The sequence below is a fragment of the Paenibacillus jepli genome, from assembly GCF_047238105.1.
Classification (GTDB): Bacteria; Bacillota; Bacilli; order Paenibacillales; family Paenibacillaceae; genus Paenibacillus_D.
Genome location: NZ_JBDFMD010000001.1, coordinates 6689192 through 6745229, shown reverse-complemented (window position 1 = coordinate 6745229; position 56038 = coordinate 6689192). Strand labels below are relative to the sequence as shown.

At 59.8% G+C, this 56038-nt stretch carries 61 protein-coding genes, 1 pseudogene and 1 riboswitch (2 of these 63 cut by a window edge); of the genes and pseudogenes, 6 read left to right on the top strand and 56 right to left on the bottom strand.

Annotation, left to right across the window (positions count from 1 at the left end; genetic code table 11):
- The 23 genes from ABC336_RS28780 to ABC336_RS28670 form a co-directional block, all read right to left on the bottom strand.
- Positions 1–1380 carry the 5' portion of a hypothetical protein gene (locus ABC336_RS28780; RefSeq protein WP_413241929.1) on the bottom strand. 681 nt of this gene lie to the left of the window's left edge, so only the first 1380 of its 2061 coding nucleotides appear in the window; it begins with the start codon at positions 1378–1380; its stop codon lies off the left edge, out of view.
- Between the two features lie 199 nt (positions 1381–1579).
- On the bottom strand, positions 1580–2206 hold the full coding sequence (locus ABC336_RS28775; RefSeq protein WP_413241928.1) for a ribonuclease HII: 627 nt from the start codon (positions 2204–2206) through the stop codon (positions 1580–1582).
- Entirely contained in the window at positions 2199–3071 is an 873-nt protein-coding gene (gene ylqF / locus ABC336_RS28770) for a ribosome biogenesis GTPase YlqF (protein WP_413241927.1), read from the bottom strand. The genes ABC336_RS28775 and ylqF overlap by 8 nt, the downstream gene beginning before the upstream one ends.
- A gap of 7 nt (positions 3072–3078) precedes the next feature.
- On the bottom strand, positions 3079–3759 hold the full coding sequence (gene lepB, locus ABC336_RS28765; protein WP_413241926.1) for a signal peptidase I: 681 nt from the start codon (positions 3757–3759) through the stop codon (positions 3079–3081).
- Positions 3760–3952: 193 nt separating this feature from the next.
- A complete protein-coding gene (gene rplS, locus ABC336_RS28760; RefSeq protein ID WP_020615313.1) occupies positions 3953–4294 on the bottom strand; it encodes a 50S ribosomal protein L19 in 342 nt (113 codons plus the stop codon).
- Positions 4295–4477: 183 nt separating this feature from the next.
- Positions 4478–5221, bottom strand: a complete 744-nt coding sequence (trmD, locus tag ABC336_RS28755) for a tRNA (guanosine(37)-N1)-methyltransferase TrmD (RefSeq protein WP_413241925.1) — start codon at positions 5219–5221, stop codon at positions 4478–4480.
- A 3-nt stretch (positions 5222–5224) separates the two neighbouring features.
- Positions 5225–5743 (bottom strand): ribosome maturation factor RimM, encoded by a 519-nt coding sequence (gene rimM, locus ABC336_RS28750; protein ID WP_413241924.1) that lies wholly within the window; start codon positions 5741–5743, stop codon positions 5225–5227.
- A gap of 119 nt (positions 5744–5862) precedes the next feature.
- Positions 5863–6093, bottom strand: coding sequence for a KH domain-containing protein (locus tag ABC336_RS28745; protein WP_413241923.1), 231 nt, complete (start codon positions 6091–6093; stop codon positions 5863–5865).
- Between the two features lie 64 nt (positions 6094–6157).
- A complete protein-coding gene (rpsP, locus tag ABC336_RS28740; RefSeq protein WP_413241922.1) occupies positions 6158–6430 on the bottom strand; it encodes a 30S ribosomal protein S16 in 273 nt (90 codons plus the stop codon).
- Between the two features lie 183 nt (positions 6431–6613).
- Positions 6614–7987: a signal recognition particle protein gene (gene ffh / locus ABC336_RS28735; RefSeq protein WP_413241921.1), complete on the bottom strand. Its 1374-nt coding sequence runs from the start codon at positions 7985–7987 to the stop codon at positions 6614–6616.
- Positions 7988–8002: 15 nt separating this feature from the next.
- Positions 8003–8398: a YlxM family DNA-binding protein gene (gene ylxM, locus ABC336_RS28730; RefSeq protein WP_413241920.1), complete on the bottom strand. Its 396-nt coding sequence runs from the start codon at positions 8396–8398 to the stop codon at positions 8003–8005.
- Positions 8399–8515: 117 nt separating this feature from the next.
- On the bottom strand, positions 8516–9517 hold the full coding sequence (ftsY, locus tag ABC336_RS28725; protein ID WP_413241919.1) for a signal recognition particle-docking protein FtsY: 1002 nt from the start codon (positions 9515–9517) through the stop codon (positions 8516–8518).
- A gap of 40 nt (positions 9518–9557) precedes the next feature.
- Positions 9558–13133, bottom strand: a complete 3576-nt coding sequence (gene smc, locus ABC336_RS28720) for a chromosome segregation protein SMC (protein WP_413241918.1) — start codon at positions 13131–13133, stop codon at positions 9558–9560.
- Between the two features lie 186 nt (positions 13134–13319).
- Entirely contained in the window at positions 13320–14024 is a 705-nt protein-coding gene (gene rnc, locus ABC336_RS28715; RefSeq protein ID WP_413241917.1) for a ribonuclease III, read from the bottom strand.
- Positions 14014–15255: a beta-ketoacyl-ACP synthase II gene (gene fabF / locus ABC336_RS28710; RefSeq protein ID WP_413241916.1), complete on the bottom strand. Its 1242-nt coding sequence runs from the start codon at positions 15253–15255 to the stop codon at positions 14014–14016. Before fabF ends, rnc begins: the two co-directional genes overlap by 11 nt.
- Positions 15256–15437: 182 nt before the next feature.
- Positions 15438–15671, bottom strand: coding sequence for an acyl carrier protein (gene acpP, locus ABC336_RS28705; RefSeq protein WP_020615324.1), 234 nt, complete (start codon positions 15669–15671; stop codon positions 15438–15440).
- A 93-nt stretch (positions 15672–15764) separates the two neighbouring features.
- A complete protein-coding gene (gene fabG / locus ABC336_RS28700) occupies positions 15765–16517 on the bottom strand; it encodes a 3-oxoacyl-[acyl-carrier-protein] reductase (protein ID WP_413241915.1) in 753 nt (250 codons plus the stop codon).
- Positions 16518–16535: 18 nt separating this feature from the next.
- Positions 16536–17465, bottom strand: a complete 930-nt coding sequence (gene fabD, locus ABC336_RS28695) for an ACP S-malonyltransferase (protein ID WP_413241914.1) — start codon at positions 17463–17465, stop codon at positions 16536–16538.
- A 25-nt stretch (positions 17466–17490) separates the two neighbouring features.
- Entirely contained in the window at positions 17491–18477 is a 987-nt protein-coding gene (locus ABC336_RS28690; RefSeq protein WP_413241913.1) for a beta-ketoacyl-ACP synthase III, read from the bottom strand.
- Between the two features lie 4 nt (positions 18478–18481).
- The gene (plsX, locus tag ABC336_RS28685; RefSeq protein ID WP_413242634.1) at positions 18482–19474 is read right to left on the bottom strand and encodes a phosphate acyltransferase PlsX; all 993 of its coding nucleotides are present in this window, start codon (positions 19472–19474) and stop codon (positions 18482–18484) included.
- Positions 19475–19476: 2 nt separating this feature from the next.
- Positions 19477–20049: a transcription factor FapR gene (gene fapR / locus ABC336_RS28680; protein WP_413242633.1), complete on the bottom strand. Its 573-nt coding sequence runs from the start codon at positions 20047–20049 to the stop codon at positions 19477–19479.
- A 179-nt stretch (positions 20050–20228) separates the two neighbouring features.
- Positions 20229–20402: a 50S ribosomal protein L32 gene (gene rpmF / locus ABC336_RS28675; protein ID WP_020615330.1), complete on the bottom strand. Its 174-nt coding sequence runs from the start codon at positions 20400–20402 to the stop codon at positions 20229–20231.
- A gap of 41 nt (positions 20403–20443) precedes the next feature.
- On the bottom strand, positions 20444–20950 hold the full coding sequence (locus tag ABC336_RS28670; protein WP_413241912.1) for a YceD family protein: 507 nt from the start codon (positions 20948–20950) through the stop codon (positions 20444–20446).
- Positions 20951–21177: 227 nt separating this feature from the next.
- Here ABC336_RS28670 and ABC336_RS28665 point away from each other — a divergent pair, with 227 nt between their 5' ends.
- A complete protein-coding gene (locus ABC336_RS28665; protein ID WP_413241911.1) occupies positions 21178–22419 on the top strand; it encodes a nucleotidyltransferase in 1242 nt (413 codons plus the stop codon).
- Here the strand turns inward: ABC336_RS28665 and ABC336_RS28660 are convergent.
- The gene (locus tag ABC336_RS28660) at positions 22409–23455 is read right to left on the bottom strand and encodes a YlbL family protein (RefSeq protein ID WP_413241910.1); all 1047 of its coding nucleotides are present in this window, start codon (positions 23453–23455) and stop codon (positions 22409–22411) included. The two genes, ABC336_RS28665 and ABC336_RS28660, sit on opposite strands and share 11 nt — an antisense overlap.
- A gap of 227 nt (positions 23456–23682) precedes the next feature.
- Here ABC336_RS28660 and ABC336_RS28655 point away from each other — a divergent pair, with 227 nt between their 5' ends.
- Positions 23683–24861, top strand: a complete 1179-nt coding sequence (locus tag ABC336_RS28655) for a nucleoside recognition domain-containing protein (protein WP_413241909.1) — start codon at positions 23683–23685, stop codon at positions 24859–24861.
- On the opposite strand, the gene coaD is transcribed toward ABC336_RS28655, so the two are convergent.
- The 3 genes from coaD to ABC336_RS28640 form a co-directional block, all read right to left on the bottom strand.
- On the bottom strand, positions 24840–25364 hold the full coding sequence (gene coaD, locus ABC336_RS28650; protein WP_413241908.1) for a pantetheine-phosphate adenylyltransferase: 525 nt from the start codon (positions 25362–25364) through the stop codon (positions 24840–24842). The two genes, ABC336_RS28655 and coaD, sit on opposite strands and share 22 nt — an antisense overlap.
- Entirely contained in the window at positions 25342–25947 is a 606-nt protein-coding gene (gene rsmD, locus ABC336_RS28645; RefSeq protein WP_413241907.1) for a 16S rRNA (guanine(966)-N(2))-methyltransferase RsmD, read from the bottom strand. The genes coaD and rsmD overlap by 23 nt, the downstream gene beginning before the upstream one ends.
- A 356-nt stretch (positions 25948–26303) precedes the next feature.
- Entirely contained in the window at positions 26304–26906 is a 603-nt protein-coding gene (locus ABC336_RS28640) for a YitT family protein (RefSeq protein ID WP_413241906.1), read from the bottom strand.
- 76 nt (positions 26907–26982) lie between these two features.
- Between ABC336_RS28640 and ABC336_RS28635 the strand changes: the two genes are divergently transcribed.
- Together ABC336_RS28635 and ABC336_RS28630 are read left to right on the top strand one after the other, a co-directional pair.
- A complete protein-coding gene (locus ABC336_RS28635) occupies positions 26983–27297 on the top strand; it encodes a hypothetical protein (RefSeq protein WP_413241905.1) in 315 nt (104 codons plus the stop codon).
- Positions 27298–27354: 57 nt separating this feature from the next.
- Positions 27355–27549, top strand: a complete 195-nt coding sequence (locus tag ABC336_RS28630; protein ID WP_413241904.1) for a hypothetical protein — start codon at positions 27355–27357, stop codon at positions 27547–27549.
- A gap of 52 nt (positions 27550–27601) precedes the next feature.
- Here ABC336_RS28630 and ABC336_RS28625 read toward each other — a convergent pair whose 3' ends face one another.
- The 8 genes from ABC336_RS28625 to ABC336_RS28590 form a co-directional block, all read right to left on the bottom strand.
- On the bottom strand, positions 27602–27724 hold the full coding sequence (locus ABC336_RS28625; protein WP_413241903.1) for a YjcZ family sporulation protein: 123 nt from the start codon (positions 27722–27724) through the stop codon (positions 27602–27604).
- An 82-nt stretch (positions 27725–27806) separates the two neighbouring features.
- Positions 27807–28613: a TatD family hydrolase gene (locus tag ABC336_RS28620; protein WP_413241902.1), complete on the bottom strand. Its 807-nt coding sequence runs from the start codon at positions 28611–28613 to the stop codon at positions 27807–27809.
- Positions 28600–29403 carry an ABC transporter ATP-binding protein gene (locus ABC336_RS28615; RefSeq protein ID WP_413241901.1) on the bottom strand — a complete coding sequence of 268 codons (804 nt, stop codon included), beginning with the start codon at positions 29401–29403 and terminating at the stop codon, positions 28600–28602. Before ABC336_RS28615 ends, ABC336_RS28620 begins: the two co-directional genes overlap by 14 nt.
- Before the next feature lie 4 nt (positions 29404–29407).
- Positions 29408–30172, bottom strand: coding sequence for an ABC transporter permease (locus ABC336_RS28610; protein ID WP_413241900.1), 765 nt, complete (start codon positions 30170–30172; stop codon positions 29408–29410).
- A complete protein-coding gene (locus tag ABC336_RS28605) occupies positions 30162–30464 on the bottom strand; it encodes a thiamine-binding protein (RefSeq protein WP_413241899.1) in 303 nt (100 codons plus the stop codon). The genes ABC336_RS28610 and ABC336_RS28605 overlap by 11 nt, the downstream gene beginning before the upstream one ends.
- Positions 30465–30502: 38 nt before the next feature.
- On the bottom strand, positions 30503–31519 hold the full coding sequence (locus ABC336_RS28600) for an ABC transporter substrate-binding protein (protein WP_413241898.1): 1017 nt from the start codon (positions 31517–31519) through the stop codon (positions 30503–30505).
- Between the two features lie 160 nt (positions 31520–31679).
- A riboswitch (TPP riboswitch) is annotated at positions 31680–31791 on the bottom strand.
- Positions 31792–31841: 50 nt separating this feature from the next.
- Entirely contained in the window at positions 31842–32270 is a 429-nt protein-coding gene (locus ABC336_RS28595) for a YhjD family protein (RefSeq protein ID WP_413241897.1), read from the bottom strand.
- Positions 32271–32368: 98 nt separating this feature from the next.
- Complete coding sequence (locus ABC336_RS28590) at positions 32369–33661, bottom strand: DUF2515 family protein (RefSeq protein ID WP_413241896.1); 1293 nt, start codon at positions 33659–33661, stop codon at positions 32369–32371.
- A 164-nt stretch (positions 33662–33825) separates the two neighbouring features.
- Here ABC336_RS28590 and ABC336_RS28585 point away from each other — a divergent pair, with 164 nt between their 5' ends.
- Positions 33826–34494 carry an SOS response-associated peptidase gene (locus ABC336_RS28585; protein WP_413241895.1) on the top strand — a complete coding sequence of 223 codons (669 nt, stop codon included), beginning with the start codon at positions 33826–33828 and terminating at the stop codon, positions 34492–34494.
- Positions 34495–34572: 78 nt separating this feature from the next.
- On the opposite strand, the gene ABC336_RS28580 is transcribed toward ABC336_RS28585, so the two are convergent.
- The 5 genes from ABC336_RS28580 to ABC336_RS28560 all read right to left on the bottom strand — a co-directional run bounded on the left by ABC336_RS28580 (position 34573) and on the right by ABC336_RS28560 (position 40093).
- Entirely contained in the window at positions 34573–34860 is a 288-nt protein-coding gene (locus ABC336_RS28580) for a stage VI sporulation protein F (RefSeq protein ID WP_413241894.1), read from the bottom strand.
- Positions 34861–34957: 97 nt separating this feature from the next.
- Positions 34958–37006, bottom strand: a complete 2049-nt coding sequence (gene recG, locus ABC336_RS28575) for an ATP-dependent DNA helicase RecG (RefSeq protein ID WP_413241893.1) — start codon at positions 37004–37006, stop codon at positions 34958–34960.
- 8 nt (positions 37007–37014) lie between these two features.
- Positions 37015–37866, bottom strand: coding sequence for a DegV family protein (locus ABC336_RS28570; protein WP_413241892.1), 852 nt, complete (start codon positions 37864–37866; stop codon positions 37015–37017).
- Positions 37867–37908: 42 nt separating this feature from the next.
- Positions 37909–39684, bottom strand: coding sequence for a DAK2 domain-containing protein (locus ABC336_RS28565; protein WP_413242632.1), 1776 nt, complete (start codon positions 39682–39684; stop codon positions 37909–37911).
- 52 nt (positions 39685–39736) lie between these two features.
- Positions 39737–40093, bottom strand: a complete 357-nt coding sequence (locus tag ABC336_RS28560; protein ID WP_413241891.1) for an Asp23/Gls24 family envelope stress response protein — start codon at positions 40091–40093, stop codon at positions 39737–39739.
- Positions 40094–40347: 254 nt separating this feature from the next.
- On the opposite strand from ABC336_RS28560, the gene rpmB reads away from it, so the two are divergent.
- On the top strand, positions 40348–40536 hold the full coding sequence (gene rpmB, locus ABC336_RS28555; RefSeq protein ID WP_413241890.1) for a 50S ribosomal protein L28: 189 nt from the start codon (positions 40348–40350) through the stop codon (positions 40534–40536).
- Positions 40537–40707: 171 nt separating this feature from the next.
- Here rpmB and spoVM read toward each other — a convergent pair whose 3' ends face one another.
- From spoVM to ABC336_RS28475, 16 genes and pseudogenes are all read right to left on the bottom strand, one after another.
- Positions 40708–40788, bottom strand: a complete 81-nt coding sequence (spoVM, locus tag ABC336_RS28550; RefSeq protein ID WP_020615356.1) for a stage V sporulation protein SpoVM — start codon at positions 40786–40788, stop codon at positions 40708–40710.
- Between the two features lie 151 nt (positions 40789–40939).
- Entirely contained in the window at positions 40940–41218 is a 279-nt protein-coding gene (locus tag ABC336_RS28545) for a hypothetical protein (protein WP_413241889.1), read from the bottom strand.
- Complete coding sequence (rpe, locus tag ABC336_RS28540; protein ID WP_413241888.1) at positions 41215–41874, bottom strand: ribulose-phosphate 3-epimerase; 660 nt, start codon at positions 41872–41874, stop codon at positions 41215–41217. Before rpe ends, ABC336_RS28545 begins: the two co-directional genes overlap by 4 nt.
- A gap of 3 nt (positions 41875–41877) precedes the next feature.
- Positions 41878–42801 (bottom strand): ribosome small subunit-dependent GTPase A, encoded by a 924-nt coding sequence (rsgA, locus tag ABC336_RS28535; RefSeq protein ID WP_413241887.1) that lies wholly within the window; start codon positions 42799–42801, stop codon positions 41878–41880.
- A pseudogene (gene pknB, locus ABC336_RS28530) lies at positions 42791–44957 on the bottom strand (Stk1 family PASTA domain-containing Ser/Thr kinase). The gene rsgA and the pseudogene pknB overlap by 11 nt, the downstream one beginning before the upstream one ends.
- A gap of 8 nt (positions 44958–44965) precedes the next feature.
- Entirely contained in the window at positions 44966–45724 is a 759-nt protein-coding gene (locus ABC336_RS28525; RefSeq protein WP_413241886.1) for a Stp1/IreP family PP2C-type Ser/Thr phosphatase, read from the bottom strand.
- 6 nt (positions 45725–45730) lie between these two features.
- On the bottom strand, positions 45731–46777 hold the full coding sequence (gene rlmN, locus ABC336_RS28520; protein ID WP_413241885.1) for a dual-specificity RNA methyltransferase RlmN: 1047 nt from the start codon (positions 46775–46777) through the stop codon (positions 45731–45733).
- 150 nt (positions 46778–46927) lie between these two features.
- Positions 46928–48310: a 16S rRNA (cytosine(967)-C(5))-methyltransferase RsmB gene (rsmB, locus tag ABC336_RS28515; RefSeq protein WP_413241884.1), complete on the bottom strand. Its 1383-nt coding sequence runs from the start codon at positions 48308–48310 to the stop codon at positions 46928–46930.
- Positions 48307–49254, bottom strand: coding sequence for a methionyl-tRNA formyltransferase (gene fmt, locus ABC336_RS28510; RefSeq protein WP_413241883.1), 948 nt, complete (start codon positions 49252–49254; stop codon positions 48307–48309). The genes rsmB and fmt overlap by 4 nt, the downstream gene beginning before the upstream one ends.
- Entirely contained in the window at positions 49251–49745 is a 495-nt protein-coding gene (gene def, locus ABC336_RS28505) for a peptide deformylase (protein ID WP_413241882.1), read from the bottom strand. Before def ends, fmt begins: the two co-directional genes overlap by 4 nt.
- A 69-nt stretch (positions 49746–49814) precedes the next feature.
- A complete protein-coding gene (priA, locus tag ABC336_RS28500) occupies positions 49815–52322 on the bottom strand; it encodes a primosomal protein N' (protein ID WP_413241881.1) in 2508 nt (835 codons plus the stop codon).
- Positions 52319–53539 (bottom strand): bifunctional phosphopantothenoylcysteine decarboxylase/phosphopantothenate--cysteine ligase CoaBC, encoded by a 1221-nt coding sequence (coaBC, locus tag ABC336_RS28495; RefSeq protein WP_413241880.1) that lies wholly within the window; start codon positions 53537–53539, stop codon positions 52319–52321. Before coaBC ends, priA begins: the two co-directional genes overlap by 4 nt.
- Positions 53540–53659: 120 nt before the next feature.
- On the bottom strand, positions 53660–53869 hold the full coding sequence (gene rpoZ, locus ABC336_RS28490) for a DNA-directed RNA polymerase subunit omega (RefSeq protein WP_413241879.1): 210 nt from the start codon (positions 53867–53869) through the stop codon (positions 53660–53662).
- 7 nt (positions 53870–53876) lie between these two features.
- The gene (gene gmk / locus ABC336_RS28485) at positions 53877–54500 is read right to left on the bottom strand and encodes a guanylate kinase (protein WP_413241878.1); all 624 of its coding nucleotides are present in this window, start codon (positions 54498–54500) and stop codon (positions 53877–53879) included.
- A gap of 21 nt (positions 54501–54521) precedes the next feature.
- On the bottom strand, positions 54522–54782 hold the full coding sequence (gene remA, locus ABC336_RS28480; RefSeq protein ID WP_020615370.1) for an extracellular matrix/biofilm regulator RemA: 261 nt from the start codon (positions 54780–54782) through the stop codon (positions 54522–54524).
- Positions 54783–54957: 175 nt separating this feature from the next.
- On the bottom strand, positions 54958–56038 hold the 3' portion of the coding sequence (locus ABC336_RS28475) for a bifunctional homocysteine S-methyltransferase/methylenetetrahydrofolate reductase (protein ID WP_413241877.1). The gene runs 806 nt beyond the window's last position; the window shows 1081 of its 1887 coding nt (coding positions 807–1887); its start codon lies off the right edge, out of view — the gene reads right to left on this strand; it ends in the stop codon at positions 54958–54960.

Here is a 56038-nt window from a genome sequence, read left to right as displayed (position 1 = left end):
CGCGGGACGGGCCAGCGTCTGCCCGTCCGCGCCCGTGGGTACCGGGGGCATCGCTCCCCCGGCCGCAGAGCCTGCGGCCCCGGCGGCTCCGCCCGGGGCCGGCCGCAGCAGCAGCTGGCGCTCGTGATCGACGCCCAGCCAGCGCAGCATGTCCCCGACCCAGCCGGCGGCACCGGTCGGGGCCGGGTTCGCCGCTGCGGTCGTCGCAGCAGCGGGGCGGCCCGCACCAGCTGGCGATGCAGCCTCGCCAGCGCTGCCCGATGCAGCGGCAGCAGCCCCAGGAGCGATCCCTGCATTCGCCGTCCCAGCTGCTGCAGGCGCCCCACCGCCAGCCTGCGACGGTCCGTGCGGCTGGATACCGATCGACGCTGGCGGGGCTGCTGACGGCGCGGTATTCCCTTGCTGCCCGGGCATCCCGGCAGCTGCCACTGATGGCGAGCCTCCACCAGTCAGCGATGGCCCGTTCGGTTGGCCAGCCGTTGCTGCAGGTGCTGTCGCTGCCGAGGCAGTGCCGCCTTGCTGGCCGGGCATCCCTGCGGCGGCACCGGTTGATGCGCTCCCTGTCCCGGACACTCCCCCCGCGGAGGCAGTCTGGCCGCTGCCAGGAGCAGCATCTGTTGTCATACGCAGCAGTCCCGTCCCTTCCTGCAACAAAGCAAGGACACGTGCCGCCGCTTGCTGCGCCGTCTGGCTGCCCGTTGCAGCGGTCGTACCCGTCGTCCCCTCCGGATGCCCGAGGAAGTTCCGCAACTGGCTCTGCAGCCCTTCCAGCAGCTCGTGCGACGGCCTTCCGAACATCGCCTGCTGAAGCGCCGAGATCGTCCCCGCCGTCATCGGCAGCCCCCGCCTGTAGGCAAGCGCCGCCGCCTGCATCCACTGCTGCGGATCGGCCTGCGCCGGCATCGCCGCCGAAGCCTTGCCGAAGGCCGCCGACAGCTCCCGGTTAAGGGAGAAGCCCTCCCGCTTCATGTCCAGCATCAGCTGCTGTGCCCAAGGCTTATCCGGCAGGCCCAACCCGCGCACCAGATCGCGCAGTGCCGCCTCCGGCATCGCGGCGCTGCCGGGATCCACCGGACGCAGGACGACCATGCCGCCATTTGTAGAAGGCTGGACCTGCAGCATCGTCGACTGTCCCGGCTGCAGGGGCAGCTCCAGCTTGGCGCGCACCTGGTTGCCGTTGATTTGTACAAGTGCTTCATCGCCGTCCAGCAGACTGACCACGACGCCCCGCACGACTTGCCCGGGCTTTAGCTCCAGCACCCGGCTGTCGCCGCTCTGCACATCTCCCAACAGACTTCGCATCATCTGTCCGATATTCACATTCCGTTCCTCGCTTTCCTCGTCCGCCGGCATCTCCCTGCCGCTCAGGTATCGCTTCACTATATTATTACTATCGTCGGCAGACCCCGATTCCGTTAATGTAAATTACCCCCCCACAAAGTGGGAATTTGGCCTCGAAGAGTACTCAGGTGCTCTGCAGGGGGCCCCGGAAACAGATTAGTTCTTTACGTGCAAAATAGGCCAAACAGAAGTTCTGCTTGGCCTATGCAGTCATGCCAGGATTACGCCCCCCGTCCCGCTAGAACATCTCCTGCTGCTCCGCCAGCAGCTTCGTCAGGAAAGAACGGCGGTGCAGCGGACTTGGACCATACGCGAGGATTCGCTCCCGGTGGAGCTTGGTGGCATAGCCTTTATGTATCGCGATCCCGTACTCTGGATACAGCGGATCCCACCGCTCCTTGCACAGTCGGTCCCGCGTCACCTTGGCGATGATCGAAGCGGCCGCGATCGACTGGCTGACCGCATCACCATGGATGATCGCCTGCTGCGGCAGCGGGCTGTCGACCTTCTCGGCGTCGACGAGCAGATAATCCGGTGCCACTCCGGCCGCCGACTCCGCCAGCCCGAGCACCGCCTCCTTCATCGCCAGGCGCGCCGCCTGCTTGATATTGATCCGGTCGATCGTGACGCTGTCCACATGAGCGACGGACCAGGCCACCGCCTGGTCCACGATGACGTCGTACAGCAGCTCCCGTTTCTTTTCGCTCAGCTTCTTGGAGTCATCGACGCCATCGAGCACCAGTCCCTCAGGGAGCACTACTGCAGCAGCAACGACGTCGCCGAACAGACAGCCCCGGCCGACTTCGTCGACGCCTGCGATATGCGCATAGCCTTCGCTCCAGAGCCGGTCTTCATACTCAAGCATAGGGATCCGGCTCCTCCAGCGTAATCTTGCCCAGCTTGCCGGCACGCAGCTCGCGCAGGATGATACCGGAAGCCTTCTCAAGGTCGACTCGCCCGCCGCTCATCAGACAGCCCCGTTTGCGGCCGATATCCTCCATCACGCGTACGATCTCCTGGTTGTTCTCCAGATCGGCAGGCGGTTCATCGATGCCGAAGCGCTCCTCCAGCGCGTCCCAATACCGTTCCACCAGTTCGCGGACCGCGAAGTAGGCGATGTCCTCAATGTTAAGGATCTGCTCGCGGATCGCGCCGGTCATCGCCAGCCGGTAGCCGACCAGCTCATCCTCGAACTTCGGCCAGAGGATGCCCGGCGTATCCAGCAGCTCCAGTTCCTTGCCTACCTTGATCCACTGCTGACCCTTGGTCACGCCGGGACGATCGCCGGTCTCGGCGATGTTCCGACCTGCCAGACGGTTGATCAGCGTCGATTTGCCGACGTTGGGGATGCCGACGATCAGCGCCCGCAGCGCCCGCGGGTTCATCCCTTTGCTGCGCATGCGGTCGATCTTCTCCTTGAGGATCTCCTGGACCCTGCCCGGAATCTCATCTACCCGCGTGCCTGTAGAAGAATCGACGGCAATGCACGGATGACCGTGTCCGCCAAAAAAAGAAATCCACCGGTCGGTCGCCCGTGGATCCGCCAAATCGGCTTTATTCAGTATGATGAGCCGGGGCTTGTCCAGCAGGATCTCGTCGATCATCGGATTGCGGCTCGACATCGGGACGCGCGCGTCCAGCAGCTCAATGACGATATCGATCAGCTTGAGCTTTTCCTGGATCTGACGGCGCGCCCTTGTCATATGTCCCGGAAACCATTGGATGGTCATGTTTCTCTCACCTCATTGTTCCGTTATCTACAATTTTGATCTGATTCCACGGCCAGAAGATCACATCGGCCCGGCCCACGATCTCGTCCATCGAGACGAAGCCGATCGAACGGCTGTCGCGGCTGTTGCCCCGGTTGTCCCCGAAAGCAAGGATAGAATTGTCTGGCACGGTGTCGGTTGTAACTCTGCTATTCGGAAAGTCGTCTTCGGTATTGTAAAGTCTGCCTTCGCTCTGCGCCTGAGCGATCGCTTCCGTCAAGTACGGCTCCTCGACCAGTTCGTCATTAATGTAGAGGCTGTCGCCCTCAAGTCTGACCTTGTCGCCGGGCACGCCGATGACGCGTTTGATGAAATCCCGGTTTTCTTCCGGTACATGGAAGACGACCACCTCACCGCGGTGCGGCTGACGGATATCATACAGAATCTTGTTGACGATGACGCGCTCACCAGACTCAAAGCTAGGCAGCATCGACGATCCGTCGACGATAAACGGCGAGAACAGAAACGTACGGATCACAAACACCAGCACCCCGGCGATCGCCAGCGCTTTGATCCATTCCACGATCTCTTTCTTCGCTTTGGGGGGTTTGGTCTGCTCTCCGGACACGCCGGCTCCGCCAGTCTCCGGATCCCTGCCTGTAGGCGCTGGTTCTTGTCGCTTAATCTCTTCGTCTTGATTATGATTCATAGCTACGCCTACCTTTACATATGAGGTTGTCCAAAAAAGCCCGCTTCGATCACGGCGTGATTTCAAGGAGGCGGGTTCTGCATCTTGTCGGTGTTGAGAACCGACCTTTCAAACTCACGTTGTATGTAGTTAACTCGCACTTAGCACAAAAAAACGAAAAGGGACTTGTTTGCGCAAGCCCCCTTGTCGTTCATTAGCGAATTTCTTTAATTCTGGCTGCTTTACCGCGCAGTTCGCGAAGGTAGTACAGTTTAGCACGGCGTACTTTACCACGACGAGCCACTTCGATCTTATCGATTTTCGGCGAGTTGACCGGGAACGTTCTCTCCACGCCAACACCGTACGAAATTTTGCGCACTGTAAAAGTCTCGCTGATGCCACCGCCACGGCGTTTGATTACCACGCCTTCGAAAAGCTGAATCCGTTCGCGGGATCCCTCAATAACTTTTACGTGTACTTTCAGCGTGTCACCAGGACGAAAGCTAGGAATGTCTTTCCGAAGCTGTTCTTGAGTAATTGCTTGTAGGATATTCATAAGTCGTATTTCCTCCTTCCATCATAGACGTTCTTGTAAGCTCGTCGGCTCCTGAGGAACCGGGTCATGGCCGACAGAGGACCGCCCGACTATTACAGACAACATTTGAAATTTTACCATATTCCGAGTCAGAATACAACTGGCAATCTGCACGCCGCCAAACGCCGGATTCCTGCCGGAAGACTAAGATCCCTCGTCCCTGCCGCCAAGTGCATCCAACAGCTTCCGCTCCTCAGGCGTCAGTTCCACCTGCTCCAGCAGCTCCGGACGGCGGGCAAGCGTGCGGAGCAGCGATTGCTCGCGCCGCCAGCTCTCGATCCGCGCATGATGTCCCGACATCAGCACTTCCGGCACCTCCCAGCCACGAAACGAGACGGGGCGGGTGTACTGCGGATACTCCAGCAGTCCGGTGCTGAACGAATCCGTCACAGCGGACGATTCATTGCCCAGGACGCCCGGCAGCAGACGGACGACGCTGTCGATGACAACCATCGCCGGCAGTTCACCGCCGGTGAGCACATAATCACCGATCGACAGCTCATCCGTCACCAGATGCTCACGGATCCGCTCATCGTAACCCTCGTAGTGGCCGCAGATGAAGATCAGATGCTTCTCCTGCGACAGCTCCTCCGCTTTGCTCTGGCGGTAAGGCTCGCCTTGCGGACACATCAGGATGATCCTTGGCTTCACATCCTCCTGCAGCCGGATATCCTCCACAGCCGAGAAGATCGGCTCCGCTTTGAGCACCATGCCGCCGCCCCCGCCATACGGGTAGTCGTCTACTGTATTATGCTTGTTGTTGGCATAGTCGCGGAAGTTCACCGCCTGCAGATCCACGATCCCTTTGTCCCTTGCCTTGCCCAGAATGCTCGTACCGAACACGCCCTCCAGCATCTCGGGGAACAGCGTCAACACATCGATCCGCATCGTCTACTCCAGCCCTTCCAACAGCCTGACGGTGACCAGCTTTTGCGGAACGTCTACTGCGATCAGCACATCATCGATCACCGGCAGCAAGAGCGGCTTGCCCTTGGCGCGCTCGACCACCCAGACGTCATTGGCGCCGGGACTCAAGATCTCGGTAATCTCGCCCAGCGTCTCACCGTCTTCCGTCACGACTCGGCAGCCGACAATCTCGTGGTAGTAATACTCGTCGTCCTCGAGCTCCACCAGATCCTCCTTGGCGACCTTGACCGCCCAGCCCTTGTATTGCTCGGCATCATTAATATGGTCGACGCCTTTCCATTTGACGATGAACATGCCTTTGTGCTCCCGGGCGCTCTGCACGGTCAGCGCCACGACCCGCCCGTCCGCAGGAGCGTGGAGAGCAAGCTTGCTGCCGGGTGCGAAGCGTACGTCCGGGAAGTCCGTCTGGGAGAGAATCTTGACTTCTCCCCTAAGCCCGTGCGTATTGACCAGCTTCCCGACATTCAACCACTCGATCATCATCCCGACCCTCCGTTTCTATCTGTCTTTGCCCAGGCGCCGAAGCCTGCGACATCCTTGCCAGTCTTGAAATTTGAAAAAGGCTAGGAACAGTTCCTAACCCCTTATATCTTGATATGATGTTAGGAGACAATGTCAACGACGACACGCTTCGATGACTTCACAGCAGCCGAGGCGACTACCGTTCGCAGCGCTTTGGCAATCCGGCCTTGCTTGCCGATTACTTTCCCCACATCCTCGGGATGAACGGAAAGAGCGTACACGAAGCCGCGATCGTCTTCCTTGACCTCGACACGCACATCATCCGGATGATCCACCAAAGCCCTAGCTATGACAAGAATCAATTCTTCCATCTCTAGGCCTCCGCAGGAAAGAGAGTGTTCAAAAGCGTCGCTTTTGAACACGCACTTCAAAGGATTATTTCTGCTGTCTGAGCTCATGAAGCTTGGTCATAACGCCGGCTTTGCTCAGAAGATTGCGTACGGTATCGGAAGCTTGCGCTCCGGTTTGCAACCATTTCAACGCTTTCTCTTCATCGATGTTCACTTGAGCCGGCTCTGCTACCGGGTTATACGTACCGATCTCCTCGATAAAACGACCGTCGCGCGGCGAGCGGGAATCGGAAACAACAACACGGTAAAAAGGCGATTTATGTGCACCAATGCGTTTCAGACGAATACGAACTGCCATGGAATTTCACCTCCTTCAAAAGCGCTCCCCACAAAGACGTTCCCCACAAAGTGATGCGTGGCTTTGAAGCTTACTCAAGTACTTTGCGGGGGCCCCGGTTTAAAAAGACCGCATCACGAGCTTCAAATAAAAGTTCAAAAAGTCGGTTTTCAGCCGTAATCAAAAGCGGACTTTTAAACCACCTTAAAAAGGGAACTTCATGCCTTTGCCCATCAGGCCTTTAAGGCCCTTCTTGCCGCCCTTCGGCCCCTTTGGACCCATCATCGACGAAAATTGCTTCATCATCTTGCGCATATCGTCGAATTGCTTGATCAGCCGGTTCACATCGGCCACCGACGTGCCGCTGCCGGCGGCAATCCGTTTGCGGCGGCTGTGATTCATAATCTCCGGCTTGACCTTCTCTTCCTTGGTCATGGATTGGACGATCGCCTCGACGCGGCCGATCTGACGCTCGTCGACCTTGATGTCCTTGAGGCCCTTCATCTTGTTCATGCCGGGCATCATCTCCAGCAGCTGATCCAGCGGCCCCATCTGGCGCACTTGAGCCATCTGCTCCAAGAAATCGTCGAACGTAAACTCAGCATTGCGCATCTTGCGTTCCATCTCGGCTGCTTTCTCGGCATCGATATTGGTTTGCGCCTTCTCGATCAGCGACAGCATGTCGCCCATACCGAGGATCCGCGAAGCCATCCGCTCCGGATGGAACGGCTCGAGGGAATCGATCTTCTCGCCCATCGCCGCGAACTTAATCGGGCAACCGGTCACCGCCTTGACCGAGAGGGCGGCGCCGCCGCGGGTATCGCCATCCAGCTTGGTGAGGACAACCCCGGTCAGCTCGAGCTGCTTGTGGAAGCTGTCGGCGACGTTGACCGCATCCTGACCAGTCATCGCGTCGATGACGAGCAGCACTTCATCCGGCTTGACGGCTTCGTGAACCTGCTTCAGCTCATCCATCAGCGCTTCATCGATGTGCAGCCGACCGGCCGTATCGATGATGACGTAGTCGTTGCCGTTATCCTTGGCATGCTGCAAGCCGGAGCGAGCGATGTGAACGGGATTCTCCTGATCCCCCATCGAGAAGACAGGGGCCTGGATCTGCTCGCCAAGCACCTGCAGCTGCTTGATGGCTGCCGGCCGGTAGATGTCACAGGCGACCAGGAGCGGCTTGTGATTGCTCTTCTGCAGCAGCTTGGCCAGCTTGCCGGTGGTCGTCGTCTTGCCGGCGCCCTGCAAGCCTGCCATCATGATGACGGTGGGCGGGCGGTTCGCCTTGGCCAGCTTGCTCTGCGTGCCGCCCATGAGCTCGGTCAGCTCTTTGTTGACGATGTCGATGATGACCATGCCAGGCGTGAAGCTCTTCATGACTTCCTGTCCGACCGCTTTCTCCTTCACCTTGCCGATGAAGTCCTTGACGACTTTGAAGTTAACGTCAGCCTCCAGCAACGCCAGACGCACCTCGCGCATCGCTTCCGCTACATCGTCCTCGGACACCTTGCCCTTGCCCTTCAGCTTGCTGAACACATTTTGAAGCCGCGCGGACAATCCTTCAAACGCCATTCCCGTCACCTCCCGTTAAGCTTGTACCTCTTCCTGCTTATCTATTGGCGCCGATCCATCGCGTGGCGAGATCCGTTCCCGGAGCAGCTTGTGCAGCGGTTCGGCACTGCCGGTCGGCAGCGCGCTTACCGCTTTCTCCAGTCTGACGAGCCACTCTTGCTCGCGCTGATGGCTTGCCAGCAGACCAAGCCTGGTCTCATATGATTCGAGCGCGCCTTCGGCCCGTTTCACATGCTCGTAGACGGCTTGCCTGCTGATCGCAAATTCGGCTGCGATCTCGCCAAGCGAGAAATCATCATGGTAATAATATTTGAGAAACGTCTGCTGCTTCTCGGTCAGCAGCGGTTCATAAAAATCAAACAACAGATTGACCCGATTGGTCTTTGCAAGGGCGCCCGGTTCAGTAGTCACTGCCAGCCCCTCCCTGTTCCGTTAGTTGAATCCGTTGTAAAGTCACAACACTTGACACCGTGACAACGCTCCTTATTCTACCTTATCGCAGCACTGCGTGTCAAGCGCCGAACCTTGTCAGTGGTTTGACTGTTCCGTCTCGGCCTCTTTTTGGATCAGGCCGGCGAACAGCGCATGGACGAACTGCTCGGAATCAAACTGCTGCAGATCCCCCATCTTCTCGCCGAGACCGACGAATTTGACCGGCAGATTGAGCTCATTGCGAATCGCGATGACGATACCGCCTTTGGCGGTGCCGTCCAGCTTGGTCAGCAACAGCCCGGTGACGCCGCTCTTCTCGCCGAACAGCTTGGCCTGGCTCAGCGCATTTTGCCCTGTCGTCGCATCGAGCACGAGCAGCACCTCGTGGGGCGCATCCGGCACCTCGCGCTGGATCACCCGAAAAATCTTGTTCAGCTCTTCCATCAGATTGCTCTTGTTCTGCAGACGACCCGCTGTGTCGCACAGCAATACATCGACGCCACGCTGCTTGGCCGCCTTGACCGCATCGAACATAACCGCCGCCGGATCGGCACCCGGGTGCTGCTTGATGACATCGACGCCGACCCGTTGCCCCCACACCTCCAATTGATCGATTGCGCCAGCACGGAATGTGTCGCCCGCCGCCAGCAGCACGCTCTTGCCTTCGCTCTTGAACCGGTGTGCCATTTTGCCGATCGAGGTCGTCTTGCCGACGCCGTTGACTCCTACGAACAGGATTACGGTCATGCCGCTAGCGGCCATCTTCAGTCGCGGATCCGCTTCGCCGCGGAGCATCTCCACAAGCTTCTCGGAGAGCACCGGCTGCAGGTCTGCCGCATCCTCGATCCGCCGTTTCTTCACTTCCTTGCGCAGGTCGTCGATCAGCTCCATGACCGTATTGACGCCAACGTCGGCTCCGATCAGGATTTCTTCGAGCTCCTCGAAGAACTCTTCGTCGATTTTTTTGCGGCGGGTGATCAGCTCCTCCACCTTTTCAACGAACGCCGTACGCGTCTTGCTCAGCCCATCCTTGAACACCGTAGTGACCGCTTCGGTCTTGCTGGCGATGCTATCCTTCAGCCGTTTAAAAAAACTCATCTCTCTTCTTCCTTCCTTCGTCTATCGCTACTAGTAAAAACTAAGCCGATACGGCTTCCTCGTCTTCGAGACGAACCGATACGAGCTTCGACACGCCGCCTTCTTCCATCGTTACGCCATAGAGCACGTCCGCTTCCTCCATCGTTCCCTTGCGGTGAGTGACGACGATGAACTGCGTCAATCCCGAGAACTCGCGCAGATATTGCGCAAACCGGGCGACATTGGCTTCATCGAGCGCCGCTTCCACTTCGTCCAGGACGCAGAACGGCACCGGCTTCACCTGCAGGATCGCGAACAGCAGGGCAATTGCCGTCAGAGCCCGCTCGCCGCCGGAGAGCAGCTGCAGATTCTGCAGCTTCTTGCCAGGCGGCTGGGCGACGATGTCGATGCCTGTGTCGAGCACCCGATCCGGCTCCACCAGGACAAGATCGGCCCGTCCGCCGCCGAACAGCTTGGAGAAGACGATACTGAAATGACCGCGGATGGCTTCGAAAGCAGTCCGAAACCGCCGTCCCATCTCCTCCTCCATCTCGCGGATGACCTCGTACAGTGTCGTCTTGGCTTCGATCAGATCTGTTTTCTGCTCATTGAGGAACTCGTAACGCTCGCGTACCCGCTCGTACTCGTCGATGGCGCCCAGGTTGACCTCGCCGAGCGAGGTGATGCTGCGCTTGAGCTCCCGCACCTCCTGCTGGGCCGCCGGGACGTCCTCGGGCACCGGGTAGCGCTCCTTGGCCAGCTCGAAGCTGAGCTCATGCTCCTCGCTGAGCTTGCGGAGCAGGTTGTCCAGCTCGACGTCCAATCGATTGGCCGCGATCTCGGTCTGCCGCAGCCGTTCTTCGACTTGCCGGAGCTGCACGCGCTGCTCCTTCGTCTCGCTCTCGCCCTGCTCCAGCTGGCGCAGCAGCTCGGCGCGGGCAGCCCGTTTGAAGTCGGTCTGCTCGCCGCACTCCTGCTTCTTCAGCCGGTAATGGTTAAGATTCTCCGTCTGCCGGACCGTCTCCTCCTGATGGCGGGTCTGCTCTTCATCCTGCTGTTTCAGCAGGCCTCGTACAGCAGAGAGCTCCTGCTTGGCGCGGGCGATATCGCCACGGACCCGGGTTGCGTGATCTTCATACGAGTGCTTCTCCTGCTCCGTCTTGGCAACGCTGATCTTCATGTCGGTCAGTTGACCCTGGAGCTCTTCTTTGGCGGATTCGCTCGCCTTGCGGATTGCCTCGGCCTGGCGGATCGCTTCCTGCAGCCTCGCCTCTTCGCCCGTCTGCTCTACAAGCCTGGCCTGGGCTGCTTCGGCCGCTGCCGCCAGATCCTGACGCTCGCTGGCATGGCCCTGCAGATCCTGCGCGAACAGCTGCTTCTGCTCGCCAAGATGACGCGACTCATGCTCCAGCTGCTGCAATTCCGCCCGCAGCTGCTGCTCGTCGATCCGGCACTGCTCGCTCCGCCCTCGGAGCTCCTCGAGATTCTGATTGCGGATGGACAGATCCTTGCGGATATCATCCATCTTGTCCTTCAGCCTGGACAGCTGTTCCGAGGTCTCGCGGATATCCGCATCCAGCTGCTCGATATGCCGGCTCCGGCCGAGCAGATTGGCGCCTTTCTTCTGCAGGCTGCCGCCCGTCATCGATCCGCCGGCATTGACGACATCACCCTCCAGCGTGACGACGCGAAAACGGTACTGGCACCGGGAAGCGATCCGGTTGGCCTGCTCGAGATTGGCGGCGATCAGAACGTTGCCCAGCAAGTTCTGGATGATCGCCCGGTAGCGGTCTTCACATCTGACCAACTCGGCTGCGACGCCGACAAACCCTTCCAGCGACTCGACCATTCGCTTGTCCTGCTCAGGGATGTGCCGCGCCCGGATGACATCAAGCGGCAGGAAGGTCGCCCTGCCGAGCTGACGCTGCTTCAGGAAGCTGATCGCCGTGCGTGCAGCACGCTCATCTTCCATCACGACATGCTGCAGCGCACCGCCGAGCGCTGTCTCGACAGCCACCTCTACACGCTCCGGCACGGACATCAGCTCAGCTACCGCCCCATGCACGCCCTGCAGACCCTGCTGGCTGCGTCTGGCCGCTTTGAGCACTTCGCGGACACCGTGCATGAAGCCGTCGAGACCCTGCTGCATCTCCTTCATCGTATCGCGTCTTGACGTCAAGGCATCCTGCTTTTGCTCCCACTTGCGGTACGTGGCCTGCGCCTCTTCGAGCAGCTTCTGCAGCTCCTGCAGGCGCTCGCTCTCGCCGATATATTTGCCGCGCACGCTGTCCAGTTCGTTCATCGTGGCTTGCAGCCGGCGTTCCAGATCTTGCTTCCGGCTGAGCAGCTTGGCTTGCTGCTCCTGCCACTTCGTCTCCTCGTCACCGAGACGTTCGACCCGGCGCTGGACCGCCTCCTGCTGCTGCTCCGCATAGCGGATTTCGTTGCGCAGCTGAGCCATCGTGCTCAGTACCTCGAGCAGCTCGCTCTTCAACGTTTCTTCGGCGGTGCTGCCGGCTTCGCCGGCGACGCCTGCGAGCCGCGCCTCCTCGGCTTGCAGCTGCTCTCGGAGCCCTCCCAGGGAACGCTCGAGCTCTGCCGCCTTGGCACGGTATGATGCCTCCTCAGACGTCAGCGCAGCGATCCGCTGGTCATGCGAGGCGGCGCTTTCTTCGAGCTGCCGTCTGTTCTGCTCCAGGTTGCGCTTGCGTTCCTTGAGCACCTCGCCGTAGCCTTCGCACTTTTCATACTCTTCGCTGTACTGAAGCATCGCTTGATGCAGTACCTCAAGCGCTTCCTCCAGCTCCCTGAGCTGCTGGCGCTCCTTCTCCAGGTGGGCGTCGTGTTTGTTAACAAAGGCGGACAGCGCAACCTGCTCCTCTTGCAGCTTTCTCAGCTTCTCCGCCGATTCGTTCCAGGACTGGTGCACCTGTTCGATCTGGTGCACGTAGAGCGAGATCTCCTTTACTTTGAGTTCTTCGCGCAGCGCCTTGTAGCGTATCGCTTTCTCCGATTGCTCCCGCAGAGGACCGACCTGATCCTCCAGCTCCGAGACGAGATCGTGGATCCGAAGCAGATTTTGCTCGGTGTCGTCGAGCTTCTTTTGAGCTTCGCGTTTGCGCGATTTGTATTTGACAATACCTGACGCTTCTTCGAAGATGCCCCGTCTGTCTTCGGACCGGGTGCTCAGGATCTCCTCGATCCGGCCTTGGCCGATGATCGAATACGCTTCCTTGCCGATGCCGGTATCCATGAACAGCTCGGTGATATCCTTCAAGCGGCATGCTTGTTTGTTAATCAGATATTCGCTGTCTCCGCTGCGGTGTACGCGCCGCGTAACCGTAACCTCGTTGAATTCCAGGGGCAGTGCCTGGTCGGTATTGTCGAGAGTCAGCGAGACCTCGCCGTAACCGACCGGTTTGCGGGAATCGCTGCCGGCGAAGATGATATCCTCCATCTTGCCGCCGCGCAGACTTTTGGCCGATTGCTCGCCAAGCACCCAGCGGATGCTGTCCGAAATATTGCTCTTGCCGCTGCCATTCGGTCCGACCACCGCTGTGATGCCGGGGACGAACTCCAATTCGGTGCGGTCGGCAAAAGATTTGAAGCCTGCCAATTCTATACGTTTCAGGAACATAGTCGTACCTTCACCTCAACAGCTATTGTATCATAACCGGGCTGCGCCCGACATAGCCAACCTTTCAACCCGAGTGGCGCTCCGCGTGGAAGCGAATGAACTCGTTTTTCGAATTCAGATCCCCTCATAATCAAAGAAGATCCCGGCGCCGCCGGGACCTTCTCAGTTGCTTCTATAGTGGCCTGCTTACGAATGATGTGCCGCATCCAGCCGTTCCCACGCTTCCGAAGCCGCCTGCTGCTCCGCCTCTTTCTTGGTGCGGCCGCTGCCGCTCCCATAGCGTTCCTGGCCGATATGCACCTCGACCACAAATTCGCGGTCATGGGCCGGCCCGCGCTCTTCCAGTACCCGGTACTCTACGCTGCCCAGCGCTTGATGCTGGGCGTGCTCCTGCAGCTTGGACTTGAAGTCCTTGACCAGCATCGGGCCGTCATTCTCGATATGCGGGAACACACGGGAGCCAAGAAAATCCCGGACTCGATCCAATCCCTGATCCAGATACAAAGCGCCGACGAATGACTCGAACAGGTCCGCCAGCAGCGCCGGGCGCTGGCGCCCGCCAAGCTGCTCCTCGCCCCGCCCGAGCAATACATGCTCGCCGAAGTTCAAAAGTTCAGCGAATCGGGCAAGCGACGGCTCGCACACGATCGAAGCCCGCATCCGCGTCAGCTCGCCTTCGGGCCGCTTCGGATAGGTGCCATACAAGTACTCGGATACGAGCAGCTGCAGCACCGCGTCTCCCAGAAACTCCAGCCTTTCATTATCCTTGGCCGTCCCGTGCTTGTGTTCGTTGACGTACGAGGTATGAGTGAAAGCCTGCTTCAGCAGTCCCGGACGCTCAAACGTCAGCTGGAGCTCTCGCTGAAGCAGCTGAAAATGATCATGCTTCATACTTCTTCATCACGATAGTCGCATTATGTCCGCCGAACCCAAAGGAGTTGGACATGGCAATGCGAACGTCCGCCTGACGCGGGTGATTCGGCACATAGTCCAGATCGCATTCGGGGTCCTGATCCTCCAGGTTGATCGTCGGCGGTATGATACCGTGACTCAGGGTAAGGCCAAGGATGACCGCTTCGACGCCGCCCGCCGCTCCCAGCAGATGACCGGTCATCGACTTCGTCGAGCTGACGGCAAGCTTGTACGCATGATCGCCGAAGGCCCGTTTGACGGCTATCGTCTCCGAGCGGTCGCCGACTGGCGTCGAGGTGCCGTGAGCGTTGATATAATCGACCGCTTCCGGATCGATGCCGGCATCCTTGAGCGCTCGGGTCATGCAACGGGCGGCGCCGTCGGGATCCGGCTCGGTCATATGATGGGCATCGCCGCTCATGCCGTAGCCGATCACCTCGCCGTAGATCCGGGCGCCGCGCTGCAGCGCATGCTCCAGCGACTCGATGATGAGTACGCCGGCCCCCTCGCCCATGACGAAACCGTCACGGCCCGTATCAAACGGTCGGCTGGCTTTGTCTGGCTCGTCGTTGCGGGTGGACATCGCCCGCATCGAGCAGAAGCCGGCCATCCCTGTCGGACGAATCGTCGCTTCCGCCCCGCCGCAGATCATGACGTCCGCTTCGCCGCGCTGGATCAGCTTGTACGAGTCGCCGATCGAATGCGTCCCGGTCGCGCAGGCAGTGACCGCGGTGCTGTTGGGGCCTTTGGCGCCAGTGCTCATCGACACCTGTCCGGAGCCCATGTTGGCGATCATCATCGGGATGAAGAACGGGCTGACGCGCTTAGGTCCTTTCTCCAGCAGCACATTGTGCTGGTCCTCCCAGGTGCCTAATCCGCCGATGCCTGAGCCGATCATAACGCCGATCCGCTCGGCATCGACATTGCCGCCGATCTCGATGCCGGCGTCGCGGATCGCAGCCTGGCTGGCCACGACGGCAAATTGCACGAAGCGGTCCATCCGCCGTGCCTCCTTGCGGTCGATCCCATAATCCTCGGGATTGAAGTTCTTGATCTCGGCTGCGATGCGCGTCGGGTAGTCGGAGAAGTCGAATGCTTCGATCTCCGAAACGCCGGATTTGCCCTCCAGCAGACTGCCCCAGAACGTGTCCAGCTCATGGCCCAGCGAGGTCATGACGCCCATGCCGGTAACTACTACTCTCTGCTTCACAACTATCACCCCTACAGATTGCAAAATAAAGTGCATAACTTACGAACATTCACGGTCTTGCCAATATATAAAAGGCTTTCAGCCTCGCATTCCTTAATCGCTAATTCATACGTTCCACTATCGCAATAATGTTGTATAGATGGAGAGAAGTCCCGCTATTGTCAGGCGGGACTCTTGTAACCTTACGTATGAGATTGTATGTAATTCACTACTTCTCCCACAGTGGTGATTTTCTCTGCATCTTCATCAGAGATCTCCAAGTCGAACTCGTCTTCAAGTTCCATGACCAATTCTACAACATCGAGAGAATCAGCGCCTAGGTCATCCTTAAAAGATGCTTCCAGTGCTACTTCAGCTTCGTCAACGCCAAGGCGGTCAACGACGATGCGTTTTACGCGATCAAATACGTCGGACATCCAAGTCACCTCCTCTTTGGTATTATACGAGAATTGAAGATAAAATGCCATACGGGCGAGAAAGGAATCTCGAACAGGCTCTATAGCTGCCAGTCAGCCCATGTACATGCCGCCGTCGACATGGACGGTCTGCCCTGTCATGTAGCCTGCCGCATCCGATGCAAGGAATCGAACCGCGCTGGCGATGTCCTCCACCCGGCCCAGCCGGGCCAGCGGGATCTGCCCGCCCAGCTGCTCCCGCATCTCCGCTGGCAGCTTGTCTGTCATCTCGGTCTCGATGAAGCCCGGGGCGATGCAGTTGACCGTGATGCCGCGTGAAGCAAGCTCTCGCGCAGCGGATTTGGTCAGACCGATCACGCCCGCCTTGGCGGCCACATAGTTGGCCTGCCCCGGATTGCCGAGCGCGCCCACGACCGAAGAGATGTTAATGATCCGTCCGGCCCGCTGCTTCATCATCGGGCGCGTGACCGCCTTGATGCCGTTGAAGACGCCTTTCAGATTGGTCTCGATCACCTGATCGAACTCCTCTTCCTTCATCCGCATGATCAGATTGTCTCGGGTGATACCGGCGTTATTTACCAGTATGTCCAAAGAACCGAAGGCTTCAATCACCTGCTTCACCATCGCTTCGAACTCATCCGTCTTGCCGACGTTGGCCTTGATCGCGACCGCCCGTCTCCCCAGCGCCTCCACCGCTTGCGCCGTCTCGCTGGCTGCGGCTTCGCTGCCGGAGTAGTTGATGGCGACATCGGCGCCAGCCTCGGCGAGCGCCACCGCAATGGCACGTCCGATGCCGCGGGATGCGCCGGTTACAAGCGCTGTCTTGCCTTCCAAGCCTGCGAACATTGCAGCACCTCCTCCACGTTAATTAGTCGTATATGCCTCTATGGCACCGGCATTGTTGATACTGACCACGCGCACGGACTTGTCGATCTTGCGGATCAGACCAGCCAACACAGTACCGGAGCCGATCTCGATGAACGTATCCACGCCGTGATCCAGCATATAGCGGACACTGTCCTCCCACAGTACAGGCGAGACCACCTGCTCCGCCAGCAGCCTGCGGATCGATTCGCTATCCGTAACCGGACTCGCCGTTACGTTGGCGATGACCGGAACTGCCGCGTCCTGCAGCTGCAGTCCGGCCAGCACGCCGCGCAGCTGATCAGCAGCAGGCTGCATCAGCGAGGAATGGAACGGCCCGCTGACCTCGAGGGGGATCGCCCGCTTGGCGCCCGCTTCTTTGCAGCGCTGGACGACAGCCGCCACTCCCGCTGCCGAGCCCGACACGACGATCTGGCCCGGACAGTTGACGTTGGCCAGCTCGACGATACCGCTCTCCCCGCTGACTGCTTCGCACAGTCGGCCGAGCGCGGCCCGCTCGGCCCCCAGAACAGCTGCCATAGCCCCCTCGCCGCCAGGCACCGCCTGCTCCATAAACTCGCCGCGCGCCCGCACGGTTCGCAGCGCATCCTCGTATGAGATCGCGCCGGCGGCTACCAGGGCGCTGTACTCGCCCAGGCTGTGACCGGCGACGTAGTCCGGCTGGACGCCGTGTATTTTGAACGCCGCCAGCAAGGCTGTACTGACAGCCAGCAAAGCCGGCTGCGTATTGGCCGTCTGCTTGAGCTGCTCCTCGGGACCTTCAAAGATCAGCCGGCTAAGCGCAAAGCCAAGCGCTTCGTCGGCACGATCGATGATCTGCCGCGACGCTGCCGCTGTCTCGTATGCATCCTTCCCCATCCCGACCGCCTGCGCGCCCTGGCCGGGGAAGACAAAAGCTAACTTGCCCATCCGTTCACACTCCTTCCGGCTTCTTTTACCATGTCAATACCGATGCTCCCCAGGTCAAGCCGCCGCCGAACCCGACCATGACGACCGTATTGCCTTCTTTGATCCGCCCCTCTTCGACAGCCTCGGCCAAGGCGATCGGGATGGATCCGGCGGATACATTGCCGTACTTGTCCAGGTTGACCATGCACTTGTCCTCCGGCAGCTGCAGCCGGTTCAGCGCCGACTGGATAATCCGGATATTGGCCTGATGCGGCACCAGCAGATCGATATCTTCTTTGCCCATGCCGGCTTTGCGGAGCGCCTCTTCCGCCGCATTGCCCATGATGCGCACGGCGAACTTGAACACCTCGCTGCCCGCCATCTGGATGAAATGCTGACGTTCGCCAATGCTCCGCTCCGAAGCCGGTACACGGGATCCGCCGCCGCACACCTTGAGCAGATCACCGCCCGCGCCATCCGCACCGAGCTCAAAGGCACGGAAGCCCCGGCCCTCCGGTACCGGGCCGATCACGACGGCGCCGGCGCCGTCGCCGAACAGGATGCACGTATTGCGGTCGGTGAAGTCTGTTATCCGCGACAAGCATTCCGCACCGACGACGAGCGCGTGCCGGTACATGCCGGAGGCAATCATGCTCGACGCTGTCGCCAGTCCATAGATAAAACCCGAGCAGGCGGCCGACAGGTCGAAGGCCGCCGCTTTTGACGCGCCCAGCTTGTCCTGAAGGATACACGCTGTCGAAGGGAAGAACATATCGGGTGTAATCGTCGCAACGATGATCAGATCCAGATCCTCCGCTGCGATGCCGGCCGCCTGGAGCGCCGCTGCCGACGCCTCAAGAGCAAGGTCGGATGTCGCTTGCTCGGGCGCGGCCAGCCGCCGTTCCCTGATCCCGGTCCGGGAGACGATCCATTCGTCATTGGTCTCCACCATCTGCTCCAGCTCCTGATTGGTCAGGACCCGCTCCGGGACATACTTGCCTGTGCCTAATATGCCTACTGGCTGTAAGTTCATTGCTTCACTCTCGCTTCCCGCTTATTTCCGAGGTTATCGCCTGTATCAAGCGGCCTTCCACCGCCGTTCTGGCCTGGCGCACGGCATTGAGGATCGCCACGGCATCCGAAGATCCATGACTCTTCAGGACGAGCCCTCTCACACCGAGCAGCGGTGCTGCACCATGCTCCTTATAGTCCATCTTGCGCCTGAATTCGCGCAGCTTCGGCAGCATGATCACAGCTGCCAGCTTGGTCAGCCACGATCTGCTGAACTCTTCCTTCAGGACGCCGAAGACGGTGCCTGCCGTACCCTCCATCGCCTTCAACAGGATATTGCCGACAAAGCCGTCGCAGACGAGTACGTCGCAGCCGCGCGTCAGCACATCGCGGGCCTCCACATTGCCTACAAAATGGATCGGCGCCGCTGCGAGCAGATCGTAGGCGGCCTTCGTCATCTCATTGCCCTTCTTGGCTTCTGTGCCGACATTGAGCAAGCCGACACGCGGCTTTGCCAGCCCGTGCATTTTTTGGCGGTAGATACTGCCCATCAGACCATATTGCAGCATATGCTCCGGCTTGGCGTCCATATTGGCACCCAGATCCAGAGCCAGCAGCCCGACATTGTCGAGCGTCGGCATCATCGGCGCCAGTGCCGGCCGCTCGATGCCTTCGATTCGGCCGAGTATGAGCAGCCCTGTCGCCATCAGCGCCCCGGTATTGCCAGCCGAGATCATGGCGTCGGCTTCGCCTTCGCGGACCAGCGTGCCGGCCACAACCATCGAGGATGCTTTTTTGCGGCGCACGGCGCGCACCGGCTCTTCATCCGGGCCGATCACATCGTCGGCATGCCGAACCTCGATATTGGCCGGCGCGGAAGCGAGCAGCGGCTGGATCCTGGCTTCGTCGCCGACCAAGACGATCGTCGTATCGGACCAGGCCGCCGCCGCTTCGATCGCGCCTTTGACTACGGCTTCCGGGGCGTGGTCTCCCCCCATTGCATCGATTGCAATCCGGATGTTCATCCCCCCCCCTCTATTCGACTGCCCGAACGGAATATGACAAATTGCCCCTGGAAGACCATTTCTTCCCCGACATATGTAATTACCTCAACCTTGGCCTTGCTCCCCTCGCTGGGAGCGGAACGGACATAGGCCTTGGCGATGCACTTCTCGTGCAGCTTGATCGGCCGGATGAACCGCAGATCCGCCGAAGCGGTGAGCGCGATCTCGTCATCGATGACGGCGACGGCCAGCGAGTTGGCCTGGGCGAAGATATGATGTCCTCTGGCAATGCCGGTGCGCGAAAACACATGCTCCTCACGAATCTCGAATAACGAGATGCCGCTCTTGTCCAGATGAAGATCGACGATATCACCGATGATCTCATGCATCGGCAGCGAGCGTACCGGATCATAAGAACGTTCGGCCATCAGCTTGATGCGCTCGCGCAGCTCTGGAATCCCGAGCTCCAGCCGATCCAGACGGATCGTCTGAATGCTCACTTTGAGTCGTCTGTTCAGTTCTCTGTCAGTCATAAACGGATTGTCTTCTATGAGCTTGGCCAGCTGCTGCTGCCGCTCACGCTTGGGCAGACGTTCGATAGCCCGCACCACCTTACTCATCTAGTATCAGATCATATTATTACCAGGTACCAATCCAGTATAAAGAAAAAACAGTTCGGAAGCAACGGCTGCGCGGAAGCTGTGAAGGGCAAAAAAAATAGCACCCCACCAGAGATGAAGTACTACTTCAATACTAATAAAAGGTGGTGCTATTGCTTGATAATCTCTCTCGATTTGTAGGTTCCGCACACTTTGCACACGCGATGAGCCAGTTTCAGCTCTCCGCATTGGTCGCATTTAACCATGCCCGGCACAACAAGCTTGAAGTGTGTGCGGCGCTTGTCGCGGCGTGTTTTGGATGTTCTTCTTTGTGGTACTGCCATCTATCCCACCTCCTTCACAAAAATCAGGCTCTCACAGCCTGTCAGTCCTTAAACAAGTCCTTCAAAGCCGCCATCCGGGGATCGATCCGCTCTCCGGAGCAGCTGCAGTCAGTCTCATTGCGGTTGACTCCGCACTGCGGGCACAGCCCCTTGCAGGTGTCGCTGCAAAGCGGCACGAAAGGCAAATGCAGCAGCAAGGCTTCTTCCAGATAAGGCTCCAGGTCGAACTTGTCTTCTTCGACGACGATGACGTCCTCTTCGGGCGGAGCGGCCGACTCGGGAACCGCTAGCTTGAACCGTTCGGAGAATGCTATATCCAGATGCTCGTTGGCAGGCTCCAGACAACGGGAGCAGGCAAACGCCACATCGATGGACATTTCGCCTTCCAGCCGGACGACACGAGCCTCGGGAAGCGCGTCCAGACGGACGGCTAATGGTCCGGCTTCCAGCACATCCTTGCGCCCCTTCAGCAAGTCCGACACATCCAGTGATGCATGGAACGGCTGCGGCATGCCCTTGGACAGCACGTCTTGAATTCGCAATATCATGTTATCAGCTCCAAATGTGTTCGAAAAAGCTCCACCTTTTCAAACAAACAAAATTTATTATATCGACCGGGCCTATGCTTTGTCAACAATTTCATTGAATTTGTAGGCGTCCACAGGCATTCATGCTATATTTAAAAAATCCCCACAAAGCGGAGCCTTGCCTTCGAAGCCTAATCAGGCACTTTGCGGTTGGCCCCGAAACATACAAATTCCAAGGAGGCGCGCCATTGCGAACAGTCGGGCTCATCGTGGAATATAATCCGTTTCACAACGGACATCTTTATCATATGCAACAATCCGTCAAACAAACAGGCGCCGAAGCCGTCGTGGCCGTCATGAGCGGCCATTTCCTGCAGCGCGGCGAGCCGGCGCTGCTGGACAAATGGGCGCGGACAGAGATGGCGCTCGCGGGCGGCTGCGACCTGGTCATCGAGCTGCCGATCGCCTATGCCGCCCAACCGGCAGAATGGTTTGCCTATGGCGCCGTATCGCTGCTCGAAGCTACCGGCGTAGTCGATGCGCTCTGCTTCGGCAGCGAGAGCGGCGACCTGGAACGCCTGGCGCGGAGCGCCAGACTCCTGGCAGATGAGCCGCCGCGCTTCAAGGAGCTGTTGCACGCCGTGCTCGGGCAGGGCAGCAGTTACCCCGCAGCTTACGCAGCAGCGGCGGACGCCTATCTCCGAGAGCAGGGGACCCCGGAGACCGCTCTCCCGGACCTCGCCAGTCCCAACAATTCCCTGGGTCTGCATTACCTGATGGCGCTTGAGCGAATCAGCAGCCCGATCCGGCCTTATACGGTGCTCCGGCAAAAGGCCGGCTATCACCAGGAGGACATCACCGACAGCCGGATCGCCAGCGCCACAGCAATCCGGCAGCTGCTGGCCTCCGGCGGGGCGCTCCGGGATATTGCCCCCTACGTCCCTGCTTCCACTCTGACGATCCTGGAGCGCGAATGGCATGCGGGCAGAGCCCCTGTCAGCTGGGAGAGCTTCGTCCCCCAGCTGCTCCACCTTCTTGCCTCCTCGTCGGCTGAGCGCCTGTCCTCCCTGCACGGGATGAGCGAAGGGCTGCAGTATCGGCTGCTTCGGGCGCTGCCGCAGCTGCAGGCTGCCGATTTTGAGCAGCTGCTGGCGCTGGTCAAGACGCGCCGATATACGCGGACCAAGCTGCAGCGGGTGCTGCTGGCCGTCCTGCTGGGCCACAGCCGCGACGAGCTAAAGCCTGCCCGGCTGGGGACAGGCATTCAGTATATTCGAGTACTTGGCTTTACTGGTACAGGACAGAAGCTGCTGGCGCGGATGCGCAAGCAGGCCAGACTGCCGGTGCTGCTCAGCGCTGCCCGTCCGCCGGCCGATCTGCCGTATCTCGAGCTGGACGTCCGGGCGTCCGCCGTCTACGCGGTGGCTCAGCGCCCGCCAAGCGGCAGCGCCATGTACCGCGATTACCTGCTGCCGCCGATCAGGATCTAGCGGTCGGCACTTCCCGGCGCAGCGCCTCGATCGCCTCGCCGATAGAAGAGACTGCGATCACCTTCATCCCGCTGCCGATCTGCCGCGCCCGGGCAGCGGCTTCTTCGGCGTTCTCGCGAGGCGCGAGGAACAGCTCGGCGCCCATCTGCTCGGCAGCCGTGATCTTCAGCGAGATCCCGCCGATCGGCCCCACCTCTCCAGACGGATCGATGGTGCCGGTACCGGCGATCCTGAGTCCGCCTGTCAGATCGCCTGGCATCAGGTCGTCGTACACTTGCAGGGCGAAGATCAAGCCCGCCGACGGGCCCCCGATCTCCCCTGCATCGATCCGTACGACATGTGCGGGATCGTCCGGCTCCAGCTTGCGCAGCTCGGCAAGCTGCAATCCGCCCAGTGCTTGCGGGAGCCCGCCGGCTCCCGCGTCTGCCGGGGGTTGCTGCAGCACGGTTGTCACGAACTGCTCCCTCCCCTGACGGATGATTGTCCACTGCAAGCTATCGCCGCCCCCGCGCCCTTCCAGCAGCTCTGTGAGCGTCTGCGCATCTTTGAACGGCAAACCTTCCAGAGCCTGCAGACGATCTCCGGGCCGCAGTCCTGGCTCGGCCGTCTGCGGGGCATCCGTAACGACGAGCTGCTCCGGAACAATGCGGTACGGCACCTCTGCCGCGCGGTAAGCGGCCTCGATAGCATTGCTCTGCGATTGCTGCATGACATAGACGAGTCGGGCCGCGTACTCGGACTGACTCCGATCGCCGATAATCTCGCGTTTGCTGTACAACAGCATGTCCGGATTCCACATCGATTGCAAGCTCATCCAATAATTCGCATAGGTCATCCGGATGGTCGTCAGCATAAAGCTTCCTCCGGTATCCCGTTCCCCTCCGGCCGTCTGAACCATCGGGCCCACCGGCGCCACCAGGCCGGGGGTGTATACTGCGTACGGTGTGGGTACATACAGCAGGCAGAGCATGAGGATCGCCGCTGCCACAGCCCAACGGACGACCGTACCCGGCCGGCCGCGATGCTCAGCATTCATGGCTGACCTCCTAAAAGTTTTCCGAAGGAACCCTCCCTTCGGAAGCATAGACGTAAGTTTTTCGCCGAAAAACGATCTTCGAGAGCATCAGCTCAGACCGGTGCATGGTCTAAGCGATAGCTTGTTCGCGTAAACATAATGACAACTGTACATTTGAGGCTGGTACGGATAGCCAGCCTATGTCAACTTGCTTTGCCCTTATTATGCCCTTCTGGAGGTCGAAGGTTATGCTGCGCACCATCCTACTCGCCGTCTCATCGCTGGCTCTCGTCGCGGTCGTCGTCAGCATGCCCGAGACTACCCTGCAAGCGGCTCTGCAAGGCATCGCGCTCTGGTGGGGCATCGTCTTCCCGGGACTGCTGCCTTTCTTCGTACTGGCGGAGATGCTGCGCGCCTTCGGCGTCCTCCACGCGCTCAGCGTCCTGCTCGATCCGCCGATGCGGCGTCTGCTCGGCATGCCGGGCGGCGCCGCCTGGGCCATCGCCATCGGCTGGACGGCAGGTTATACAGCTGGCGCAGAAGCAACCGCCGCCCTCAGAGCAGAGGAACAGGTCACCCGCAGGCAGGGTCAATGGCTGCTGGCGGTGTCCCATATGCCGAGTCCGATGCTGATCCTTATCGTCATCGGTGCCGGCTTTCTCCATCAGCCCGGCTTTGCGCTGCTCGTGGCTGCCGCCGTCTGGTCATCGGCCATCTGCGGCGTGCTCCTGCTCCGTCTGGCCGCAGGTCCGTCCGTCCTGCAGCCGCCGGCAGGCAGTCATCCGCGAACAGGACTGCTTGGCACAGCCGTAGAAGCGATGATGGAGGGCCATCGCCGCGATGGCCGGAGTCTGGGCCAGGTGCTTGGAGACGCCGTCACCGGAAGCATCCAGAAGCTCATGACGATCGGCGGCCTGATCATTCTAGGCTCGCTCGCCTCGCAGCTGCTGCAGATCGCCCTGCCCGATGCTTTGGCGCCGCTGGCATTCTCGGGCTGGTTCGACAGTCATCTCGGCACCTACGCCCTTAGCGCAGTCATGGACCGTTATTCGCCCTCCCTCATCCTCGCCGCAATCGCCGCAACCTTATGCTGGGGCGGTTGGAGCAGTCTGCTGCAAGCCCGGAGCGCTATTGTCGGCACCGATCTGCGGTTCGCGCCTTTCCTGCTGGCAAGGATCGGACATGCAGCGCTGGCATTCGCTGCCGCACTTGTCCTATGGCAGCCCTACAGCCGCTGGACGAGCACCTCTGCCTGGGCATACAGCTCCGGTGCAGGCCATCGTCCGGTCGGCGAGCTCCGATTGGCGGACTTGCCGGGGTTATGGTCCTATATACCGGGGTTCATGCTCGCTTGGGCCGCGCTCTGGCTGGTCATTCTGATGTTGACCGGGCTGTACTGGAGCATTCAGCGCCGGTCCGCTGCCTGAGCCCGCTCCCGGAACCGGTCGCGCAGCGCCTGTTCGACATGCGGCGGCACCAGCTCCCGGACCTCTCCTTCGAACTGGGCGATCTCCTTGACGATACTGGAGCTGAGGTACGAGTATTTGGGATTGGTCGTCATGAAGATCGTCTCGATTCCTTCGTCAAGGTGACGGTTGGTCGAAGCCAGCTGCAGCTCGTATTCGAAATCGGTGACGGAGCGAATCCCCCTTACGATGACCCCGGCGTCGCGTGATCGCATGTACCGGACCAGCAGATCGCGGAAACTGTCCACTTCGACGTTGTCCAGATCGTCAGTCGCCTGCCGCAGCAGCTCTTTGCGCTCCTCCACAGTGAACAGCGGGTTTTTGCTCGTATTGTTAAGCACTGCGACGATCAGCTTGTCGAATTGTTTGGCGGCGCGATGAATAATGTCGAGGTGGCCGAGCGTGACCGGATCAAAGCTTCCGGGGTATACGGCAACCCGTTCAATCTTGGCTTGGGGCTTCATCTGTTGTTCCTCCTGTAGGCTTCTTCTCGCCCTGCACATAATCATAGATCGTTACAGCTATGTCGCCGTAGAGCGCCTGCCGGCGCTGCCGGAACTGCGCAAAAGTCTCACGGTATATGTGACGCGCATCATGCTCGACAACAATGACCGCCTCTGGCGCCAATAACCCCCGGACAGCCATCTCCATCATCAGCTGATCCGCTTCTCTCATCTTATATGGAGGGTCCAGAAAGACCAACTCGAACGTCTGCCCTCGTTTCTCCAGCAGCTTGAGCGCCCGGCCGGCTTCGTTTTTGTAGATTTCGGCGCGGCCGGCCATTCCTGCAGCCTCCACATTGCGGCGGACGACCTCGATACTCTGGCGCTCCAGGTCAATGAAGACAGCGCGCGTCATGCCGCGGCTCAGCGCCTCGATGCCCAGACCGCCCGTGCCCGCAAACAGGTCCAGTGCCTGTCCTCCCTTAAAGAAAGGACCGATCATGCTGAAGATCGCTTCCTTCACTTTGTCCGTCGTTGGTCGGGTGCCCGAGCCCGGGACCGCTTTCAGCGGCCGCCCTTTGGCTTCGCCTGCGATTACTCTCACGTTGCAGCCGCTCCTTTCCTTAGTTCCAAGCTTCGCTTGTCTGAATTGCTCTAGCTATCGTACCATAATTTGCACCCTTTGCAAGCCTGTCAGCAACTCCTCGACGACGCTGGAGAAGCTCTATTATTTTATTTTTGGCAGCTATGTATAGTTTGTGCCGCTCCTGGCTATCCTTACAATATCGGTGTCGTGAGATGCCGTAAGTAAACCGCGGAGCAAGCTTACGTTTCCCCATAAGCTCTTCGTCCGGTTTCTCCTCTCCCATTGAAAGAGGCCCTCGAAAGGGGGCCTCGATTTTTTTTGCGCGGATTGCCATTTGTTTCAATTCCTGCCCAAACGGGTATTAAACCAGTAAACTATGCAACTCCTGTTCGTTTGGACAGCTTCCAGGTGCAGAGACTCGTCGCGATCCCGCCGCATGTAATCGTGATCAATGAAAGCAAGAACGTATCGCCCCGCAGCAGCAAACCGCCGACGCTGACGACAAATCCGTCGATCATGGCGATCAGGACACCGACATTAAGGCCGGTGCGCCTGGCCACCATATGGGCGAGCAGATCTGTCCCCCCGGTGCTGGCCTTGAAGCGGAGCATAATGCCCAGGCCTGTACCGATCAGCAGACCGCCGACCGCCGACCGGACAAGCGGCGTCCATTCGACGTAGTAGAGGAACACATATTGGTACGGCTCCAACAGATCGATAATATAGCTGGAGAAGACGATGCCGACCATGCTGTTGTAGATCATGGAGCGGCTGTAGAACCAAGCGGCTATAAAAATAGGAATACTGCATACGATAATAATAAGCCCGATTTTAATCCGAAACAGATAGTTGACGATTAATGCTATCCCGATTACGCCTCCGTCCAGTACCTGCAGCGGCACCAGAAACAAATTGATTCCCGCCGCAATCAACAGGCTGCCAATGACGATGGCCATCATTTTTTTGAGGAGTAACAACGCCAATCAGCCCCTTGAACCAGCATGTCTGATTATATGCTTGTACCCCAAAATTTACGACAGGAGAGTGAGCAAGATGAATGTTTCCTTCGTTAAAGTGTTTGACAAGTATGAATTGGCCGTCATCGAGCACAATAACAGCAGTTTTGAAGTACGGGTGCTGCTCCGCAACCTGCCGGTGAGCTTTCCCATCTGCAATGCGGACCAGTCTGACGATGCCTATGAAAAAGCCAATCGCTTCCTGGATATGTATGAAGCCGCCAAACAGTACAATTTCCAGGCGGGCAGCAGCGGCATGATCAATGACGAAGGACATACGGTCAGCTATGATGATCTGTTCGTCACGCCTCCGGAGCAGCTTTCTTCCGTATTTGAAGGAAAATTGCAATAACTGTGCAACCCGGCGGCTCTTCCGTCCGTATTAAGGAGTTGGAATGGAGGTGTCCGCATGAAACTGAATTTGAATCCGATTGCCATTTCGCTGTTCTCGACGATCCTTATGATCGTCGGCTTCATCCTGCATCTGACCGAAACCGGCAGCTTGGGCATCCCGTTATTGATCATCGGCTTGTTCCTGAGCGTGGTCAGCGTCGTCGTCCGCTGGAATCAGTCCAGAGGCAACGGACAGAACAGTCCCGAATAGCTGTTGGAGAAAAACCCGCGCTTCGGCAGAAGCGCGGGTTTTCTTATCGGCACTACAGCAAGAACGTGCGCGAGATGATGACGAGCAGGATGAACAGAACCAGGATCGCACCTGTGTTCGTAAATGCTCCGCCCACGCCGCCTGGACCGCAACCGGCACCGGCAACATAACCCATCTGTACGACCACCTTTCAGTAGGAATAACCTATCTTATGATGGTAAGTACCCATCGGATTGGACGAATGCCCTACTAAGCGGTTAAATGCCGTAAAAGCTCCGGGTATTGGCCCGGATTCGATAGGCGGCGGTTGCCGCATCGATACGTTTGATCCTCGCGATATGCCCGGTGACATCGGCTGTCATCGCCGGAGTCGTGGTCACCCCCTCATAGGGTCCTTCGAACGGCCATGGACCGTCCGTCTCGGCCATCATCAGCTCCAGCGGATACTTCGCCACCAGCGCTTGGATCTCAGGCTCATAAGCCACATCCGGCGTCACGGAGATGTAATAGCCCGACGCGATCATCCGGCTGACTACCGCGGCCGGCCCCTTGAACCAATGGAAATGAGCTGTCTGGACGCCGTGCGTCTCCAACAGATCGCATACCGTTGCCGCATCGTCATAGACGGCATGGAGGGCAATCGGACGCTGCAGCTCCGCAGCCAGGACGACAAAGGATTCCAGCAGTCGGATATATGGCCCCATCGCCAATCTCACGCCCGCCGCCAACGCACTGCTGCGCCTGTAGTAGGGGAGACCGACCTCTCCGATAGCGAACTGCTCCCCCGCAGCTGCGCGTTCCCGGATCCAGGCCAGCAGCGCCGCCAGAGCGTCATCGTCCGGGGCGGCTTGCTCCGGATGGTAGCCATAAGCCGGCAGGATGCGGCCCGGATGCCGGAGTGCCAGCTCCCGGTTGATCTTGCAGGAGGCAAGGTCCATCGAGACCGCGATGACCGCCTCTACGCCCGCTGCCCAGGCTTGCTCCAGCATCGCCGTCCGCGCCGCAGCCGGATACAGGTCAAGATGCAGATGAGCATCGGCCATCTTGAAGCTATGTTCTACCATCAGCCAGCCTCTCCCCCGTTCCGTGATCGTTCTCTTTGCTGCTGAGAAGCTCGTACAGCTCCTGCTTCCAAGCGTTGAACCGCGGGTCCGTCCACAGCTCGCTCGATCTCGGCCGCGCAAATGGCACTGGCAGCTCCCGGATGACTGTAGCCGGCGAAGCAGACATGACTAGGATCCGGTCCGAGAGCAGCAGCGCCTCTTCGATACTATGGGTCACCATCAGCACCGATCGCCGATTGGTCTCCCAGATGGAGAGCAGCCACTGCTGCATCTGCAGTCGCGTCAGCGCATCCAGCGCCCCGAACGGCTCGTCGAGACACATCAGATCCCGGGGCGCCAACAGCGCCCTCAAGAAGGAAACCCGCTGCTGCATACCGCCAGAGAGTGTATGCGGATAGCTGTCGCCGTAGCCCTCCAGCCCGATCTTGGGCAGCCAGTCGGCACTCTGGCGGCGCGCCTCATCCGCCGCTACGCCGGCTATAGACAATGCGAGGACGATATTGTCCGTCACCGTCCGCCACGGCAGGAGCGCAGCTTGCTGCGGCATGTAGGCGATATGTCCCCGCTGACCCGCCACATCTTGTCCGCTGATTCGAATCGTGCCACGATCCGGTAGCTCGAGTCCTCCGATCAGCTGGAACAATGTCGTCTTGCCGCTGCCCGAAGGACCGATGAGCGAGACGAACTCTCCTTCACCGACCGTGACGTCGATGCCGCCAAGCACATCCAGCTGCTGCTTGCCTTTGCGAAACGATTTGGTCACGCGATCTACTTCCAGTACAGGTTCCATCCGACTATCTCCCCTCCTGCCGCGGCTGCCAGCGCGTCCACCAGCGCTCGGCGGCGACGATGATCCCGAACACCGCCAGACTGAGCAGGACGATGACGGCTACACCGGCGAACACCCGGGTCACCAGGAAACCGCTGTAAGACAGCTTGATGAAATAACCGATGCCGCTGCTTGCACCGAGCCACTCCGCCACGATGACTCCCGTGATGCTGTAGGCGGCTGCAATCTTGAGTCCCGAGAACAGATACGGGACGGCGCCCGGCACCTCCAGGTCGCGGAAGATCCGCCATTTGCCGGCACCGATCATCGCCAGATAATCCGCCAGCCTCGGGTCGCGCTGGCCCAGTCCGCTCAGCATGGCGACGGCGATCGGGAAGAAGCAGACGAGGATGATCAGCACCAGCTTGGGAAGCAGCCCCAGACCGAGCCAGATCATCAGCAGCGGATACAGGACGATCGTCGGGATATTCTGCGAGAGCACCAGCAGCGGATATAGACCGGCCCGCGCGCCCGGCACCAGATGCAGCAAAGCAGCGACTAGGATGCCCGTCGCTGCGCCAGCGGCAAAGCCCAGGAGAGCCAGCCTTGTGGTGGCCCATGTGTGGTCCAGCAGCCGCGGCCAGATCGCTGCGGCTTCGCGGATGATCTCGACCGGCCCCGGCAGCTTCCAGGCCTCCAGTTCGAATATCCATACCGCTCCCTGCCACACGACAAGCAGCAGGAACAGGACTGCAACCGGCGGACCCGCGAGACGCAGCCTATCGCCCACCGGGATAGTTCTCCAGGAGGCGATCCATCGACGCACCTTCCTGCGGATTATGATACAGCTTGATCTGCGAGATGACGGATGGACAGCCCAGCTCGGTCATCGCCTCATTCATGAGCCGGACGAGATCCAGCAGCTCGCCGAGCTCCCCTTCGATGGTCGTCTCCAGCGGAGCTACCCGGTAAGGCAGCCCCGAAGCCTTGATGACATCGATCGCCCGGTCGACATAGCTGTAGACCGCCTCCCCTTCCGGGGTGCGGGGCAGGATCTGGATACTTAGCAGTGTATTGGCCATTTTTTCTCTACACTTCCTTCCTACTATTGATCACGCACTTATTCCGGCAAAAACGCGTTGGTGTAGGCCTGTTCGGTATCGATGCGCCCTTCCAGCACGCCATGATCAGCCATCCACTCCATATAGTTCAGCCAGACCTCGGACTTCTGTTCGCCCCAACGCGCCGCATCGTCTTGATAGCGCGGGCTGAGCCAGGTCTGACTGGCGCGGACGAGCTCCTCGTTCAGATCGGGCTCGGCCGCGATCAGCAGCTCCGCCGCTGCTTCCGGCTGCTCGATCGCGTAGCGGTAGCCCTCGGCAGTAGCCGCCATGAACGAGCGGACGAGCTCGGGACGCTCTTCGATCATGCGCTCGCTTGTCGCCAGTACAGGCGTATAATAATCCAGGGCATCGCTGTAATCCTTCACATAGAGCATATCGATGGCTTCACCGCGCAGCTCGGCTTCCACGCCGGTCCAGGCATAATAGATCCACGCAAAATCGATATCCTGAGCTGTGGCGGTGAAGAAATCGGCGCTGCTGTTCACGAATTCTACCTGGCTGACATCGGCGCCGGCTTCCTGCATCAGTGAGGTGATCACCGCCTCTTCGACCGGATTGCCCCAGCCGCCGTAGCGCCTGCCTTCAAAATCGGCGGGGGACTGGATCTGTTTATCCACTGGCGCCGCAAAACCCGACGTATTGTGCTGAATGACTGCCGCAATGGAGACGATCGGCACCTCCTGGACCCTGGCCTGCGTGATCGCTTCCTGATAGCTGACGCCGAACTCGGCGCCGCCGCTGGCGATCAACTGGTCTGCGCCTGTCTCCGGCGGCGAGATGATCTCTACTTCCAAGCCATGCTGCTCATAAAATCCCATATCGCGGGCCACGTAAAGGCCGGTGTGGTTCGTATTCGGCGTCCAGTCCAACACCACTCTTATCTTGGTCGTCTCCTCGCCCGCACCCGCGCCGGCATTGTTGCCCTCCTGTGCCTCGTTGCCGCCGCAGCCGGCGACGCACAGTGCCGCTGCCAGCACCGTCACTCCCCATCGTTTACTGCTCCTCTTCCACATCTCTCTCTTCCCCTCTCTTCTTGCTCCAACCGCTCTCCTGCCGGCAGCCGCCGGATCAGACGGGACAACCGGACAACAACAAAAAAACGCCCCCTGCCCGAGGACGCCAGTGGCGTGCATGCCGTCACAGCACCTCTGTTCCGCACACATGCGGAAACGGCGATGGCGGCACCATCCTTCCTACGCTGGCATTATCCAGATCAGGTCAAGGGTCGGTATCTGCTTGCAGGATACCCTCTCAGCCGGCTTCACCAGCTCCCCGGAATACTATGCGGTTGTGAACTGACTCCATTATACCAGAGCCTGGACCAGAACACACCCACTAATCCGATGTCCCCTGCCCCGGCCGCCCGGGCGGATCGAAGATCTCCCGGATATAACGGCCGATCCGGCTGCTGATCTCCCGACGGGCGAGGTCGCGCATCAGCCCGAAGCGGTCCTCGTATCCGCGGCAGACAAACCGGTAATACAGCACGCCGTCGATCTGCTCATCCTCGAACACTTTGATCCGACGCTGCCGCAGCTCCTTCCGGGTGCTGGCTAGATCAGTATGAATCCGGTTCATGAGCACTTGCGAGGCTGCAACATAGACGCGCCGGATCGCATAGCCGGAATGCTCGACCTCTCTGGCGTTGCGATCAACGATGGTGAGCAGCATCGGCAGCAGGACCGAATCACGGATCAGCTGGAGCTCTTCCATGGAAGGCGAGACAGAGCGGACCGGACTTTCTTCTTGCAGCTTAGGCTTCATAAGTAAGCATCTCCTGTACAGGAATGTATGTTCTTATTATATACCGAATACACGTTCCCTATGCAAGAACAATTTGTACCAGCCTCTGGCCCTAACTACTAGTCCGCTTTGGACGCAGGGACCACCGTCTGCTTGGCCAGGACCGCCAGCTCCAGCTTGTCCAGGGCAAAGCCGTATTCATTGGCAATGGCAAATGATCGCGGCAGCGGCAAGCCCGCCATGTAGCCGGATATCGCATCTATGTCTGCGTCATCCAGCCAATCCCCCGGCTCCGCTTCGGCAGCTGTCCGGTCGGGCCACGCGTCTGCGAGACGGGGGCTGTACAAGGGCGGGGCAGCCCTCAGCAAGTGCCGCCCTCGCAGCCGCTCGACATATTGGCCCGGGTGCTGCCCCATGCTCGTGGTGGCGGTGAACAGCTGCGGAGCGTAATCGGCTCGCGAGCCCGTATGCGGCTGACCGGAGACAAAGGCGCAGACACCCTGATGGATCTCGGGTATGCGGAAGAGCAGCGCGTACAGCCTCTTGCCGAAGGCGATCCGCTCCCGGATATCCTCGAAGTCCTCCAGGATAAGCCCCGCCATGGCAGCCGGTCCGCCATATGGAAACATGACCTGATTGAATTGCAAGACGGCCTGCAGGGCGAAATAAAAGCGCTCCAGCACATGCTCCCGATAGAAAGGATGGCGGACGACCCGCGACTCGATGAACTGCTGTTCATTGATGATGAGCGCTGTCGTCAGCAATGCCGGCTCCGGGCGGCGGTAGAAGCCTGCCCAGACCGGCTCCATGAAGCGCGACACGCCAAGCTCGGGCAACAGCCGCGACAGGTCCCTGCCTGCAGCCAGCCCCGCTTCGTAGAGCAGCAGCTGCGGATACGCGTCGCCGAAGATCAGATAGTTGGCACGCTCCAGCATCAGGAAGGTCTGCAGGCACTGCTCGGGAGTCAGCAGACGCGGCAGCAGCTCGCCCTGCAGGTCGGTCATGTTCCAGCCTCCGTTGCGGGAGACCATGTGAGCCAGCAGCGACCAGTGCACTTCGGGATGGCGCCGATAAAACGCCAGATAAGCTGCGGTACGTGTAACATTATTACGGTTGGCCCGGGCCGTACGCTGGCGGATATCAGCCAGCAGGGACGAATGGGCGGACGGGTCCGCCCCCACGCCCCCGTCCGCCAGGCGCACGCGCTGCCAATCCGCCGCCAGCCTGCGCACCGTCTGGCGATCTGGCGATGGCAGCGGCAGTGCAGATCGCCGCAGTCTCGCCGAGCGGCGCCAACCGTCCCATTTGCCGCTGCAATAGCGGTACAGGTCGACGGGCCAGCCGGCGATCCTGCTCCCCCAGGAGCGGGGATGATACTGCCCGCGGCTTCGGTGTCGATATGCTCCCGACATGGATCGGCCCCTCCTTTCGCGCTCATGGTTATAACACCATTATTCGCCTTCAGCCGATCTGTCATCCCCCGATTGATCCCAGCAGATGAACGGTCTATACTGGATACAACACAGGCGGCCAAGCGATACGGCCGCCCACAAGTGCAGAAGGGAGCGTGCTGCTCATGTGCGGCCGTTATTCGATCACGATCTCGCTGGACGAACTCTTGCTGTTCTATCACATCGCCGACTCGCGGATTCCTCAATACCGTCCGCGTTACAATATCTCTCCCGGCCAGCCGATCCCGGCGATCATCCATGACGGCGAGCGCAACAGGCTCGGCGAGCTCTCCTGGGGACTCACGCCTGCCCGGATGAATCAGCATCCGGGCAAACCGCTCATCAACGCCCGTTCAGAGACTGTGCATGAGAAGCCGGCCTTCAGGGAGCTGCTGCGCGGCAGGCGATGCCTCATCCCGGCAGACGGCTTCTACGAGTGGCAGGTGCTGGCAGACGGCTCCAAGCAGCCGATGCGCATCGTCCGCAAGGACCGGCTCCCGTTTGCCATGGCCGCCCTGTACGACATCCGGCTTAACCCGGATGGCAAGCGTGAGAGCAGCTGTGTCATCCTCACAACCGCCGCCAACGACTTGATGTCGCCGATTCACCACCGCATGCCAGTCATCCTGGAGGCGCAGGCTGCCGAGCGCTGGCTGAACAGAGGGACAAGCGATCCCCGCGAGCTGCAGCCGCTGCTGCGGCCGTGTCCGGACGACTGGCTGGAGGCCTACCCTGTTGATCGGCGCGTGGGCCGGACACAGCTGGATGACCCTTCCTGCATCATGCCCCTCTAGCCGGCGCTGACATGCCGAAGAGCCAGCCGGGGCTGCCGGCTGGCTCGGATGCCGGCTGTATCACCGGCGGCGAGATGGTTAACGGAACATGGCCCAGAGCTTAAGCAGATGCAGGGTGTTGTTCGGGTCAATCTTCTGGGCCAACACAAACGCCACAATCTGTTCTTCCTGCGTCTCCGTTAACGACTCGTTCAAAGTCTTGGCTACGGACTTGACCAGCTTCCGTACCTTCAGACGGTCCCGCAGATCCGCCTTGGTCACCTGGGTCAGCTGCAGCTTGACCTTTTCCTTCAGGACAGGATTTTTCATCTTGAGCTTGACGCGCTCGACCAGCTCCGGGCGAATGCCGTACTTTTGATAACTCAAACCGCCACACCTCCATGAGTGCCTCGGGGGCATATCACTTCAAGTATATGCGCCCCGCCTGCCGATGTTGCGGCATTATCGCACGGCCTGTCCGGCACTAGTCCAGCTGCTCGCTCTCAAAGACCTGCTCGCGCTGCAGCCGCTCCCGCAGCCTGGCGTATTGCGGTGCTTCCCAGAACTGCGGGTCCCCCACCAGCTCCGAAGCGTCGTCACGCGCCGTCTCCAGCACACCGTAGTCGCTCACCATATCCGCGAGACGGAATTCCGGCAGCCCGCTCTGCTTCGTTCCGAAGAAATCGCCCGGTCCCCGCAGATCGAGATCGCGGCGGGCAACCTCGAAGCCGTCGTCCGTCTCCGTCATGACCTTCATCCGCTCCTGTCCGCTCTCCGATTTGGGATCAGCGACCAGCACACAATACGACTGATGATCACTGCGGCCAACCCGGCCCCGGAGCTGATGAAGCTGGGAGAGTCCGAACCGCTCGGCGTCCATGATAATCATCAGCGTGGCATTGGGAACATCGACACCGACCTCGATGACTGTCGTCGAGACAAGCACATGCGTGCGTCCTTCGCTGTATTCCTTCATCGTCTGTTCCTTCTCAGCCGCCGTCATCCGGCCGTGGAGGAGACCGACGGTGAGATCGGGAAATGCCTGCTGCATCTGGATGTGCAGATCGATGGCATTCTGCACATCCAGCTTGTCCGACTCTTCGATGAGCGGGCAGATGATATAGGCCTGCCGCCCTGCAGCGACCTCCCGCCGGATGAAGCCGAGGATCCGGTCCATCATCCCGTGCTTGACCCAATAGGTCTTGATCGGTTTGCGTCCCTGCGGCCGCTCCCGGATCGTCGAGATATCCATGTCGCCGAATGCTGTAATCGCCAGCGTGCGGGGGATTGGCGTCGCGGTCATCGTCAGCACGTCAGGACGCATCCCTTTGCGGCGCAGTACGGTGCGCTGATTGACCCCGAAACGGTGCTGCTCATCGATGACGACCAGCCCCAGCGCCCGGAAGTCCACACCGTCCTGGATCAGCGCATGCGTGCCGACGACGATATCGATGACCCCCATCTGCAGCCCCGCCAGCACGTCGCGCCGCCTGCGCTCCTTCATGCCGCCGGTCAGTTGGTCCACTTGCAGGCCGAAGGGCTCGAACAGCCGCTGCAGCGAGCGCGTATGCTGCTCGGCCAGAATCTCCGTGGGCACCATCAGCGCGCCTTGATGCCCCGCCTTCACTGCACCGTAGAGCGCGATGGCAGCGACGACTGTCTTGCCCGAGCCGACGTCGCCCTGGAGCAGCCGGTTCATGCTGAAGGGCTGTCGCATATCGTGGATAATCTCGTTGATCACCTTCTTCTGCGCAGCCGTCAGCTCGAACGGCAGGCTCTGCGCCAGCTCCAGCACCGTCCCATTGTCGATCACATGGGCTACCCCGTCCTGACGCTCCCGGTTCACCGAGCGAAAAGCATGCAGCTTCAGCTGGAATAAAAAGAGCTCCTCATAGACCAGCCGTGCGCGGGCTGCCCGGCCTTCTGTGCTGTCTTCCGGATGATGGATGCGCATAATCGCCTCGCGGCGCGGCATCAGACGGTGACGATCCAGGAGCAGCGCAGGCAGCACCTCTTCGATCATGCTGCCGAATTGGACCAGCGCCTGGGCAATCGTCTTGCGCATCCATTTCTGCGTAATCGAGCCGCCAACCGAGTAGACCGGCTGCAGCGTACCCGAACGTCCCGATTCCTTATCGGCAAACTCCGAATCCGTTACCGTCAGGTGCATGCGGCCCTGATCCCATTTGCCGGTGACGATGAGCTCGCGGCCGCTCGTCAGCTGATCCTTCAGGAACTGACGGTTGAACCATACGCAAGTGACCAACCAGCTCTCCACAGTGATCTTGCAGGTCAGCCTGGATTTGTTGCGGCCATAACGGTTCAGCACTGGCATCCCGGACACCGTACCCTGGATGGTGATCCGCTCGCCATGCTTCACCTCCGAGAGGTTGCGTATCCGATAATCCTCATAACGGAAAGGATAATACTCCAACAAATCCATGGCAGAGTGAATGCCAAAGGCGTGAAGCTCTTGTTCCTTCTGAGCGCTCACGCCTTTGATCTGTCTAAGCGGGATAAGTTCGGTTGCCATGCTGACACTCACACCCTAAACATAAATATCGCTGCGGTTCCCGGACCGACATGGGTGCCGATGACCGAACCAATGGTCGTGAAATCCACGTGCCGAACATTAAAATTGGCTTTCACCAGTTCGCTGAGCTCTGTGGCCGGCGCCTGATGCTTGGAATACGCCATCATAGCCCCCACCGGCTCGTCCTGGAAATCCTGCTTCAGCAGATCGATGATGCGCTGCATCGCTTTGCGCTGACCGCGCACCTTGTCCACCGGCGCAACGATGCCATCCTTGTCCACGGTCAGGATCGGCTTGATATTCAAGATCGAACCGATCAGCGCCGACGCCTTGCCGATCCGTCCGCCCTTCTGCAGATACTCCAGCGAGTCTACCAGAAAGTAGAGACGCATATTGTCGCGCAGCCACTCCATCCTCTCGAGGATCTCTTCCTTGCTCTTGCCCTCTCGGGCCATCCGTGCCGCCTCCACCACCCGCATGCCAAAGCCGAAGCTCGCCGATTTGGAATCGATCACCGTAATATCCGTTTCTTCCTCGATCAGTGATTCGGCCAAAACCGCAGACTGATAGGTACCGCTCATCTCCGAAGAGATATGAAAGGAAAGAATCTGCGCCCCTGGCGTTTCTTCGAGAATGCTCTTGTATACTTCCATAAAGTCATTGGGTGAAGGCTGCGAGGTCGTCGGCAGCTGTGAAGCCGACTCCAGCTTCGTATAGAACTCCTCGGGCTGAATCGTCTGGCTGTCGAGATAGACCTCCTGGCCAAAGTGAACCTTCAGCGGAACCAGGACGATGCCCAGCTCTTCGCGCAGCTGCTGTGGAATATCCGATGTGCTGTCTGTGACAATCCGGATGGTCATATGGATGTGATCCGCCTCCTCTTCATGGTATCCCTGCACCCTCTACTCCACTGCAAATAAATACGGATACAGGGGCTGCCCGCCGCTGTGGATCTCCAGCTCTACATCGGGATGAGCCGCATGAATCCACGCCGAAAGTTCTTCTGTAACATGTTCCTGCGCCTGCTCCCCTGTCAAGACGGTAACCAGCTCGCCGCCCTCGCCAATCATAAGATCCAGCAGCGCCTGACAAGTATGGAGCAGACTAGCATCGGTGGATACGATCTGTTTCTCGCGAATCCCGATATAGTGGCCTTCCCGGATCTGCAGGCCGTCGATCACCGAGTCTCTCACCGCATGAGTAACCTGACCGGACTGCACCTGCTCCACCGCCGCCTGCATGGAGGCAGCGTTGCGCTCCGGCGACTCCTGATCCTTGAAGGCCAGCAATGCCGCCAACCCCTGGGGAATCGTCTTGGTCGGGATAACAGTCACCTGGCGGTCGCTCAGCTCGGCTGCTTGCTGGGCAGTCAGAATGATATTGCCATTGTTCGGGAGCAAGAAGATATGCCCGGCCGTCAATCCCGCCATCGCCTGCACGAAGTCCTCCGTGCTCGGGTTCATCGTCTGGCCGCCGCTCAACACGACGTCGACATTGTTGTTCAAGAAAATGTCGGAGATGCCTTGGCCGATCGCGACAGCAATGATGCCGTAAGGCGCCATCTCGTGCACCTCGGCCGGCGGCTCGCTCACAGCCGGGACGCCGCTCAGCAGCTCCGGCAGCGCGTCTGCCAGGTGCTGCTCGTCCGCCGATATGGGTGTCAGCGGCGCCGTATGCGGCGCTTCTCGTTCGTCGAACACTGTCCCGTCATGGATAAGCTCCCGATGCTGATCCCGCATGTTCAAGATGTGGATATCCGACAGCTCGCCATAGGGCAGCGACAGATTGAGCACATCCCCAGGCTTGCGCGAATGGACATGCACCTTGATGATCTCCTCGTCGGCGATGACGACGATCGAGTCGCCATCCTTGGCAAGCGCCTGCTTAAAGGCTGTCTCATCGAAGCGCCGGGCGCCGCCGCCGCCGAGCTGTCGATTGATGAAAAACTCCATATCGTACAAGAATTCGATATCTTTGGTCTCCAGCCTGGACTGTGCCGAAGACGGCGGCGCCACTGCAGCTGAACCGCCAAATGCCGGCCGTGCCGCCGCTGCGGGCGCAAAGCCAGCCTTCGGCACCAAATCAGGCTCTGCCAGCGCTGAGTCCTCCAGCGCCGCCAGGAAGCCCTCATAGATATAGACGAGCCCTTGCCCGCCGGAATCGACGACGCCGACCTGCTTGAGGACAGGCAGCAGATCGGGGGTCCGCTCAAGCGCTTCTTGCGCCTTTGCATGCACTTCACGCATCAGCTCCGCAATATCGCGGACGCGTCTGGCTTGCTTGGTCGCATGCTTGGCAGCTTCTTTGGCTACGGTCAAGATCGTTCCCTCTACAGGCTTGACCACCGCTTTATAGGCCAGGTTGACGCCATGCTGCAAGGCCTCGGCGAACTGCATGCTGTTCATTTGATCCAGTGACGCCGAGCCGCGCGCGAAGCCGCGGAACAACTGGGAGAGGATCACTCCCGAATTGCCGCGCGCGCCCAAGAGCAGACCCTTGGACAGCACCTCGGAAGCCTTCGCAAGCGATTCCGAAGGCTTGGACAGCAGCTCCTGGCGGCCGGCCGTCATCGTCAGATTCATATTGGTTCCGGTATCGCCGTCAGGCACCGGAAAAACATTGAGGGCATTCACATGCTCTGCGTGCAGCTGCAGGCAGTCGGCACCCCGGTTGATCATCTTTGCAAAATCGTTTCCGTCTATTAAGCGCTTACTCAACGGAGTCCCCTCCCTAACGAGATACGCGTACGCCCTGGACAAAAATATGGACAAAATCGACATGGACGCCTACCACATCATTGAGCACATATTTGACTTTCGACTGGATATTATGCGCGACCTCCGATATTTTTGTACCGTAGCTTACGATGATGTACAAGTCAATGTGCAACAAATCATTTTCCTGGCGAACCTCCACGCCGCGCGACAGGTTCTCCCGCCCGAGCAATTCGGCAATGCCGTCCTTGAGCTGCTTGCGAGAGGCCATGCCCACCAGGCCATAACATTCCATAGCCGCTGATCCGGCTATTAGCGAGACGACCTCACCTGTAATATAGACGCTGCCAAGTTCGGTCTTGAGCTGAGGCATGGAACCCACTCCCTTTGCTTATGTATCGCGGACTATCTCATTGTACTATAAAAAAAACTCATATTGAAGCCTTTACACGCCTTCTTCTCCACTTTCCTAATTATTGCTCAATTTTTCTCCGCCTATCCTATAGGTAACCAGCCCGGCTCCATTTGAAGCGGCGATTCGAAGGAATAAAAGCCGGGGTAGATTTACACGCCTGAATATGGTATCCTATTTTAGTGTTTGTTTTTTCGTTGAAGGAGGTGTATCCGATGTCCCGCAAATGCGTAATTACCGGCAGAAGCCCTGGCTCCGGCAACCACAAGTCGCATGCCAACAACAAAAACCGCCGCACTTGGGGCGTTAACGTTCAGAAGGTCCGCATTCTCGTTGACGGCAAACCAAAACGTGTGTACGTCAGCGCCCGCGCACTGAAGTCCGGCAAACTGACTCGCGTCTAGTATGGAATTTCAAAAAGCACCTGAGCCTTGTTCAGGTGCTTTTAGCTGTGCTTGCGGCGACTTCGCCGCCTGCCTTGCTCCACGGGTCTCATCTGATATCGCTCGAAGTGCACCCCGCTTTCACTTTTGGGGAATCCTTGCTCTGATCCTTCGACAGCGGGCGGGCCGGGATCAGCTTTTTTGGAAGGTGTTCAGGATTGCTTTTACGAATCCACCCAAAAACTTTGGTAATCTGATCGTATAAAATTTCATGCTCCATCCCTCCTCAGCCTCGCTTGTCGAATCCCAACATCAAAAAAAATGGCTACACAAGAAAAGCGATTCTCATGTAACCATCCTATGCGTAGCTAAGTCGTCCTATGCCAAAGACGGGCGCAGACGGTAAAAACGCCCAACCGGCTGGTTATCCGGCTTCGGGCAGTACCAGCTTCCCTTGTGCATATAGGACCATCGTGATAATGATCGTAATCAAAAAGTAGAAAAAGATCGACAGCGCGATAAACCAAATACGCGAACCGATTGTCTCAAAATCACGGAAGAACCGGATGCCCAGAAATAATGCGCCAAGCGAAAACGCAAAACGGAACAACCCTTCGATCAGAGCGAACAGGGCGAGCAGAAGTCCGCAGACAAAAGCATAGGCGGTGATCATGAAGGCATGCTTGAATCCCCCTCCATTCATCGCATGCCCTCCGGGCGAAGCGCAGCGATGGCAGCTGCTCTGTCCTGCTCGCTGAATACCGCGTTGCCTGCGACCAGGACATCGGCTCCGGCAGCCCTCACCAGCCCCGCCGTCTCGCTGTTGATGCCGCCGTCTACCTGGACCAGCGTGTCCGCTTTGCCGATCTCTTGCAGCTGCTGTCTGAGCTGGCGCAGCTTGACCAGCGAGCTCGGGATAAAGGCCTGGCCGCCGAAGCCCGGATTGACCGTCATGATCAGCACCAGATCAACATCCGGAAGGATGTACTCGATCGCCTGGAGCGGTGTCGCAGGATTGAGGGCGACACCGGCCGGCAGCCCGAGATCCTTGATCATATGGATCACCCGATGCAGATGCACACAAGCTTCTGCGTGTACCGTGATGCGGTCGGCGCCGGCTTTGGCGAACGCCTCGATCAATCGTTCGGGCTGCTCGATCATCAGATGCACGTCGAAGGGCAGGCGGGTGTGCGGACGTACCGCCTGGACCACCGGCGGGCCGAACGTCAGATTCGGCACGAAGTGCCCGTCCATAATATCGATATGTATCCAGTCAGCGCCGCCGCGATCCACATCCGCGATATCTTCCGCTAATCTGGCAAAATCCGCCGACAGGATCGAAGGTGCAATAAGGGACATGTTTTAATACCTCCGCTTTTTATCTTTCATCTCGGCCAGGAAGAGCAGATAGTGCTCATGCCGGCTGGGACTGATCTCACCGTTCTCCAACGCCTCCAGGACGGCGCAGAAAGGCTCGTGGGTGTGCGTACAGCCCCGGAACTTGCAGGCACCCGCCCGCTCCCGGAATTCGGGGAAGCATCCCGAGAGCTCATCTACGCCCAGCTCCTGAAAATCAAGCTGGCTGAAGCCCGGCGTATCCGCCACGTAACCACCGCCTGCGATCCCGATCAGCTCGACATGCCGCGTCGTGTGCTTGCCGCGGCCAAGCTTGTTGCTGATCGCTGCAGTATGGAGTTCCAGTCCAGGCACAATGCTGTTGAGCAACGAGGATTTGCCGACGCCCGATTGGCCGGCGAATACGCTGAGCCGGCCCGCGAGACGCGCCTCGAGCTCCCCCGTCCCCTCATGGCGGAGCGAACTGGTCGAGTAGATCTCATAGCCGATCGGCCGGTAGATCCGCTCGATGTCTGCCAGAGTATCCGCTCCTGTACCGTCCTTGGCCGCAAGGTCGAGCTTGCTGAGACAGATAATGGGCTGCAGGCCGGCATGCTCGACATGAGCAAGGAACTTGTCCAGCAGCTGCAGATTGAGCGTCGGTTCGGTTACCGAGAACACCAGTACGGCCAGCTCCACATTGGCGACGGGCGGACGCACCAGCTCCGTTGTTCGCGGCAGGATGCGATTGACAGCGCCTTCCCCGTTCTCGGTTGGCTCGTAGGCGACAAGATCGCCTACGAGCGGGGACTCGCCCCGTTTCTTGAAGATGCCGCGGGCCCGGCACTGGAGGGTCGGCTCTGCCGCCCCTCCCTGCTCGGGCCGGACATAATAATAACCGCTTAATGCTTTGACGATGCGTCCAATCTGCTCCATTCCGTTATTGCTCATCAGCATCCCCGTCCTCTGTGCCGTTCTCTGTCTCGGCAGGCGTCTCATCATCCGGCGTGCCATCTGCCGGCGACGCCTCTTCATTCGGCGGCGGATCAAGCTCTGGCGGATCGACGACAGGAGGCGGGTTGCTCTCGATCGGTTCAGCGACGATGGTGCCCGCGCGGGCAGCGTCGTAAGTCACATGATAGGTGCGGATGAAGATCTCATCCCGGTAGACAGACACTAACGCTTCGGTTCTCGGATCAAGAACCAGCCTCACGGGGAAGTTCTGCATGCTGTTGATGCGCCGCTTGCCGAAGTCCTGATTGTCGCCGCGAGCATCAGAGTATTCGATCCGGATCTCGCGGCGTGCCGTTCACCTCAGCCGGCGAGATCGGGATGTTAAAGGTGTACTCCAGCGCATCCTCCGGCAGGCCCGAGCTGACAGTAATCGTCACTTCATCGCCTGCGGTGACCTTGTCTCCGGGATTGAACGGGAACTGTTCCAGTACTTCGCCTGCTGGCCGATAGCTGGACTTCTCCATGATTCCTTCGCCCGGACCAAGCACGAGCCCATTTTGCCGCAGTATGTTGATGGCTTCGTTCTGAGACTTGCCGATCAGCTCCGGCATGTCGAACGGCTCCAGTCCCTGACTGACCTCGAAGGAGAACGAGGCTTCCTCCGGATTGAACTGCTCGCCCGCTGCCAACGACTGGCTGACGATCGAGCCCGTCTCCTCCTCGGAGTAGACATCGACCTTCTCGATCCGCTCCTGAGCTACACCGAGCGCGATCAACTGCGCCCGTGCATCCTCATAAGGATCGCCGATATAGCTTTGCATCACTTGCATCTCCGGTCCGATACTGACGACCAGCTGGATGTAGGAGCCTACCTTGACCCGCATATTCTGCTTGTTTTGTTTGAGCACGATGCCGGGCTCTACCTCGGAGGTGACCTCTTCAAGGATCGGATCCTCAACTTTCAATCCATTTTCTTCTAATATCTGTACAGCCCGTTCTATCGGCTCATTGATGACATTCGGCACATCCACTTCCTCGGTGTCCAGTCTGTTCACGAAGTAGAAGAAACCGACCAGCAGCAGGGCCAGCACCAGCAGCGTCACACCGATCGTCACGACCGGCTTGACCCACTTTTTCTTGGCCGGCTTCTCCGGCTGCTGCGGCTCCACAGGTTGGCGCGAGTCCAGCGGCTGACCGCTGTGACGCGTGTGCATGGTCTGCGTATGCATCGACGCCGGCGAGGCGGCAACCGTCTCCATCCCCGGCCGGATCGCCGGCATGGCCCGCGTCGCTTCCGCATCGTCGGCAAACTCGAGCTTGGCCTCGTGCATCCGCTCCGGCAGCAGGCAGCTGTCCAGATCCTCGATCATCTCCTCGGCCGAGCTGTAGCGCTCGGCGGGATCCTTGCGCATCGACCGCAGGATGATATTCTCCAGACTTTGCGGGATATGCGGGTTGACCCTCCGGGGCTCCTCGAAGTTCTCTTGGAGATGCTTCAGCGCGACGCTGATCGGGCTCTCGCCCAGGAACGGCAATCTGCCGGTCAGCATCTGATACAGGACGATCCCCAGTGAATACAGGTCGGACTTCTCGCCGGTATTGACGCCCTTGGCGTGCTCCGGCGAGAAGTAATGCACCGAGCCGACGACCGAGCCCGTCTGGGTGATCGTGGATGAAGTGACGGCTCTGGCGATGCCGAAGTCCGTTACTTTGACACGGTTGTTCTTGCCGATAAGTATATTATGCGGCTTAATATCGCGATGGATAATCTGATTATGATGGGCGTGCTCGAGCGCATCGCAGATCTGCAGGGCGATATGGACCGCCTCCTGGGCCTGCAACGGCGCTCTCTCCAGGATAATCTCGTTCAGGTTGCTGCCCTCGACATATTCCATGACAATATAGTGTGTCTCGTCCTCCTGCCCGACATCATAGATGCTGACGACGTTGGGATGGGAGAGGGAAGCGGCAGACTGCGCTTCGCGCCGGAAGCGGCGGATAAACTCTTCATCATGGACAAACTGCTGGCGCAGCACCTTGATGGCGACATGCCGGTTCAACAGGACGTCATGCGCTTTGTATACAAGCGCCATGCCGCCGCCGCCGACCTGCTCCACAATCTCGTAACGTCCGCTCAGCTCGTGTCCGATCATGTCATCGCTCACCCCTCTTGCCCTGCAGCTGCATGGCTCTGCAGCAGAACAACGGTAATATTGTCTTCCCCGCCTGATTCCAATGCCAGCTCCACCAGACGGTCCGCCTTGGCATCCAGATCATGCCCCGGCGCAAGGACCGTCTCGAGCATCTGAGCATCATCGACCATATTGCTGAGCCCGTCGCTGCAGAGCAGCAGCACATCGCCGGGCTGCCAGTCGATGGTCAGCATATCGACCTCAATCTGGGCATCTGTCCCCAACGCCCTTGTCAGCACATTGCGGCGCGGATGATGCGCCGCTTCCTCGGCGCTGATCTGACCGCTCTTGGCCAGTTCATTGACCAGGGTGTGATCCTCGGTAATCTGTTTCATCGCATCGCCCCGGATATGGTAGGCCCGGCTATCGCCGATATGGCCGATGACACCGGTCTCGCCCTGGATAAGTGCGGCTACGACGGTCGTGCCCATATTGTGATACTGCTCGTTCTGGGAAGCGATACCGTAGACGACCTCATTGGCCTGCAGGATCGCTTGTCGGATAAGGAGCTCCGCTTCTGCCCCGCTCAGCACCCCCGTCACGCTGGCCTGCGTCGCCTCGCGGAACGCCTCGACGGCGAGCTCGCTCGCCACATCGCCGGCCTGATGCCCGCCCATGCCGTCGGCGACGATCGCCAGGGCATGACCCGGACCGCCGCTGACGGCCCAGGCACGGTCCTCGTTTACTGTCCGGATACGTCCGATATCACTGCGGTTAGCCGTTATCAATCGCGTTCACCTCGTCTGGGACTCCATATGTTTGGCACGCAGCTGGCCGCAGGCCGCCGCGATATCGTGCCCTTGCTCTCTACGGATCGTCACATTGATATTCTTGCGCTCCAGGATGCGCTGGAACTCGAAGATGTCCTCGCGCGGCGTCCTGACATACTTGCGCTCGGGGACGTGGTTGACCGGGATCAGGTTGACGTGGCAGAGCAAGCCCTGCAGCACCTCGCCCAACTCCTCAGCATGCTCCGGCTGATCGTTGACCCCGCCGATCAAGGCATACTCAAAAGTAATACGGCGTCCGGTCTTGGCTACATAGTAGCGGCAGGCTTCCATGACATCCGCAAACGGAAAGCGCCGGTTGACCGGCATCAGCTTGGAGCGGAGCGCGTCATTGGGCGCATGGATCGAAATCGCCAGGTTGATCTGGGTGTTCTCTTCGGCGAACTTGTACATGCTCGGCACGATGCCGCTGGTCGACACGGTAATGTGACGCTGCCCGATATTCAGCCCTTTCTCGTGGATCATCAGCCGCAGGAAGGTCATCGTTGCTTCATAATTCTCAAACGGCTCGCCAGACCCCATGATGACGATACTGGAGACACGCTCGTCGGTCTCGTCGAGCATCTGCTGTGCCGTCACCACCTGGGCGACGATCTCGCCGGCCGTCAGATTGCGTTTGAGACCGCCCAGCGTCGATGCGCAGAACGTACAGCCGATCCGGCAGCCAACCTGCGTAGTGACGCAGATGCTGTTGCCGTAATTGTGGCGCATGATGACCGTCTCGATCGCATGGTTATCATGCAGACCGAACAAAAACTTGACGGTGCCGTCCTTGGATTCAAAACGGGTAATCTCGTCCAGCGTCACAAATGCAAACTGTTCCTCCAGCTTGCCTCGCAGCGGCAAGGGCAGATTGCTCATCTCTTCGAAGGAGCGTACCCGCTTCACGTACAGCCAATCAAACAGCTGACTGGCGCGGAACGCGGGCTCGCCCTGCTCCTTCATCCAATCCTGCAGCTGCTCAAGTGTATAGTCGTATATAAATGGTTTCATGGATATCACAACCCGTTTCGGTAAAGTTGGTCTTTAGAAGCGCTCAAGAAGTTCACTGAACGTTTTGAGCATAATCTGAATGGACCATCATTTTATTGTACCATAAAGCGTCTGGACCGGCCACACGGTCAGCGGTGGCCAAGCCGCGCCTCACGCCTGTTTGCGCAGAGCGGCGATGAAGAATCCGTCGGTGCCGAAATGCTGCGGCAGCAGCTGCACCCTGCCATCGAAGGTCTCGCCCAGCACACCGCCCGACCGCAGTCTCTCGAGCAGCGGCTGCGGCCATCCCGGATCAAGGGCAAACTCCGGATGCGCCTGCAAAAAACGGTCGACTTGCCCGGCGTTCTCCGTGTGATCCACTGTGCATGTGCTGTAGATCAGTCTGCCGCCCGGGCGCAGCAGCGGGACTGCCGCCTCCAGCAGTCTGGCCTGCACCTCCGCCACCGAATCGATGTCCGCTTCGGATTTGTGCCACTTGATCTCAGGCTTGCGGCGGATGACTCCCAGTCCCGTGCAGGGCGCATCCAGCAGGATCAAATCCAGGGAAGCTGCCTCCAGCTGCTCACCGAGCTGGGCCGCATCGCCAGTCATCGCAAGAATGCTGTGCAAGCCGAGACGTTCGGCCTGGGCCTCGATCAGCTGGCGCTTGTGCGGATGCAGGTCATTGGCCCGGACGACGCCAGCATCTCCCATGCGCTCAGCGAGGTGCGTCGTCTTGCCGCCGGGCGCCGCGCAGCAGTCCAGCACCTGCATGCCGCTGCGCGGAGCGGCCGCTTCCGCTACCAGCATGGAGCTCTCATCCTGGACGGTCCACCAGCCGTTGCGGTAACCGATCGTATCCGCCAGATTGCCGCCCTGGCTGACGACGATCCCATCCTCCGCAAGCGGCGAAGGAGCGGCTTCATAGCCCTCTTCAGCCAGCAGCGCCAGTACTTCTTCACGTGTCTTGCGCTGTCTGTTGACCCGGATGCTGGCATGCGGCGGCTCATTATTGGCACGGCACATCGCTTCCGTCGTCTCTTCCCCGAAAGCGGCAATCCATCGCCGGGTAAGCCAGAGCGGATGCGAGTGGACAAGCGAGATCCGCTCATCCGGTGGAAGTCCTGCCGGGAGCGACAGCTTGTCCGGGCTGCGCTGCAAGCTGCGGAGCACGCCGTTGACCATGCCAGAGATGCCCCGATGACCTCGCTGCTTCGCCAGCTCCACCGCTTCGTGGACAGCAGCATGCGGCGGCACGCGCGTCAAGTATATGAGTTGATAAGCACTCATTCGCAGCAGCTGCAGCACCCAGGGGTCGAGCTTGTGTAGACCTTTGGTAACGAAGCGCTGCAGGACATGGTCCAGCGTATTAAGCCGCTGGATCGTGCCGTAGACCAGCTCCGTCGCCAGGCCGGCATCGGCTCGCGACAGCTCAGCCGCCTGCAGAGCTCGATTCAGCTGAAGATTGCTGTAAGCTTGTCCCCCTGTCACCTTGACGAGAGTATCCAATGCGACGGAGCGAGCCGTGACCGCGTAGCGGCGCTTGTCCGTCATTGCGGTTCACCGCCCAGAACGGTCCCCGCCGGCAGACGAGCGCCCTGGAGCCATGAGGCAGCATCCATCGCCCGCTTGCCTGCCGGCTGGATGGTAAGCAGCCGCAGCGCGCCGTCGCCCGTCTGCACGAGCAGGTCCGGGCCATCGGCGGTCAGTACTGTTCCCGGCTCAGCGCCAGCGGTGCCGGACGTTGCCTCGGCACGACAAGCCCAGATCTTGAATACGTCGCCCTCGAGGTAGGTAAACGCCCCCGCCATCGGTGCGAGTCCCCGCACTTGGTTGTAGAGCTCGCGTGCCGGACGGCTCCAGTCGATCCGCTCGTCATCGCGGCTCAGATTGGGAGCGTAGGTCGCCAGCGCATCATCCTGAGGCACGGCAACGGCCGTTCCATCCGCAATCGACGGCAAGGTCTGCACCAGCAACTCCGCTCCGGCTTCGCTCAGCTTGCGGAACAGATCGCCCGAGGTGTCGTTCTCTTCGATCGGCACCTGGGTGCGGCTGATCATGTCGCCGGTGTCCAGACCTTCCGCCATATACATAATCGTCACGCCGGTCACCGTCTCGCCGTTCATAATCGCCCTCTGGATCGGAGCGCCGCCGCGGTAGCGGGGCAGCAGCGAGCCATGGACATTAATACAGCCCAAGCGAGGCAGCTCGAGCACCTCCTTGGGCAGTATCTGGCCGTATGCTGCCGTCACGATCAGCTCCGGCTGCAGCGCAGCCACCGCCTCGATCGCTTCCCGGCTCCGCATCCGGAGGGGCTGCAGCACTTTCAGTCCCCGCGCCAGGGCCGCTTCTTTGACCGGCGGCGGGGTCAGCGTCCGCTTCCTGCCCTTGGGCTTGTCAGGCTGCGTCACAACGGCTGCTATCTCATAGCCGTTGTCAAGCAGCGTATTCAAGGAAGTGACGGCAAATTCAGGGGTACCCATAAACACAATCCTCATGCCTCGCGCTCCCTTGTGGGCGGCGTCTGCGATACGTCGTACACCTTTTCAGCCAGATCGGTGAACAGCACGCCGTTTAGATGATCGACCTCGTGCTGGAACGCACGGGCCTGGAATTCGGTCGCCTCGATGACCATCGGCTCGCCGAAGCGGTCTTGCCCCCGCAGCTTCACGCGCATCGCCCGCCGCACATCGCCATTGAGCCCGGGGATGCTGAGACAGCCCTCGGGACCGAACTGCTCGCCTTCCCGCTCGATGATCTCCGGGTTGACCATCTCGATCAGACCGCCGCTCTCTTCACCAGTATCGACGACGATGACACGCTTCTGGATGCCGATCTGCGGCGCCGCCAGACCGACGCCTTCCGCGTCATACATCGTATCGGCCATATCGTCCAGCAGCTTGTGCAGATTGGCGTTGAACTTGGTAACCGGTTTGGCTTTCTCGCGCAGCACCGGGTCGGGATCTTTGACTATTAATCGAATCGCCATAACAGACTTCCTGCCTTTGCATTGAATTTGTTATTTACTCTATGAGTCACTCTGCAATTTATGAATGGTTTACATGATGACTTGCGGATCGACGTCGATGCTGAACAACACCTTGGCTCTGGAGCCTTCCGCAAATGGAGCCAGAGCTGACTGCAGCAGCTTTGTTGCATCCACGCCCCCACGATATTTTATCATACATTGAAAACGGTAGCGATCCTTGAGCCGCGGGATCGGCGACGCGACAGGCCCCAGAATCTCCAACGCCTGCTCCCTGTCGCTGTCCAGCGATGCCAGCACCCCTGCAGCCTCCGCCTGCCCCCGCAGCGCCTCGGCAAACTGCTCGCCGGTCGACGCCAGGAGCGGCAGCTGCTCATGCGAGAGCGTCACCAGGATCAGACGGCAGAAGGGCGGGTACGCCATGAAGCGGCGATGCCGCAGCTCCTCTGCGGCAAACGCCTCATAATCGTGCTGCTGTGCCGTTCTCACGGAGTAGTGGTCCGGCGTGTAGCTCTGGACGACTACCTCGCCGGGCAGATGATGCCTCCCGGCCCGACCGGCTACTTGGGTCAGCAGCTGGAACGTCTTCTCCGCCGCCCGAAAGTCAGGCAGATGCAGCGAGGAATCGGCTGCGATGACCCCGACGAGCGTAACATACGGAAAATCAAGGCCTTTGGCGACCATCTGCGTCCCGAGCAGCACATCGGCCTGCCGGTCGCCAAACCGTCTGAGCCACTTCTCGTGGGACCCTTTCTCTGTCGTCGTATCGACGTCCATACGGATGACGCGGATGCCGGGGAACAGCTTGGCCAGCTCTTCTTCGACCCGCTGCGTGCCGGTCCCGAAGAAGCGGATATGCTCGCTATCGCAAGACGGACAGGCGGTCGGCGACAGCTCGGCGTGTCCGCAGTAATGGCATCGCAGCATCCTTGTCTTCTGATGATAGGTGAGCGAGATGTCGCAATGCGGGCAGCCGGCCGTATAGCCGCAGGAACGGCACATGACGAATGTCGAGTAGCCACGCCGGTTCAGCAGCAGCACTGACTGCTCGCCCCGCTCCAGACGCTCGGCCAGCGCCTGGTGCAGCCGTCTGCTGAACATCGAACGGTTGCCCTCCTCCAGCTCCTGCCGCATATCGACGACCTCTACCGGCGGCATCGGCCTGCCTCCTACACGCTCCGGCAAGGGCAGATGCGCTGCTGCTGCTGCGGATACATCCCTCGTTCCCTCCTGTGAGCGGCGGGCTGCCATATAACTCTCCAGCGACGGCGTCGCCGAGCCGAGCACAACGGCAGCGCCATGCTGCCTGGCCCGCCGGATAGCGACATCCCGAGCGTGGTATTTGGGACTTTCCTCCTGCTTGTAGGAGGACTCATGCTCCTCATCGATGATGATCAGACCAATCGACTCCAGAGGCGCAAAGATCGCCGAGCGGGCGCCGATGGCCACCTTCACCTGCCTGTGCCTGATCTTGCGCCACTCGTCATAGCGCTCCCCCTGCGACAACCGGCTGTGCAGGACGGCTACCTCGTCGCCGAATCGTCCTTTGAACCGCTCGACCATCTGCGGAGTAAGCGAGATCTCCGGCACGAGGACGATCGCTTGGCGGCCGCCGGCGATGCAGCCGGCGATTGCCTGCAGATAGACCTCGGTCTTGCCGCTGCCGGTGACGCCCTGCAGCAGGAAGACGCGCGGCGACCGGGCAGCGACTGCCTCCGCGATCGGAGCCAGTACGGCGCGTTGGCCTTCTGTCAAGGCGAGCGGCTGCGAGCGCACGAAGTCCCTGCCCGCATACGGATCGCGCAGCTGTTCGACCTCGCGCAGCTCGACCAGCCCTTTGTCCGCAAGCGACTTTATGCTGCTGGCCGAGGCCCCGGCTTCCGTCAGCAATGCCTGCAGCGGGATCGGCTCCGTCCGTTCCAGGATGCGGCCGAGCAGCTCCCGCTGCTTGGCCGCTCTGGCGGGCAGCGCCGCCAGCGCCTGCTCCGCGGATGTTTTGTCCGCAGGCGGGAAGACAGTCAACACGGTGCGTACCGCCAGCCGGTCCTTGACCCGTACATCCTCGATCAGCCACCCGGACTGCAGGGCGCTTCGGATCTGTGGGCCATGCTCGGGGTAGCGCTGCAACAGCGCCGCCAGTTTGACGCTTCCCTGCTTGTGCACAGCTTCGAGCAGTCCGGCCGGCAGATCGTCTGCCCACAGCCCCTCCGCATCCTCGGGGGCGGTACCCAGACTGACATAGCGCTCGGCTTTGCCCTTCAGGGCAGCTGGGATCATCGCCTGCAGCGCTGCCGTCCATGTGCAGCAGTACTTGATGCTGATCCAGCGGGCCAGCTCGATCAAGTCCGGAGAGAGCGGCGGCAGCGGATCGAGCAGTTCCGCGATATCCTTGAGCCGGCTGCCGGCGACAGCCGCATCCTCGGCCAGCTCGACCACGAAGCCCTGCAGCGTCCGGCCGCCGAACGGCACGCCAACCCGGCTGCCTACGGCAATCCAGCCGCCCAGCTGCTCGGGCACCCGATAATCGAATGGCCGATCAGTCTGGCGGCTCGGAACGTCGACGATCACCCGGGCGATCAAGACGGATCGGCCCCCGCCAGACCCATGCGCTCCGCGATCAGCTCAAGCAGCCGCCTCGCCACCTCGCCCTTCCCGAGCAGCGGCCAGGATATCGCGAGCCCTTCGCGATCATAGACACTGACGATATTGGTGTCGCCATGGAAGCCGGCTCCATCAAGGCTGACATCGTTGGCGACGATCAGATCGCACCGCTTCCGCTGCAGCTTGTCCATGGCATGGCGTTCCAGCTCCCTCGTCTCAGCGGCGAAGCCGACGAGAAATTGTCCCTGCTTGCGTTCGCCAAGCGTCTGGAGGATATCTTCGGTCTTCTCCAGCTCCAACGTCAGGTGATCCGCACTGCCGGTTTTCTTCATCTTCTCCGGATGTCTGACGGCTGGCCGGTAATCGGCGACGGCCGCCGACTTGATGACGAGGTCCGCGTCGTCATACCGGGACAGTACCGCATCCAGCATCTCGGCCGCAGATTCCGCCCTTACGACCACGACCCCGGGCGGCGGATCCACCATCGTCCGGGCAGCGATCACCGTTACCTCCGCTCCCATATCGCGGGCAGCCGCTGCGATCTCGAATCCCATCTTGCCTGACGAATCATTGGTCAGGTAACGCACCGGGTCGATCCGCTCGACTGTGCCGCCTGCAGTGATCAACACCCGCTTGCCGCTGAGCAGACGCGGCCGGTCAAAATACGTGCGGATAGCCGCCACGATCTCCTCCGGCTCGGCCAATCGCCCCTTGCCGACATAACCGCAGGCAAGCTGTCCGCTGCCGGGTTCGACGAAATGTACGCCTCGCGCCGCCAGCAGCTCCATATTGTGCCGAACCGCCGGATGCTCGTACATATGCACATTCATCGCTGGAGCGATCAAGAGTGGCGCTGTCGAAGCCAGCACCGTCGTGCTGAGCATATCGTCGGCCATTCCCCACGCCAGCTTAGCCAGGATATTGGCTGTCGCCGGCGCGATGACGATCAGGTCGGCATGGTCGGCCAGGTCGATATGCGAGACCACAGCCGGATCCTGCTCGGCGAAGGTATCGGTATAGACCGCATGGCGGGACAGCACCTGCAGCGTAAGAGGCGCGACGAATTTGGCGGCGGACTCCGTCATGATGACACGGACATCGGCTCCGGCCTGCGTCAGCTTGCTGCATAGCGCGGCTGCCTTATATGCGGCGATCCCGCCGGTGATGCCCAGCAGGATGCGTTTGCCTGTTAGCATGGATTGGCTCATCCTTTCAAACAGAAACGACTTCGTCGTCCATAAGGGGGCGAAGCCGTTCCGGTTGGCTTAAAAATTTGAAAAAAATAACAACCACGCGGGTTGTTACTGGAAGGTAAACTAGGATTTGATGCTGGGATCGGAGATTACTTGGACATGATCGTTGTAGATCTCCTCCAGCGCAACGCCGACATGCTTGTGCGAACGGGGGGTTTTCAGTTCCGATTTCTCACCGTCGCGCAGTGCGCGGGCGCGCCGGGACGCAGCGACGACCAGCGAATATTTGCTGTCTACTTTTTTGACCATCTCGTCAATCGAAGGATATAACATCTGCTTCTCACCTCATGCTTTCTCTGATCGCTTCTGCCTGCTGGGCAGTCTCCGCCAGCTGACGGCCAATCCGGCAGTGCTCGGCAGTAACGATGCTCTGGATGCGGCTGCAAGCCGCTTCGATCTGATCATTAGTTACTGCGTAATCGTAATGACGGAGCAGATTCATCTCTTCTACCGCGACAGACATCCGATGGTCGATCAATTCATCGGTCTCCGTCCCCCGCCCGGTGATCCGCTGCTTCAGCTCGTCAAGCGAAGGCGGCATCAGGAAGACGAATACGCCGTCGGGGAATTTCTCTTTCACCTTAAGCGCGCCTTGAACCTCGATTTCCAAAATAATGTCTTTGCCCGAAGCAATCGTCTTCTCTACGAAATCGCGGGGCGTGCCATAGTAGTTGCCGACGTATTCCGCATACTCGAGCAGCGCATCGCGGGCGATCATGTCCTGGAACTGCTCCCGGCTGCGGAAGAAATAGTTGATCCCGTCGACTTCTCCCTCGCGGGGCGCGCGGGTGGTCGCAGAAACGGAGTAGATCAACTCAGGCATCTTATGACGGAGCACCGAGCAAACGGTGCCCTTGCCAACGCCTGATGGTCCTGACAAAACGATCAATAGTCCTTTTTTCATGATACTCCCCATCTGTTCGTCCTATTCGTCGTGATCGTCATCCTTTGTGGACAACCGGTGCGCCACGGTCTCCGGCTGCACTGCCGACAGAATGACATGGTCGCTGTCCGTAATGATGACGGCACGCGTACGCCGGCCGTAAGTCGCATCGATAAGCATATGACGGTCGCGGGCTTCCTGGATAATCCGTTTGATCGGCGCCGATTCCGGGCTGACGATCGAGATGATGCGGTTCGCTGATACGATATTTCCGAATCCGATATTAATGAGTTTAATAGCCATGACAGGGTTCCCTCCGGTCTTAGAGCAACGGGTATGATGATGACTGGAATGCTACTCAGTGTTGACGAAAAAAAATGGATGCATACGTTCACGGCTTGACCAGCAATGACCTTATTCTAATCCATTTTCAGAACGGGAACAAGTGAAAATGCGGAAAAACCCCCAAAATAACGGGTTATCCTCGCATAACCTCTTGCTGGCGCCCGGTTTTGGCCCATACGTATTGCGTGAGCTCCGCCGTCATCTGGTAGAACATAAACGGGGTCATCAGGTAGATGCCGTTGAAATGCGGCAGCGCTGCATCCAGCAGCTCCTTGGCGATCCGCACGCCCTCGGCGCGCCCCGCCTCGCCCTCCAGCCCGTTCATGCGCTGGCGCACCTCGTCGGAGAGCTGGATGCCTGGCACCTCGTTGTGCAGGTACTCGGCATTGCGGCCGCTCGCCAGCGGCATGACGCCCAGGAACACGGGAACCGGCAGATCTGCGGTGGCACGGGCGATGTCCTCGATCAGACGCGGATCGTATACCGGCTGGGTCATGATATAATCGGCGCCGGAGGTAATCTTCTTCTCCAGCCGCTGCACCGCCTTATCGAGATATTTGACGTTGGGATTGAAAGCCGCCCCGACGACAAAATCGGCCCGCTGCTTGAGCGGCTTGCCGGAGAAGGCGATGCCTTCATTAAGCTGCTTGATCATCCGGATCATCTCAAAAGAGGTCAGATCGTACACGGAGCTCGATCCCGGCAGATCGCCGAACTTGGCGGGATCGCCGGTTACCGCCAGCACATGGTCGATGCCGAGCGCATCGAGTCCCATCATGTGCGACTGTGTACCGATCAGGTTGCGGTCGCGGCAGGCGATATGCACGAGCGGCCGGATGCCTGTCCGCTCCTGCAGCAGCGAAGCGAGCGCGATGTTGCTCATCCTCGTGACGGCCAGCGAATTGTCGGCCATCGTCAAGGCGTCGGCACGGGCAGCCTTCAGCGCTTCGGCACCAGCCAGGAACTTGCGGATATCGAGATCGCGCGGCGGATCCAGCTCGACGATGACTGTGTGCCGCTCGCGCACCAGGTCGACGAGGCTTGGCGGCTTCGCGGGCGGCTCCTGGATGCCGGCTGCGCCAGCGACGGCCGGCCTGGTCCGGACAGCAGGCACGCTCTCCAGCTCCGCAGCGGCGTGCTTGTCCAGGCTCGGTTCATAGCCGGCGAGCGCCTGGCTGATCGCGGCGCTATGCTCCGGTGTCGTGCCGCAGCAG

What these genes read in the sequence shown, in the direction of transcription:
- ABC336_RS28630 (WP_413241904.1), top strand. Translation starts at nt 27,355, where the DNA reads ATGAAACTGAATTTGAATCCGATTGCCATTTCGCTGTTCTCGACGATC.
- fabD (WP_413241914.1), bottom strand. Translation starts at nt 17,465, where the DNA reads ATGGGCAAGTTAGCTTTTGTCTTCCCCGGCCAGGGCGCGCAGGCGGTC.
- def (WP_413241882.1), bottom strand. Translation starts at nt 49,745, where the DNA reads ATGGCGATTCGATTAATAGTCAAAGATCCCGACCCGGTGCTGCGCGAG.
- coaD (WP_413241908.1), bottom strand. Translation starts at nt 25,364, where the DNA reads ATGAAGCCCCAAGCCAAGATTGAACGGGTTGCCGTATACCCCGGAAGC.
- ABC336_RS28655 (WP_413241909.1), top strand. Translation starts at nt 23,683, where the DNA reads ATGCTGCGCACCATCCTACTCGCCGTCTCATCGCTGGCTCTCGTCGCG.
- rimM (WP_413241924.1), bottom strand. Translation starts at nt 5,743, where the DNA reads ATGATGATCGAGTGGTTGAATGTCGGGAAGCTGGTCAATACGCACGGG.
- ABC336_RS28595 (WP_413241897.1), bottom strand. Translation starts at nt 32,270, where the DNA reads ATGAAGCCTAAGCTGCAAGAAGAAAGTCCGGTCCGCTCTGTCTCGCCT.
- trmD (WP_413241925.1), bottom strand. Translation starts at nt 5,221, where the DNA reads ATGCGGATCGATGTGTTGACGCTGTTCCCCGAGATGCTGGAGGGCGTG.
- rpmF (WP_020615330.1), bottom strand. Translation starts at nt 20,402, where the DNA reads ATGGCAGTACCACAAAGAAGAACATCCAAAACACGCCGCGACAAGCGC.
- ABC336_RS28635 (WP_413241905.1), top strand. Translation starts at nt 26,983, where the DNA reads ATGAATGTTTCCTTCGTTAAAGTGTTTGACAAGTATGAATTGGCCGTC.
- rsgA (WP_413241887.1), bottom strand. Translation starts at nt 42,801, where the DNA reads ATGAGCAATAACGGAATGGAGCAGATTGGACGCATCGTCAAAGCATTA.
- gmk (WP_413241878.1), bottom strand. Translation starts at nt 54,500, where the DNA reads ATGAAAAAAGGACTATTGATCGTTTTGTCAGGACCATCAGGCGTTGGC.
- ABC336_RS28570 (WP_413241892.1), bottom strand. Translation starts at nt 37,866, where the DNA reads ATGACCATCCGGATTGTCACAGACAGCACATCGGATATTCCACAGCAG.
- rlmN (WP_413241885.1), bottom strand. Translation starts at nt 46,777, where the DNA reads ATGAAACCATTTATATACGACTATACACTTGAGCAGCTGCAGGATTGG.
- ABC336_RS28660 (WP_413241910.1), bottom strand. Translation starts at nt 23,455, where the DNA reads ATGAATGCTGAGCATCGCGGCCGGCCGGGTACGGTCGTCCGTTGGGCT.
- lepB (WP_413241926.1), bottom strand. Translation starts at nt 3,759, where the DNA reads ATGAATCATAATCAAGACGAAGAGATTAAGCGACAAGAACCAGCGCCT.
- ABC336_RS28615 (WP_413241901.1), bottom strand. Translation starts at nt 29,403, where the DNA reads ATGGAACCTGTACTGGAAGTAGATCGCGTGACCAAATCGTTTCGCAAA.
- coaBC (WP_413241880.1), bottom strand. Translation starts at nt 53,539, where the DNA reads ATGCTAACAGGCAAACGCATCCTGCTGGGCATCACCGGCGGGATCGCC.
- ABC336_RS28620 (WP_413241902.1), bottom strand. Translation starts at nt 28,613, where the DNA reads ATGGTAGAACATAGCTTCAAGATGGCCGATGCTCATCTGCATCTTGAC.
- ABC336_RS28545 (WP_413241889.1), bottom strand. Translation starts at nt 41,218, where the DNA reads ATGAATGGAGGGGGATTCAAGCATGCCTTCATGATCACCGCCTATGCT.
- ABC336_RS28775 (WP_413241928.1), bottom strand. Translation starts at nt 2,206, where the DNA reads ATGCTTGAGTATGAAGACCGGCTCTGGAGCGAAGGCTATGCGCATATC.
- acpP (WP_020615324.1), bottom strand. Translation starts at nt 15,671, where the DNA reads ATGTCCGACGTATTTGATCGCGTAAAACGCATCGTCGTTGACCGCCTT.
- fabG (WP_413241915.1), bottom strand. Translation starts at nt 16,517, where the DNA reads ATGTTCGCAGGCTTGGAAGGCAAGACAGCGCTTGTAACCGGCGCATCC.
- ftsY (WP_413241919.1), bottom strand. Translation starts at nt 9,517, where the DNA reads ATGAGTTTTTTTAAACGGCTGAAGGATAGCATCGCCAGCAAGACCGAA.
- ABC336_RS28600 (WP_413241898.1), bottom strand. Translation starts at nt 31,519, where the DNA reads ATGTGGAAGAGGAGCAGTAAACGATGGGGAGTGACGGTGCTGGCAGCG.
- ABC336_RS28560 (WP_413241891.1), bottom strand. Translation starts at nt 40,093, where the DNA reads ATGCCTCAGCTCAAGACCGAACTTGGCAGCGTCTATATTACAGGTGAG.
- ABC336_RS28605 (WP_413241899.1), bottom strand. Translation starts at nt 30,464, where the DNA reads ATGGCCAATACACTGCTAAGTATCCAGATCCTGCCCCGCACCCCGGAA.
- ffh (WP_413241921.1), bottom strand. Translation starts at nt 7,987, where the DNA reads ATGGCGTTTGAAGGATTGTCCGCGCGGCTTCAAAATGTGTTCAGCAAG.
- smc (WP_413241918.1), bottom strand. Translation starts at nt 13,133, where the DNA reads ATGTTCCTGAAACGTATAGAATTGGCAGGCTTCAAATCTTTTGCCGAC.
- ABC336_RS28745 (WP_413241923.1), bottom strand. Translation starts at nt 6,093, where the DNA reads ATGGAAGAATTGATTCTTGTCATAGCTAGGGCTTTGGTGGATCATCCG.
- spoVM (WP_020615356.1), bottom strand. Translation starts at nt 40,788, where the DNA reads ATGAAATTTTATACGATCAGATTACCAAAGTTTTTGGGTGGATTCGTA.
- rnc (WP_413241917.1), bottom strand. Translation starts at nt 14,024, where the DNA reads ATGAAGCATGATCATTTTCAGCTGCTTCAGCGAGAGCTCCAGCTGACG.
- rplS (WP_020615313.1), bottom strand. Translation starts at nt 4,294, where the DNA reads ATGAATATCCTACAAGCAATTACTCAAGAACAGCTTCGGAAAGACATT.
- rpoZ (WP_413241879.1), bottom strand. Translation starts at nt 53,869, where the DNA reads ATGTTATATCCTTCGATTGACGAGATGGTCAAAAAAGTAGACAGCAAA.
- rsmB (WP_413241884.1), bottom strand. Translation starts at nt 48,310, where the DNA reads ATGACGGACAAGCGCCGCTACGCGGTCACGGCTCGCTCCGTCGCATTG.
- ABC336_RS28625 (WP_413241903.1), bottom strand. Translation starts at nt 27,724, where the DNA reads ATGGGTTATGTTGCCGGTGCCGGTTGCGGTCCAGGCGGCGTGGGCGGA.
- rpsP (WP_413241922.1), bottom strand. Translation starts at nt 6,430, where the DNA reads ATGGCAGTTCGTATTCGTCTGAAACGCATTGGTGCACATAAATCGCCT.
- ABC336_RS28690 (WP_413241913.1), bottom strand. Translation starts at nt 18,477, where the DNA reads ATGAACTTACAGCCAGTAGGCATATTAGGCACAGGCAAGTATGTCCCG.
- recG (WP_413241893.1), bottom strand. Translation starts at nt 37,006, where the DNA reads ATGGCAACCGAACTTATCCCGCTTAGACAGATCAAAGGCGTGAGCGCT.
- ABC336_RS28565 (WP_413242632.1), bottom strand. Translation starts at nt 39,684, where the DNA reads ATGATCAACCGGGGTGCCGACTGCCTGCAGCTGCACGCAGAGCATGTG.
- rpmB (WP_413241890.1), top strand. Translation starts at nt 40,348, where the DNA reads ATGTCCCGCAAATGCGTAATTACCGGCAGAAGCCCTGGCTCCGGCAAC.
- ABC336_RS28670 (WP_413241912.1), bottom strand. Translation starts at nt 20,950, where the DNA reads ATGATATTGCGAATTCAAGACGTGCTGTCCAAGGGCATGCCGCAGCCG.
- fmt (WP_413241883.1), bottom strand. Translation starts at nt 49,254, where the DNA reads ATGAGGATTGTGTTTATGGGTACCCCTGAATTTGCCGTCACTTCCTTG.
- ABC336_RS28590 (WP_413241896.1), bottom strand. Translation starts at nt 33,661, where the DNA reads ATGTCGGGAGCATATCGACACCGAAGCCGCGGGCAGTATCATCCCCGC.
- ylqF (WP_413241927.1), bottom strand. Translation starts at nt 3,071, where the DNA reads ATGACCATCCAATGGTTTCCGGGACATATGACAAGGGCGCGCCGTCAG.
- remA (WP_020615370.1), bottom strand. Translation starts at nt 54,782, where the DNA reads ATGGCTATTAAACTCATTAATATCGGATTCGGAAATATCGTATCAGCG.
- ABC336_RS28585 (WP_413241895.1), top strand. Translation starts at nt 33,826, where the DNA reads ATGTGCGGCCGTTATTCGATCACGATCTCGCTGGACGAACTCTTGCTG.
- rpe (WP_413241888.1), bottom strand. Translation starts at nt 41,874, where the DNA reads ATGTCCCTTATTGCACCTTCGATCCTGTCGGCGGATTTTGCCAGATTA.